We start from the raw sequence: 57671 nt of genomic DNA, 5'->3' as shown, positions 1-57671 counted from the left end.
CGGGGCGGTGGTGCCGCACCTCAACTCGGGCGGGTCGGTGCGGTTTTGGACCGTTTTGTTCTGTCGGCGGTGCGACTTCACCTGAGGCGGACACGCGGCCGCCAAGATCCACCGGACACAACCTAGGCGGTTTGTGGGCGCTTCCGATTACTGGGGCGTGTCGTCAAAGTGTCATGGCCACGTCGGCAGGGCGGTCGACGTGACGGCGGCTCGGAAGGACTCGGCGGTCCTGCGGTTGCGCGGGTGGCGGCGCCGTGCCGCCGCCCGATGCGGTCGAAGCAGCGCTCGGCGATGCCGCGCCGCCGATGGATGCGCCTGTCGAAGAGCGGCCACATGGTCCGCATCGACCGGCCATCCCACAGCCACGTTGACGACACTGCCCAGGGCGTCGTTCATGCCGCGTCCTACCCTCCGCCGTGTCGGCCGTCGTGCGCAGTCAGCGGCCTGTCCGCGGTGGTGCCGTTGCTCGTGCCGTGCGCTCCACCTCCCGGCGTGGCGGCTGTTGGGGATGGGGCGGTGGTCTGCCCAGCGGTGGTGCCGGCGTTCTTGCTGCGTGCTTCGCCTTTCGCCGTGTCGGGTGGCGGGCGCGGACCGGCGGTCGGTCCGCGCCCGGTGCCGTCGGCTGTTCGCTGTGTTCAGGGCGGGAGCAGGCCGATGGCCGCCTTTGCCATGCGGATCTTCTCGCTCGCCGATTCCTGCGCCCGTTCGGCACCCTTGCGCAGCGCGGTCCGCACGTAGTCGGGGTCCTCGGCGAGTTTCAGGTAGCGCTCCCGGACGGGGGAGAGCGTGGCGATGACGGCGTCGGCGACGGCCTCTTTGAGTTCGCCGTAGCGGTCGAAGTTCTGGGCCACCCGCTGCGGGGTGTCGCCGGTGCACGCGGCCAGGATCGTCAGCAGGTTGGACACGCCCGGCTTGCGTTCGGGGTCGTAGGCCACGTCGGTGCCGGCGTCGGTCACCGCTCTCATCACCTTGCGGCGCAGCACCTGCGGTTCGTCCAGCAGCCGCAGCGCGCCGGCCGGGGACGCGGCGGACTTGCTCATCTTCTCGCCGGGCGAGGCCAGGTCCATGACGCGCGCGGCGACCGGCGGCGTGACGGCCTTGGGGACCGTGAAGGTCGGCCCGTACCGGGCGTTGAACCGCTCGGCCAAGGCGCGGGCCAGTTCGAGATGCTGGTTCTGGTCCTCGCCGACCGGCACCTCGTCGGTGTCGTAGAGGAGGATGTCGGCCGCCATCAGGATCGGGTAGGTCAGCAGCGAGACCCGGACGTGTCCGCCGCGGCGCGACTTCTCCCTGAACTGGATCATGCGCTGCGCCTCGCCGAAGCCCGTGACGCACTCCAGCAGGTAGTGCAGTTCGGTGTGCTGCGGCACGTGGGACTGGACGAGGAACAGGCACAGGTCGGGGTCGGCGCCCGCGGCCAGCAGCAGGGTCGCGAACTCCAGCGTCCGCCGCCGCACCTCGGCCGGGTCGTGCTCCAGCGTCATCGCGTGCAGGTCGGAGATGAACACCACCGTGTCCGTCTCCGCCTGCGCGGAGACGATGGGCGCGATCGCGCCGATGTAGTTGCCGAAGTGCAGGTCACCCGAAGGGGTGAACCCGGTGAGGCGTCGTGGCATTGGTCCGATGGCTCCCGTGGAGGTCGGGGCCGCCCTGGTCCGGCCACCGGACGCGGATCACGCGACGGCCGCCCGATCAGGGCGGCCGTGTGGTCAGAACACGCGGATGAGTCGGTGCCGCCCCCTCAGGGGCGCCACCAGCCGAGAAGACACGAGCCCATCCGCATGCCCGGCAGGATACCACCCGACCTCCGTGCCTACAGATCTCCCGAACGTTCGGGATTGGGGTGCGTAATCGTGCGCCCTTTCCTGTGGCGTACGGGAAAATCTTTCGTGATGGGGGCTTTGCTAGGGCGTGTCGTCAAAGTGTCACGGCCACGTCGGCAAGGCGGTCGACGTGACGGCGACTCGGGAGGACCTGGCGGTCCTGCGGTTGCGCGGGTGGCGGCGCCGTGCCGCCGCCCGATGCGGTCGAAGCAGCGTTCGACGACGCCGCGCCGCCGATGGATGCGCCTGTCGAAGAGCGGCCACACGGTCCACGTCGCCCGACCGGCCACAGCCACCTTGACGACACTGCCCAGGTCGGGCCGGGGTGCTGGGGTCGTGGGGCCCGGTGACCTGCGGAAGGAGCGTGGTGTGATATCCGGATAAATGGTTATTGATTCTGAATTATGGGGTGGGGACGGGGAGCCAAATATCGCTGCCAAGAGGTGGTGATGTCCATTTGCCGGCGCGGTCGGCCGGGTACGTTGACGGTGGGCGCCCGCCTTACGGTCCGAAAAAGGACCACCTGGCGACAACGATCACGGGAGCGTGAGAAATGACCGAATCGCGGGTCTCTCCGATCGTCTGGAGAAAGAGCAGCTACAGCAGTGACCCGAACCTCGCCGTGTGCGTCGAGGTCGCGGCCGTCGACGGTGCCCGCGCGATCCGCGACTCCAAGGACCCGGACGGGCCGCGCCTGTCGATGTCGGTCGATGCCTGGCGGCGCTTCATCGGCTCGATCAAGAACGACGCCTTCACGGGCTGACGACGGCGGCGACCCCGGGGGCGCGATCCGGCCACGCCGCGCGCCCCCGACCGGCTGGTCAGCGCGGCGGCCCCGCAATCGCCCGCCGCAGGCCGGTACTCAGTGCAGATCCAGCCGTCCGCGTTTGACCGTGTCGAAGAGCTTGCCCAGCGCCGACTTGGGCATGACGATCGTTGTGGGCTTCGGATTCTTGCTGTCCCGAATCGCGCCCCACGAGCCGATCACGGCGACGCAAACACAGTCCCCGGCTTTGTTGTCGCTGCCGCATCTAACGCTTTTGCGCCACGACGCTTTGTTCCACTCCCCTTGGCCGACCATTACCTCTTCCGCTCCTCGGGAGCATTGCGGCGTTCGTAGATGAGGGGACGGCGCTGTCCGTAATGAGGCTCACCGACGATCGGCCGCCTGTGACGCGCTCCTGCCTGCCGCTGATCTCTGTAAGGAAGAATCTGAAAATCAGACACTTCGGTACATATTTACTATACGCTCCATGGTGCGATGTGTCCAGATGCTGGACATGGGGAAGAAGGTCGTGCACTCGGGGTAAGGGGAGCGCTTTTAAGAGCTAAAAGAACAACCTTACCCCGTGTGCATGAGATCGAAACACTTGCGGGTCAGGATCGGTCGGGACTGCGATTCTCACCGTGCCGATACGCCTGCAAGTTACACCGGGATGGGATAGATATCGCAGTCGGCGCGCTTTCCCTGCTGTGCGGACAGCGTCGCCGGGTGTTTGGGGCCGTGCACCCTGCGCATGTTGTCGATCGCGTGGCTGGAACGGGCGGCGGCCTCCTGCTCCTCCCCGACGGCCCGCAAATCGAGGGAGAGGTTGTATTCGCACGCCAGCGCGGTCGGATGGGATTCCCCCAGCACCCGCTGCGCCTGCTCAAGGGTCGCCCGGTCCCTTTCCAGCGCCTCCCGGTGGTTGCCGAGGGCGTAGTGGTCGCTGGCCAGGTTGATCGCGCACACGATGGCGCGCGGGTGGTCCGGCCCCAGCACCCGGCTCAGCACCTCCAAGGCCGATTCGTTGAGCCTGCGGGCCTCCTCGGGCTGGCCGTTCAGCCGCAGCGCCACGGCCAGGTTGACGTCGGCGGTCGCGGTGTTCGGGTGGTCGGGCCCGAACGTGCGCAGGAAGTCCTGACCGGTTTCGCGGGCCAGCTTGATGGCCTCCTCCAGCTGGCCGACCTGGCGCAGATTGACCGCGTGGTTGAGGGAGGCGGCGATGCGCCCAGGGTGGGAGGGACCGTAATGGGTCCGGTAGCGCTCGATCGCCTCGGTCGACAGCTCGAGCGCCCGCTGGTGGGCGCCGGCCTTGCGCTCCATCACCGACAGGGCGGTCATCGCCTCGGCGAGCCCGGTGAAGTCGCTGCCGAAGTTGGCCTTCAGCCGCTCGACGTTCTGCCGGGTCAGGTCCCGCGCCGTCTCGTAGTCGCCGCTCTCCATCTCGTCCACGGCGATCGCGGCCAGCGACGACAGCGCCCGGCCGTGCGTCTCGCCGAAGATGGTCACCAGATGCTGATAGGTCTCCCGGTCCAGGTCGAGGGCGGCCTGGAAGTCGCCGTTGAGCCTGAGGCTGATGGCGTACAAGTGGGCCTGCTGCAGCGTCATCGGGTCCTCGGGCCCGTACAGGCGCCGCAGGGTCTCGTAGTTCTGGCGGTCGTGCTCCAGGGCCTGCTTGAACTGCCCGAGGTAACGCAGGTTGGCGGTAACGTACTGGCGGGCCTGCAGGGTCCGCTCGTCGTCCGGGCCGTGCGCCCGCTTCTGGGTCTCGAAGACGCGCACATGGTGCTGGTAGGCCTCCTCGAAGCGGCCGTGCAGGCGCAGCGCGACGCCCAGCTTGATTTCGGCGGCGAGGGTCTGGTCGTGATCGGGGCCGAGCGTCCGGGTCCAGGTGCTGACGGCGTCCTGGGCCAGTTCGAGGAAGCCCTTGTTGTCGCCCCACTGGAACAGGAAGTCGATCTCGTTGAGGACGAGCTGGCGCGCCCACACGTCGTCGGACTCGACGACGCGCGAGTAGAGGACGTGGGGCAGCAGGTCGGCGTACCGCTGCCAGTTGGTCGGCACCACCGGGTCCTCGGGGTCGAACTTGGCCATCAGCTGGTGGCCGCACCGGCGCAGCAGCGCGGCCTCGTCCGGGTCGAGCTGGCTGACCAGCACCCGCTGCACCAGGCGGTGCAGCTGGATCGTGTTGTGCTTGTGGTTGATCTTGGCAAGGGCGTACTGGTTGATCGCGCGGATCGCCCGGCCCAGCCGGATCGGGTCGCCCAGGGCCTCCAGCAGTTCGGGCGGCCCCTCGACGTTGCGGGCGCCCGACAGCAGCCGCAGCGAGATCGGTTCGGGCGCGAAGAACGCGCAGACCTGCAGCAGCCGCAGCGCGGCCGGTTCGCGGCTGCGCAGCCGGTCCAGCGACACGTTCCAGGCCGCGGCGACCGGCAGTTCGTAGGGCGCCGGAGCCGCGTCGTGCAGCAGCTCGGCCGCCTTGTCGTGCTTCTCCTTGAACAGATGCAGGTATTCGTCGACGGGCATTCCCGTCTCGGCCAGCCAGACCGCCGCCTGCGCGATGGCCAGCGGCAGGTCGCCGAGCACCTCGGCGAGTTCGTCGGCCGCCTCGTCGGAGATCTCCGGCCCGCGCAGACGCAGCAGCGCCTTGCTCTCCTCGCGGGCGAAGACATCGACCTCAAGCGAATTGGCCACCTTCGTCCACGCCTGGTTCCGCGACGTGACGAGGATCTTCCCGGGGCCGTTGGTGGGGAAGAACTGGCGGACCTCCTCCAGCTCCTCCGCATTGTCGAAAATGAGCAGCCAATTGCGGTACGGGCGGCCCAGGCGCAGCGCCTCCCGCACGGCCGGCACCGCGATGTTGACCTCCTGGCTCACCGGCAGGTTCAACGCGGCGGCCAGTTCGGCGAGGTCCTGCTGGATCTGCCCGGGACGCTCGGACCGGATCCACCAGATCAGATCGTAATCGGCGGTATGGCGGTACACGTACTCGATGGCGATCTGCGATTTGCCGACGCCGCCCATTCCGTGCAACGCCTGCGGCAATACGGCGGTGGTGCCCTGCGAAAGCCGCTCGTGCAGTTGCTCGAGCAGTTCTTCCCGTCCGGTGAAACTGATGTTCTGCGGGGGGACGTTGCCCCACACCGGGGGCGGGTCGGAAGGCTTGCGATCAGTCACCTGAGGAATATTGCGAATGGTCACTCCGACTCCAAGTGGGGGAGACTTGGGAACGTCCCGGGTGACGACGGCTCCATCCGCTGCGGCGGCGTCCAACATCTGCGTCTGCATGGGGCCGTTCCTACCCGCTTCGCCCGTGTCCAAGGGAGGCGTCGCCGATCGTTGATCAACATTTGGTGTCGCGGCAGCCGATCCGTTTCCGCCGGTCGAGCCGAGCAGCCGGGACTCCAGCTCCCGGGCGGCACGCAGATAAGGGCCCGCCAGCGCACGCAGCACATGCAGCGTCGGAACGGCGAAAGGCACCAGTTCGGCGCCGATTTCCGGCGGTTCGGCCTGCTCCGGTTCGGTGACCATGGCCATCAGGTCGCGCAGCCCGGCCACCCGATCACCCAGATGCCGTCCCACCATGAGCAGCACCTGCGTGGTGTCGGAGCGGCGGCCGTTGGCCAGCAGCTCGTCCCGGACCCCGGGGACGAAGTCGAGCGTGACCTCCTCCGGCGCCTCGCTGCCGGGGGCGCGGCCGGTGCCGACGCGGCGCACCAGGCCGCTGCCGACCACCTCGGCCAGGTCCGACGGCCGCGACTGCGGCAGCATGGTCCGCTGGACGAGCCGCATGACGGGCGCGTTCAGCGGCGCCGCCGCCAGATGCACGGCCAGCGAGAACACGGTCGGGCTCACCGCCGCGCGGAAGCGCCGGACGAGCTCGGACGCGGAGGCGGGCGGCGCCGCGGTGTCCTCGTCGTCGTCCGGATGCCAGGACGGGGACTGCCCGACCGAGCGGGTGTCGCACACCGCCACGGCGCCGAGCCAGCTGCCGTGGGGCGCCGCCACGAAGCGCGCCCACCCGGCGAGCTGCCCGGGGGTCAGCTCGATGACCGGGATGTGCACCTGGGAGGGGCCGGGCGCCGCCGTGTCGCAGCCGGTCGGCGGCCACGGGTCGTCGCCCGCCGGCCGGCCCGTGGGAGGCCGCGGCGGCGCCCCGTCGCCCCAGGGCGCGGACGGGTAGCGCACCCGGTAGAAGCGGTTGGCCGCGGCCGGTGCCGACGCGTACAGCCGGGCGGGACGGGTGACCAGTCCGGTGCGCCGCCACTGGCGGCGGGCCAGCAGGTTGATCACGACCAGCGGGACCTGCCGCGCCCATCCGGCCAGCAGCCGCTGCGCGGTGCCCGAGTGCCAGGCGCGTCCGACGCCGTCGGTCAGCACGACCAGCAGCCTGCGTTCGCGCCGCCCCCGTCCGATGAGCCCGGATGCCGGGCGGGCGGCGGACGGGCGGCCCGTCGGGCGCAGCAGGGGGTCCGCCAGGCCGGGCCGGTCGGTGTCGAGCAGGTAGGTGTGGACGGTGCGGAACGCGCCGACCCGGCCGACGCAGTCGATGAACGCGTCGGCCACCGGGCGGGTGAGCGCGGACAGCGGGCCGTCGTCGACGACCACGTCGAGGTCGAGCCAGCGCTCCAGGGCGGGGCGCGTCTCGGGCAGCCACAGGTCGTCCTGGGCGGCGCGGACGGCCGTCGCCTCGTCGTTCAGCTCCGGGTCGCCGTGCACGGACGGCACCGGCTTGCGGAACGGCCGCAGCGCCTGCTCGATGCGGCGCCGGTCGGGCAGCGGGTGCACCCCGGCGAACGGGTCGTCGCCGGGGAGGCCGCCGGGGCGGGGCACGCGCACGTGGCGGCCGTTGGTGCGCTCGCCCGGTCGGGCGGGGCGCGCGGGGGAGCCGAAGGTGAAGCCGTTGAGCGAGGACGGGACGCCCGCGGGCTCCCGGGCGGGGCGGTGCTCGTGCGGAGGGGGTGCGTGGGCGCGCGCCTCGCCGCCGGCGCCGAGCCGGCCCGCCGCCGGGTCGGGACCGGCCCTGCCGTTCGCGGGTCGTTCGTCACCGCTTCCGGCGGGGGACCGCCCGGTCGGCGGCGTCGCCGCGGACGGCGGGGGCTCCGGGGACGGCGGGGCGGCCGTGTCGGAGGCGGCCGCCGCGGCGGCCATGTGACCGGCCAGCCAGATCGCGTCGGAGACCTCGAACCAGACAGGGCGCTGCCGCGGCGCGTCGGGGGCCTTGGGACGCGCCGGCGCTCGGGTGGTCGGTTCGTTCACTCAGCGGCCGCCTCGGGATTCAGGCGCTGCCAGACCAGGTCCAGCACCCGCTCCCACTCGTCGCCGGGGATGTGCCGTCCCGAACTGGTCAGGTAGGCGGCGTTGAGGAGCTGGTCCGCGGCGAGCCGGCCCTGGCTGCGGCGGTATTGCAGGAATCTGCGGACCAGTTGCCGGGTCCGCTCGTCGGAACGGTCGCTGAAATGCGCCGAGACCATATCGGCCAGGCGCGCTTCGTCCGGCTCCTTCATCGTGTAGAGAAGGCAGCGCCGGAGAAAAGCAGGAGGAAAGTCGCGTTCGCCGTTGCTGGTGATGAAGATGAGCGGAAAGGCGCGGCAGCGCACCTGCCCCCGCACGATTTCGGCGGTGCCGCCGGGGTCGGCGGTGTGCACCGTCACCACGGGTTGGCGGGCACCGACGCGCACCAGCTCCGGTATTCGGTACTCGCCCTCCTCGAAGACGTCGAGCAGGTCGTTGGGCAGGTCGATGTCGCTCTTGTCGAGCTCGTCGATCAGCAGCACCCGGGGCAGCTCGTACGGCAGCAGCGCGGTGCCGAGCGCGCCGAGCTGCAGGTAGTTGCCCAGGCCGGTGTCGGCGACCGGCTCGGCCCCGCCGCCGTCGCCCTCGTCGGGGCGGGGGCGGCCGGATCGGGCCAGCTGGCGGGCCGCGGCGGCGTCCTGCGCCCGGCCGATGGCGTCGTACTCGTACAGCCCTTCGCGCAGCGTGCTGCGGCTGCTGACCGGCCACCGCAGCACCCTGCCGAGCCCGAGCTCGCGGGCGACGCGGTAGGCGAGGGTGGACTTGCCCACCCCGGGCTCGCCGGTGATGAGCAGGGGACGGCGCAGCAGCAGGGCGGTGTTGACGATGTCGATCTCTTCGCGGTCGGCGTACCGGGGCCGGTCGCCTGCCACCGGCCCGAGCCTGCGCACGAAGTCGCGCTCGTCGTCGGGCGGCGGGGGCAGCGGCGGACCCCCGTCGAAGGCGCGCCACGGGGGCGGCGGAGGCAGGGCGGCGGCGAGCTCTCCTTCGGCGAGGGGGCGACCCGTGCCCCGGTAGATCCACCATGCCGGACGGTCGGCCGACGGCGGTTGGTCCGGTGCACCGGACGAACCGGTCCCGTTGCCGGAGGAAGGGGGCATGGACAGCTCGTCCGCCATCGGCAACGCCCTCCTGATGCGGCCCGCTGGTCCCGTCGGAATTATGGCGCGAATTGCACAAAGCCCTGGTGCGGCGACCCGACTCTATCGTTGAGGATCCCCGTTTCGAGAGTGGTTGGCAAGATTTCCGGCGGTGAGGATCTGCTCTCCCGCGCGCCGGATAGCGGCGCACGCAGGCAGAAGCCGTTTGTGTCCCGTTGCGAGATAAGTGCACGTCTTGCGAGACCATCATCCTGGGGCGCGAAGAGTGTCCGCTTCGTCCAAAAAGTGGTGCGGGTCGTCCCAAAGCAGCGCGACCTGCGTGTCCGCACGACGGTTACGGTCGTCGGCCACCGGCATGGTCGCGCGCAGCCGCTTGATCTCGGCGGGCAGGCCGCGCAGGTCGCGCCGCTCGACGATGCGGCGCACCTCCCGCCGGATCTCGGCGGGCGGCTCCTGCGTCCGGTGCCAGAGCACGACCGGGATGCCCGCCCGCAGCGCCATCCACAGCTCGCTGCGCCCCGGCTCGCGGTCGGGCGGGCCGCTCAGCACGCACGCGACGATCTCGCGGCTGCCCAGCAGCCGGTGGCCCATCCGGCGCAGATGGGCGGGGTCCTCGGCGGTCGCCCAGTACGTCACGCACTCGACCCCGTCGATCAGCACCTGCCAGCGCTGCCGCCACGCGCGGTGCATGTGCAGCGTGCGCAGCCGCTCCTGGCTGCGGATGAGGATCTCGTACTCGGTGCCCAGCGGCGCCGGATGCGGCGCGTCGGGCAGGTCGCGCGTCCACTCCTCCAGGTCCAGGTTGAGCATGTCCATCGGCAGGACGAACTCCAGCACCAGCGAGTCGTCCAGCTGGTAGGCCCAGCCCTCCTCGGCCTCGCGGATCAGCTCGCCGACGTGCCGGGGCACCTCGTCCAGCGGCACCACCCGGTCGTCGCCGGGCTCGGGGCGCCACTCCAGCGGATGCACCTGGCGCCAGTGCGACACGCGGCACATCACATGGCCGTCGACCAGGTCGTGGATCGGTTCGAGCTGGATGATGAGGTAGATCGGCTTGTCCGGGCGCGCCTCCAGGGCCGGCATGCGGTCCCGCACGCGGTCGAGGTAGTCGGCCTGCGCGGTCGCCCCGTCCCGCCGCAGCTGCTCGGTCTGCGTCGCCAGCCAGTCGCGCAGCCGCTTGAGCCGCCAGGCGTCCTCGGGGGCGGCGGCGTCGGCGGCCTCGCGGGCCTGCATCGTGCGCAGCAGCATGGCGACGAAGATCAGGTGGGGGGACGGCCGGTCCGGCGCGGCGTTGTGGTCCAGCAGGGCGGTGAACGCGTCCCAGGCGTCGGTGAAGCGGAACGGGACGTGCGTGATGTCGCCGCCGGTCGCCGCGTGGTACAGCCGGGCCAGCGACGGCACGCGCAGCCCCGCCAGCAGGTCCTCCAGCTGGGTCTCCATCACCGGTTCCAGATGGTCGCGGACCGGGCTGACCAGCCTGCGCAGCCGCGTCACCGCCGTCGTCTGCCCGGCCACGAACTCCACCCCGCCGACCAGCAGGCGCATCCCGTCGGGGATCTCCCGGCAGGCCAGCACGAGGTGGTAGAGGTGGAACTTCGGGTTCGGCACCTCCGGCAGCATCAGCGGGAGGCCGGACGCCTCGCTGATGTAGTGCGCCAGGACCGCGCGCCCCGTCGCCTCGCGGAGCGCCGGCACGTCGGCGAGCAGGTCGACGATCTCGGCGGTGGACTGCTCGACCTTCCCCGTCTCGGCGGACCTGTTGTGCAGGCTCTCGACCGCCCGCTGCGGCAGGGCCGACAACCTGCCCTCGTCCTCCACCATGCGTTTCTCCCCGGCATTCGGGCAGAGGTCACCTCGCTCCGATCAAGTTAAGCACCGTTCGGAACGTCGGTCTGCGTCTCAGGACACAGTTGAATCTTCGGCCAGGTCCCATACGGTCCCCCGATGCGTCAAGGGTAGGACGCGGTCCGGTGTGCAGACGACGGCGGCCGCCGAAATGATCACGGAAAGCTTGCCGGGAGCGTCGCGGCGCGTGCACAGTGGGGGTATCACCGCGCCAAGGAGTTCGAAGCGATGCGCGACGGCGTCGATCATCTCGGGGAAGCCCGGAAAGAATGGCTGCCCTCCGGGCATTGCACGGTCTTCGCCTGCGACATCGTCGGATTCGGCAAGCGGTCCGACGCCGTTCAGCTCAGGCTCCGCGGGGTCATGTACGAGGCGCTGGCGCGCTGCTTCGGCGCCTCCGGCCTGCCCTACGACGAGTGCTACCGGGAGGACCGCGGAGACGGCGCGATCATCATCCTGCCGCCGTCGGCGGACCCGGCGCGCCTGGTCCACCCCCTGCCCGATCACCTGCGGGCCGAGCTGCGCAGACACAACGAGATGTCGGTGGAGCAGGCGCGGATGCGGCTGCGCGTTGCCCTGCACGTCGGCCCGCTGACGATGGACGGCAACGGCATGGTCGGCGTCACGGTGAACCACGCCGCGCGGCTGCTGGACGCCCCGTCGTTCAAGGCGGCATTCGCCGAGAGCGCCGCCGACCTGGCGATTCTGGCGTCGGACGAATTCCACCGCGAGGTGATCGCAGAGGGGCTCGGCGCGATCGACCCGGCCGAGTTCCGCCGGATCGATATCCGGTTGAAGGAGACCGCCGCCGACGGCTGGCTGTGCATTCGCGAACCGGCGGGCGGGCGGCCGGCCGAGAACGCCGCCGAGCTGGCCCCGAGCGAGCGGGGGACCGAGCCGGCGAAAACGGCGCCCGAACCGGAGCCGGGACGCGCGGAATCCGGAATGGGCCGCCCGGCGCTGCCGCCCGTCTTCGAGATCGTCGACCGGCTGCTGGAAATACCGCTGCTGGCCTCGCCCGACGGCCGGGACCAGATCGTCGGATCGCTGCGCCAGGAAATCGCCATACGCATCGCGCGGCGGCCGCAGCCGAACCTGGACGTGCATTCCATGGTGCGGACCTGCCTGGAGTTCCCGGACGGCCTGGAGGAGTTCCTGGCCGTCGTCCGCTCCCTGGTCGGGGACACGGCCCAGATGAGGCGGCTGGAGCAGACCGTGGCGGCGCTCGTCCGGCCGCCCGACTGAGCCGGACCGCCGCACACCGCCGATCCGCCCGGCCGTCCGTCTCCCTGGCGACCTGGCCGACGAGCTGCCCGGCGAGCTGCCCGACGAGCTGCCCGGGGACCCGCCTGGGGACCTGCCCGGCGACCTGCCCGGACGCCGGAACCGGCCCGTCACCGCGCCGGGACCGCACGGTTGGCGTGCCGTCAGCAACTATTGGCGAACCGTCAACAAGTCGCTAATGTGGCCGTGCCCACATCCGGGCCGCCGCCGTCGCGGCGGCTGGACGGTGTGTCCCGCGGCGTGTCCGGGGAGGAGGTGACGGCCATGGCGACGGTTCGGGTACCGGCGCGGGTCCACGGCCTGCTCGGTGAGACCGGGGAACTGTTCGTGGTCGCCCTGGAGGGCCTGCGCCGCACCTGGGACGTGCGGGCCTGGTTCTGGGAGTTCGTCGAGCAGTCGCTGTTCCTCGCCCGGGTCACCAGCGTGCCGGTGATCCTGGTGTCGCTGCCGCTCGGCGCCACGGTCGCCCTGCAGGTCGGCCAGCTCGCGGCGCAGCTGGGCGCGCAGTCGGCGACGGGCGGCGCGGTGATCGTCGGCCTGGTGCGCGAGGTCGCGCCGATCGGAGCGGCCCTCATCATCGCCGGGGCGGGCGGTTCGGCGATGACCGCCGACATGGGCGCCCGCCACATCCGCGACGAGCTGGCCGCCATGGAGGTGATGGCGGTCAACCCGATCCACCGGCTGGTCACCCCCCGGCTCTGGGCGGCGAGCCTGGTCTCCACGCTGCTGGCCTCCCTGGTCATCGTCTCGGGAGCGGCCGGCGGGTTCGTGTTCAACGTGCTGCTGCAGGACGTGACGCCCGGCGCCTACTTCGACGGCGCGGTGTCCCTGCTGCAGCTGTCCGACCTGGTCGTCACGCTGCTGAAGTCGTGGCTGTTCGGACTGATCGCCGCCATGGTCGCCTGCTACATGGGCATGAACTGCGCGTCCAGCCCGGTGGGGGTGGGGCAGGCGGTGAACCGGGCGATCGTGGTCGCCTTCATGCTGGTGTTCGCCCTCAACTACGTGATCACGACGGTGTACTTCGTCGCGTTCCCGCCCCGGATCTGATGGCCGGCCCGTTCCTTCCCACACGCGTCGCCGGCCGGACGGCGGCGGTCGCCGCGTCGGCCGCGCGGCGCGGCGGCGACCTGGCCCGGTGGCCGGTGTTCGTCTACCGGGTGCTGCTGTACTCGCTGCGCGACCTGGTCTGGCACCGCCGGTACGGGCGGACCGTCGCGCGGCACGTCAGCGACGTCGTGGTGGGCGCCGGGGCCACCGTGGTCGGCGGCGGCATGATCTTCGTGATCTTCACGATGGCGTTCTTCGTCGGCACCGAGGTGGGGCTGCAGGGCTACACCGGGCTGCGGTCCATCGGCGCCGAGTCGTTCATGGGGCTGGTCGGGTCGTTCGCCAACGTCCGGGAGATCACCCCCGTGATCGCGGCGACCGCGCTGGCCGCCCAGTGCGGCTCGGCGTTCACCGCCGAGCTGGGCGCGATGCGGATCTCCGAGGAGATCGACGCGCTGGAGGTCATGGGCATCGGCTCGTTCACCTACCTGGTGTGCACCCGGGTGGTGGCGGCGCTGATCGCCCTGGTGCCGCTCTACCTGATCGCGCTGTTCGCCAGCTTCTTCGCCACCCGGTTGATCAGCACCGAGTTCTTCGACCTGGCGCCCGGTGTCTACGACCACTACTTCCGGCTGTACCTGCCGACCATCGACCTGGTGTACAGCTCGATCAAGGTCGCGGTGTTCGCCTTCGCGGTGATCGCCATCCACTGCTACTACGGCTACTACGCCACCGGCGGGCCCGCCGGGGTCGGCCGCGCCGCGGGCCGCGCGATCCGGCTGTCCATCATCGTGATCGTCACCCTGAACCTGCTGCTGTCCTACGTGTTCTGGGGCGCCGGAGCGACCGTGAGGCTGACCGGATGAACGACGAGATCCCGCTGCGCCGCGCGCTGCTCATCTCCCTGGTCACCGTGGCCGTCCTGGCGCTCGGCGGGTACCTGCTGATCGCCCGGCCGCTGCGCGCGGAGGGGATCCGGCTGACGGCCGAGTTCGGCCGCGCCGGGCAGGGCCTGGGCGACGACGCCCCGGTCAAGATCCGCGGCGTGACCGTCGGAACGGTCGAACGCGCCGAGCTCACCCCGGCCGGCCGCGCCCGCCTGACCCTGCGGCTGGACCCCGGGGTGCGCGTGCCGACCTCGGTGACGGCGTCCGTCGAGCCCGCCTCGGCGTTCGGCCCCAAGTTCGTGAACCTGGTGCCGGGGTCGGGGGAGACCACCGGACCGTTCCTGGCCTCCGGCGCGGTGATCACCCGCACCTCCGCGGCCCAGGACCTGTCCGACCTGCTGGCCCAGGCGGACGCGACGCTGCACGCGGTCGACGCGACCGAGGTGGGCACGATCGTGCGCACCCTCGCCCAGGGCCTGGCCGGGCAGGGCGGGCGGCTGCGCGCCACCATCGACCAGACCGACACCCTCACCGACGTCGCCCACCGGCGCCGCGGCGAGGCCCGCCGGTTCCTGGGCGACGCCGCCGACCTGACCGAGACGCTGGCGCGCGCGGGCACGGCCGACGACGCCGTCTCCGTCGCCGGCGACGCCAACTCCCTCATCTCCACGACGGCCGCGGGGGGACGCGACCGGCTCGGCTCGTTCGCCGACCGGCTCGCGGAGATCTCCGCGCTGGTGTCGCACGGCTTCGACAAGCGCGGCGGCCAGCTCGGCGAGGGCTTCCGGTCCGGGGAGCGCGCGGCCGCCGTCGTGTACGCCCAGCTCGGCCTGGCCGGGAACGCGGTCCGCACCGGCAACAAGCTGCTGCCCCTGTACGGGGAGCTGTCCTCCCTGCCCGGCACGCAGGGCAAGAACCACCTGCGCGTCCAGGGCCTGCTGCCCACCGACCCGTGCCGTCTGATCATCGGCCTGTGCGGCTCGACGGGAGGTCGCTGACATGACCGGACCGGCGGAGCGGCCGACGGAGCAGGCGGGACGGCCGGCGGGTGCCCTGGCGCAGGCGCGCCGCCGACCGGCCGCCCTGTCGACGCAGAGCCGCGCCCGCATCGGGGCGCTGGTGCGCCTGGTGGCGTTCGTGGCCGCCACCGGCCTGCTCACGGTGTACATCGGCGCGCAGATCGCCCGGGTGAGCCTTGAGGACGGCTGGTCGCTGACCGCCACCTTCGACGACGCCAGCGGCCTGGAGCGCGGCGACGAGGTGAAGATCGCGGGCACCCCGGTGGGCCGGGTCGACGAACTGCGCGTCGTCGACGGCCGGGCCCGGGTCCGCCTGACCGTGAACCGATCCGTCACCCTCCCCGCCGACAGCGAGGCCGCCATCCGCTGGCGCGACGCCGTGGGACGCCGCGTCGTCTACCTCATCCCCGGCACCAGCCGGGCGAAGATGAAGCCCGGCGCGCACATCACCCGGACCCGGTCGGTGGTCGACGCGAACGCCCTGATCGAGCAGCTGGCCCCGCTGACCAGGAGCGTCGATCCCGCCCAGGTCAACCGGGTGCTGGTGGCGCTGGCGCAGGCGCTGGACGGCAACGCCGGCGAGCTGGACCGGCTGGTGGTGAACGTCGAGGAGCTGTCGTCCACCATCGCGGCCCGCCGCGCCTCCCTGAAGCAGATGCTGGCCGACTACGCGACCGTCACCGAGATCATCGCCCGCCGCGACCGGCAGATCGCCACCGCCGTGGACGACCTGGTCGAGCTGAGCGACGCGTTCGCCGACAACCGGCGGCTCATCGACCAGGCCCTGGTGGAGCTGGCGGCCCTGGCGAACACCTCCGACAAGGTGCTGGCGGGCAACAGCCGCGAACTGGCCTCCGTCATCTCGCGGCTGGCGCAGTTCACCTCCGGCGTGCGGCGCAACAGCGACATGCTGGCGCAGGTCCTGAAAACGACCTCGCCCAAGCTCCAGCACATCTTCTCCGCCGTCGACAACGGGCAGTACATGGAGGTCGCCGCGCCCTGCGTCAGTCTGGCCGCCCCGCCCTGCCCGTATCCGACCCGCCTGCCGGGCCCCCGCGAAACCGGCTCCAGCGGCAAGAGCGGCGGTGGCAAGCCGCGCGCCTCCGGCGGGGTCGCCACCTCGGGGAACGGCGGCGTGGTCGCCCTCGACTCGTCCGATGCGCTGCGTCGTCTGCTGGTCGGAGGCGACTGAATGGCACTGAAATCGTTCCGCGACCGCAACCGGGTCACCGTCGGGCTGGTCTCGATGGGGACGCTGCTCAGCCTCGTCGTCGGCGTCTACCTGGTCGGCACCCGGGGCCTGCTGCAGAACCGCTACACCGTGACCGGCGTGTTCGCCGACACCGGCGGGCTGCGCTCCGGGGACGAGGTGCGGGTCGCGGGCATCCGCGTGGGCGAGGTGACCTCGGTCGACCCGGACTTCGCGCGGGGCCGCGTGCTGGTCACCTGGAAGGTGGACGCCGAGGTGCGCCTGGGGCCGGCCACCCGCGCCGAGGTCGAGGTCGCCAACGTCCTGGGCGGCCGCTACCTGCGGCTGTCCGGCCCGGTCACCACCCCGTACCTGGCCGACCTGCCCCCCGAGCGCCGCCGCATCCCCCTCGAGCGCACCGGCACGCCCACCACCGTCAACGACGTGCTCAACTCCACCACCGAGACCGTCACCCGGCTCGACACCCGGTCCATCGACCGGATCCTGGGCGAGCTGGGCGAGTTGAGCGACCGCGACCGGGACCGGCTCGGCCGCGCCCTCACCGACCTCGCCGAACTGGCCGCGACCGTCGAGGAGTCCGACCCGCAGATCGACAGGCTGCTCACCAACGGCGAGCGCGTGCTCGACCTCGCCCGGACCAAGGACCGGCAGCTGTCCCAGCTGCTCACCAACGTGCGGATCATGCTCGACGAGCTGAGGCGCCGCCGCGACGAGCTGTCGGCGTTCCTGGGGTCGGGGGGCCGGACCGTCACCGCGCTGACCCGGCTGATCGACCAGCAGCAGCGCCGGCTGATCTCCGTCATCGACGACCTGAACCGCACCCTGGGCAGCCTGCGCCCCACGACCGACGAGTTCAACGAGCTGCTCGCCTGGGCGGGCCCGACGCTCGGCGGGCTGTCGGCCGTCGGCGGCCGGGGGCCCTGGCTGGACGTCGTGGCCACCGGGCTCGGCCCGCTGTCCCCCAAGGACCTGGCCGAACTGGCGCGGCTGTCGGCCACCCGGGAAGGAGGACGATGAGACGACTCCTCGCGACCGCGTGCGCGCTGGCCCTCACCGCGAGCGCGGGCGGCTGCGCGGTGATCGGCGCCGGCGACGGCACCTACCGCATCACCGTCTACTTCGCCAGGACCACCTCGCTGTACGAGAAGTCCCGGGTCAAGGTCATGGGCGCCGACGCCGGCACCGTCACCGCCATCCGCGACGAGGGCGACCGGGTGCGCGTCGACCTGGCCATCGACGAGTCGGTGCCGGTGCGCCGGGACGCCAAGGCCGTCATCGCCTCGGCCAACGCGCTCGGCGAGCGGTACGTCCGGCTGGAGCCGGCGTGGACGCCGGGCCAGGCCAAGGCCCCGCCCGGCATGGTCATCCCGAAGGAGCGCACCGAGCTGCCGGTGGAGATCGACGACGCGCTCGCCGCGTTCGCCAAGCTGAACCGGTCGATCGACCCCGAGCGGCTCGGCACGGCGGTGGAGCGCGGCGCCGACGGCCTGGAGGGCCACGGCGACGAGATCAACGACGCGTTGCGCGGCACCGCGTCCCTCGCCCACAACCTGGCCGCCCACGACAAGCGGCTGGTCAAGCTCGCGGAGGGGCTGCGGACGTTGGCGGCCGACCTCAACCGCCGCGACCGCCGCCTCGGCGAGCTCATCGACTCGTTCTCCACGACCAGCCGCGAGCTGGCCCGGGAACGCACCCGCCTGAACGAGTTCGTCGAGGGGCTCGCCGCCGCCATCCGCAAGAGCGAGGTCCTGGTCACCGCCTACCAGGAGACCCTGCCCGGCACCGTCAGCGACCTGTCCAACATCGTGATGACGCTCAAGGCCAACGCCGGGTCGCTGGAGCAGGCGATCGACGCCCTCGGGCAGTTCGCCGACGTGGCCGTCCAGGCGTGGGACCGCCAGAACCACGTCGTCACCGTCCGCCTGCTCGTCCACGGCACCCTGCGCGCCTGGCTGCAGCCGCTGTTCACCGCGATGGGCTGGGGCACCGTCCCCTGCCTGCGGGGGAACACCGATCTGGCCGACTGCACCGACCCGCCCGGAAAGGACAAGCCGTGAGCGCCCGCACACCGCAGCACCGGCGGGCGGCGAGGCCCCGCGCGAGACGTCCCCTCCCCGCCGCCGTCCTCGCCGCGCCCCTGGCGGTCGTCCTGGCGGTGGGCACGGGCGGCTGCTCCCTGCAGACGATCGGCGCGCCGCGCGGCGACATGACCCTCACCGCCACGTTCGACGACGTGCAGAGCCTGGTCGTCGGGCACAGCGTCCAGGTCGCCGACATCCGCGTCGGCACCGTCACCGGCATCCGCCTGGCCGGATACCGCAGCAAGGTGACGATGTCGCTGCGCGGCGACCGGCGCATCCCGGTCGGCACCACCGCGACCATCGCCCGGACGTCGCTGCTGGGCGAGAACTACGTGCGCCTGGACCTGCCCCCCGGCCGCGACATGCGCACCGGGCCGTTCCTGGCCGGTGGCGCGGAGATCGCGCAGACGTCCGTCCAGCCCGACCTGGAGCAGATCAGCCGGCGGCTCGGCCCCCTGCTGGCCGCGCTGGGCGGCCAGGACCTGTCCACGATCACCAACGAGTCCGCGACGGCCCTCGACGGCAAGGGCCGCCGGCTCAACACCCTCATCAAGAAGACCGCCGAGGTCTCCGACAGCTATGCCGCCGCAAGCCGCGACCTCGGCCGCGCCCTGGACGGCCTCGCCCGCATCGGCGGATCGCTGCGCCAGGGCCAGGAGCAGATCGACCGGCTGCCCGGCAGCGTCGCGCTCGCCACCGAGCGGCTGCAGGCCGACCGGGCCCAGCTCAAACGGGCCATCCAGCAGCTGACCGAGCTCGCCCGGTCGGTCAACGCCAAGGTCCAGGCCCGCCACGCCGAACGCCTGGCCGTCCTGCTGCGCCGCGCCGACGAACTGCTGGCCGCGGCCGTCCGCGGCGGCGAGGACCTCAAGACGCTGGCGAACGCCGTGCTGGCCTTCCTGCGCGGACCGTCGGTCTCCTACAGCGGCCAGGCCCTGCTGTTCATCTGGCTCAAGGGCTTCCTGCCGCAGCCCGGGACCGCCCAGCAGGCGGCCGAGCACCGGCCGTTCACCGAGCTGATGGGGCCGCGCCCATGAGAGAACCCCGCATCCTCGTCAACCTGGTCTTCTTCGCCCTGCTCGGCGTGCTGCTGTCGGTGTGGGCGGTGCGCAGCATCATCCACATCGACGCCCTCGAACGGCCGTACCACGTCACCGCGGACTTCGCCGCCTCTCCGGGGCTGACCTCCGACCTGGAGATCACGCACCTGGGCGTGCGGGTCGGCCGGGTCGGCGACGTCCGGCTGCGGCAGGGCCGCGTGGAGGTGCGGTTCGACCTGAACCGCGGCACCCGCATCCCCGCGGACGTCGGCGCCCGGGTGCAGCGCAAGTCGGCGATCGGCGAGCCGTACATCGAGCTGACCCAGCCGTCCCGGTCCGGCGCCGGCGTGCTGAAGGACGGCGACCGCATCCCGCTGTCGCGCACCGCCGGGACCGTCGACTACCAGGAGCTGTTCGCCGGGCTCAGCGCCACGCTGCGGTCGGTCGACCCGCGCGACGCCCGCACGCTGGTGCACGAGACGGCCACCGGCCTGCAGGGCCGCGGCGGCTCCATCCACGACCTCATCGGCGACACCTACCAGCTCACCCGGACCCTCGCCGCCGACGCCGAGACGCTGGACGCGCTGTCGGCCGAGCTCACCCGGCTCACCGCCACGCTGGCGGACCACCGCGGCCGGCTCGCCTCGGGGACCGCCGACCTGGCGGCGCTCACCGCCTCGGTGCGGCGGAGCCGCGAGGACCTCGACACCATCCTGGCCAGGGGGCCCGGGGCGCTGGCCGAGGTGAACCGGCTGCTCCAGCGGTCGCGGCCCGGACTGGACTGCCTGCTCACGGCCGCCGCCACGCCGACCGCGCCGCTGCTCACCTCCGCCAACTCGGCCGGGATCCGGCACGTGCTGACGATGGTCCCCACCCTGCAGGCCCTGGTCGGCGACGTCACGGCCCGGGACGCGTCCGGCACCTATGTGCGCGTCACACCCGTGATCACCCTCAGCGGGTCCGAGGCGGGCGCCGAGTACAACCGCCCCGTCTCGCGCCCGGACGCGCCCGACGTGCCCCTGTGCCGGACGACCGGGAAGACCAGCGGCTCGAAGAAAAAGGGCGCCGCCGGTTCGGCGGAGAAGGCCACCGGTTCCGCCCGCGCGGCGGGGACGTCCTCGCCGACCCCTGAACCGACCCTGTCGGCGAAGCCGGTGAGCTCCGTCGGCGAGCAGCCGGCGTCCTCGCGGTGGCTTCCGCTGCTGCCACCGGTGATCGGCGTGGTCGTGCTGCTGGCCGTCGCCGCCCGGTTCGTACGTGCCCGTGTCCGCATCCGCAGATGACCCTCTTGGAGGTAGCCGTGCCAGCCGAGGTCACGACCGAGGAACAGCGCCCGCGGACCGCGGAACCGGACGCCGGGGAACCCGGGCGCGAAGAGCCCGAGCGCGAGGAGCCCGAGCGCGAGGAGCCCGAGGGCGAAGGGCCCAAGGGGCAAGAGGCGAAGGGTGAAGAGGCGAAGGCCGACACCGAGGTGAAGGCCGCCCCGGAGGACAGACCCGACGCGGAGGACAAGACCGGGGCGTCGGAGGCGAAGGCCGCCGGGCCCCAGGACACGAAGGCGGCGGAAGACGCTGAGACCAAGGTGTCCGAGGACCAGAAGAAGGGCTCCGCGGGCGCGGAGCAGGACGGGGACGAGGCGCGCGCATCCTCGGCACGTTCGCGCCGGCCGTCGGGGGCGGCGCTGGCCAAGGCGGCCGTCCTGGTCGCACTGGCCGCCTCCGTCGTCACCGCCGGGCTGCAGTGGTACCAAGCCGACCAGGCCGCGCAGCGGGAGGCCGAGCGGCGGGCCGTGCGCGCCCGGGCCGGCGAGTTCGGGCAGGCGCTGCTCAGCTACGACCACCGCAACCTGCAGGCGGCCAGGAACCGCGTGCTGTCGATGGCGTCCGACGACTTCGCCAAGACCTACGACGCCGCGTTCACCGGCGGGCTGGAGAGCGTCATCACCCGGCTCAAGGCCGACGCGACCGCGACCGTCCGCACCGTCTATCTCGGCGACATCGAGGGATCGACGGCCCGGGCGATCGTGGTCATGGACTCGGAGGTGCACAGCACCGCCGGCACCCGGCGGGTGCTGGGCTCCTACCTGGACATGCGGCTGACCCGCACCGGCGAGCGCTGGCGGGTCACCGAGGTCACCTCGATCGGCGCCGCCGACGAGACCATGACCGGCGACGACGGTGCCAAGAAGCAGGGCGGCGACACCCCGCTGCCGACCCCCTCCGCGTCCTCTTCCGGCAGGTGAGCGCGCCCGGCGGGGGCCGGTCGCGCCGGTGGCCGCCCGTGACCGCGCGGGTACCGGCGCCGGTATCGTCGGAGCGCGGGCACGGGGTGACGATGGCGAGGACGCGATGAGTGTGCAGCGGGGGGACGGGGCGGCGCCGCGTCGTGTCCGCAAGGAGCCGGACGAGCGGCGCGACCAGATCCTCGCCTGCGCGCGCGAGCTGTTCAGCCGGCGCCCGTACACCACCGTGTCCAACACCGAGATCGCCGCCGCGGCGGGGGTCAGCCGCGGGCTGCTGAACCACTACTTCGGCACCAAGCGCGAGCTGTACCTGGCGGCGGTGAGCCAGATGATGAGCGTGCCGCCGATCCCGGTCCCGCCGTTCGAGCCGGGCGTCAGCGTCGCCGAGCGCATCGACCAGAGCATCGACGGATGGCTGGAGCTGCTGCAGCGCAACCGCGAGACCTGGATCACCGCCCTGGACATGACCGCCTCGGGCGGCGACGCGGACCTGGACCGCATCCTGGAGGAGGCCCGCGACCGCGCCGTCGACCACATGACCGAGGTGGTCGGCCTCACCCGGCTGTCGCGGGAGCATCCGGAGATCCGGGCGGCGTTCCGCGGCTACTCGGCCATGGCCGAGGCCACCACCCGCGAATGGCTCAAGTCGGGCCGCCTGTCCCGCGACCAGGTGCGTCTGCTGCTGCGGCAGGTCCTGCTCCACCTCATCGAGGACGTCTTCCCCGCACTGGTGCGGACCGAGCCGGCACCGCCCGCCGAGAAGGCCGCCGAGACGTCCGCCGAGTCGCCTGCCGGGCCGCCGCCCGAATGACGCGGGGCCCGGCATTGGCCGCGGGGGTACGGGTCGCTGGTGCGGCCAACACCGGGAGTCCAGGGCGTTCACTGCTCGAACGTGCGGCAGGTCCGTCCGGTACTGCGCGGGGAGGACCCTTGTTGACGGTTCTACACCAGTTATTGGCGGTTCGCCAATAACAGGCTAGAGCGGGCGGTTGGCGAGGGCCCGGTCGAGGCGCTGCCGCGCGCGGGCGGCCTCCCGCGCCCGGTAGGCGATCGGCATGTAGCGCAGGCGCTCGGGCAGCCGCGCGGTGGTGATGGCGATGGTCCGGCAGACGGCGCGCAGGCGCCGGTCGTCGGCCGGGGTCCACGGCAGCCCGAGCTTGTCGCGCGCCGCCGGGGGCAGCGTGCCGACGGTGATGAAGCGGATGAGCCGGCCGCCGGTGAGGCCGGCCGCCGCCGCGAGCGGCCGCAGCAGGGTCGGCGTCCCCGGCGGCACCCGCTCCAGCATGTCCAGCACGTCGTGCGCCACCCGGTGCGGGACCAGGGTGTTCTCCACCATGTCGGCGAAGTAGGCCCAGTAGTCCGGGATCGACTTGGGCAGCATGCGCTCGGGGACCCGCAGGATGCGGCCGAGGTGCATGAACTCGTCGAAGAGCTGCTGCTCCTCCTCGGGCGTGAACGGGGCGGGGGCGAAGTAGCGCACGGCGGTCACCGAGGCGTAGTAGCCGGTCAGGTGCACCCAGGCCCAGGGGTCGGCGGACAGCGCGTGATGGGTGCGCCCCTCCTCGTCCACGGCGCTCAGCGGCTTGTGCATCTCGCGCAGCCGCAGCCCCTCCGCGATCGCCTCCTCGCCGCCGTAGATCCAGGTCTGCACCGAGGCGAAGCTGCGCGCCGCCCGCCCCACCGGGTCGACGCGGAACCGCGACCGCTGGTCGACCACGGTGCCGATCGACGGGTGCATCACCTGCAGGACGAACGCGCTGTTGGCCGCGAGCACCGACGTGTGCAGCCCGACGGTGTCCCACAGGATCGAGCCGGGCTTGAACGGGGTCGGCTCCGGTGCCTTCACGCGTGCCCTCGCCCGGGTGCTCTTCAACTCGGTGACGTTCGATTCGGTCGCGTTCGACTCGCTGCTGCTCGTTTCGCCGGTGATGGTCATGCGTCACTCCTGGTGGATCGTCGTCGATGTCTGCGGACCGGTGGCCGCCGGCGGACCGGTCGGTGTCGTCAGACCAGTGGACGGCCGGTGCGGATGCGTCGGCGCACGTCCCAAATCAGCAGGTCGAACGGGAACCGCCGCACCACCGGCGGCTGGATGCGGATGACGGCCCGCAGCGCGGCGATCAGCCGGTCGAACCGCCGCTGGTCCCGCTCGCTCCACGGCAGCCGCATCTGCGCGCGGAACTCCGGCGGCAGGAAGCCCGTGGTGACGAACCGGTTGAACGGCCCGAACAGCAGGCTGACCGGAGCGGGCAGGAACTTCAGGTCGGCCAGGTCGCGCAGATAGCGGCGCACCGGCTCGTCGATGGAGATGTTCTTCACCTCCCGCTGCCAGTACTCCTCGAAGGCGGCGCGGTCGCGCGGCCAGTCCTCCGGCCGCACCTGCAGGGTGGTGCCGAGGGGCGCGGACGCCCGGTAGAGCCGGTCCTGCTCGACCGGGTCGAGGGGGCCGATGAACGCGCGGTAGGTGTCCTCCAGCCCCCGGTACAGGCAGGCCGCGACCCACAGCTGCAGCTCGCGGTCGAAGGCGCTGTATTGCACCGGGCTGTCGGGGCGCGAGCGGACCTGCGCGTGCGACTTGTTCACCGCCCTGCGGTAAGCGGCCTTCTCCTTGGGGGTGCCCATGGTGGCGACGGCGAGGTAGCTGAACGTCGTCCGGGCCCGCTTGATCGGGTGGCGGTGCAGCTGCCCGCTCTCCACGGGGCTCTCGATCACTCCGTACCCGACCCCGGGCCGGGCCAGCTGCATGATCACGTTGGCGGCGCCGGCCAGCAGGGCCGCGCCGACGATCGCCTTGCGGTCGAACGGCACCACCTCGGTGGAAACCGCTTCGGTGGGGGGCATGGCGTCTCCACTGATCTGATAACAAGTGTTTTCAGATAGTGAAGGCCGCTCCGACGGGTCTGTCAAGATGGCCGCATGGGTGCTTCTGAGATGCGGGTCTACGGCGGCGTGACCGGCGCCGATCGCAAGGCCGAACGCCGGGCGCAGCTCGTCGAGGCCGGGCTGGACCTGCTCGGCGGCGCCGAGGGGGACCAGCTCACCGTGCGCCGCGTGTGCGGACGGGCGGGGCTGACCCCCCGCTACTTCTACGAGAGCTTCGCCGACCGCGACGAGCTGGTGGCGGCCGTCCACGAACGCGTCGTGCAGACCATCGCCACCCGCGCCCTGGCCGCGGTGGAGGCCGCCGGACCGGACGCCGAGGCCAAGATCCGCGCCGGGCTCGCCGAGCTCGTCCGCGCGGTCGCCGAGGACCGGCGGCACGGGCGGGTGCTGTTCTCGGTCACCCTCACCGACCCGCTGCTGGCCCGGCGCAGGGTGGAGTCCTCGCGGTTCTTCGCGCGCCTGCTCAGCGGGCAGGCGCGCCAGTCCTACGGCGTCCCGGACACCCCGGAGCTCGAACTGGTCGCCCAGTTCATGGTCGGCGGCCTGGCGCAGACCCTGTCCGCCTGGCTGTCGGGCCGGCTGCGGCTGAGCGAGGCGGAGCTCGTCGCCGCATGCGTGGAGGTCTTCACCGCCATCGCCGACCGGAAGGCGCCCCCGCCGCAGGGCTGACCCCGGCCGCACCGCCCGCCTCCACCCCGTCGCCCGGGGGCAGCAGCATCGGGCCGAGCAGGGCGGCGGTCCTCGCCTCGGTCACCGACGGGCCCGCGGAGCGGGCGAGATCGGTCACCGCGTTCAGCGCCGCGTGCACCCGGAACCGGATCGCGGCCGGCTCCTCCCCGGTGCGCAGCTCGGCGACCAGGCCGACCCAGGTGTCGACGTGCCGGCGCTGCGCGGCGCGCAGCCGCCGCAGGTCGGGCGGGGCCAGGTTCTCGCTCTCGGACACGTAGACCGCGGCCAGGTCCGCGTGCGCGAACGTGAGCCGCACGTAGGTGTCCACCAGCCGGCGCAGCGCCCGCTCCGGCGAGCCCGCGCCGACCAGCGCCTCGGCGACGGCGTGCTCCAGTCGGCCGGTGGCGCGGTCGTAGGCGGCGGCCAGCAGCTCGGCCTTGCCCGTGAAGTGCGTGTAGACGCTGGAGGCGGTGATCCCGGCGGCGCGGCCGATGTCGGCCATGCTCACCTGGTGGTAGCCGTGCTCGTGGAACAGCCGCACCGCCTCGGCGAGCAGCCGCTCGCGGCGGGGGAGCAGCGCGAACCGGTCCGGGGGCCGGCGCGGCGGCGGCTCGGCGGGCGGCGCGGGCAGATCGACGGCGAGCAGGGCGTCCACGCAGTCCAGCAGGGTGCGCTCGGCCTTGGCCCTGGGCAGGGCCGCCCGGTGGGTGGCGGGGCTGACGATCACGCTCAGCGCCGCGGCCACCAGCAGCGCGGCGTCCCGCCGCGACAGCCCGGGCCGCACGTCCAGCAGCAGTCCGCGCAGCGTGCGCACGGCGCGGTCGAACGGCACGGCCAGCGCCGCCTGCCGCTCGGCGTCGAGATGGCGGCCCTCCCACTGGTAGAGGCGGGCCACGGTGCGCCACTCCAGGCCGTAGCGCACCAGCGCCCGCAGCACGGCCCGCAGGCGGTCGGCGGGCGCGTCCCCCTGGGCGCCGGACTCGACGCACGCGGCGAACCGCAGGCCCAGTTCCCGCACGGCCGCGGCGAGCACGTCCTGCTTGGTCGGGTAGTGCCGGTAGATCGCCGGGCCGGTGATGCCGACCTCCCGGGCGATGTCCTCGATGCCGACGTTGTGGTAGCCGCGGGCGCAGAACAGTCGCGCGGCGACGAGGGCGATCGACTCCTTCCGGTCCTTGGGGCGTGGGCGCTGGCGGGGCGGCATGGCGCCGAGTGTAACCCGGGCCGGTGAACCACCGAACATCGTCTGTCGCGCACAGTCCGGCCTTTACCTGCGGTGACGGCATAGGAAGTAAGTGGCTATTCGGATCTATTGACAGCCGAATGGCGTTCGGGTTGTGATGGTTGCCCCCGGCCGTCCCGGCGAAGGAGCGAAGATGATCACTGCAGCCGATGTGCACGCCGCGGTGGGCGCGCGAACGGTACGGGCCCTGCTGCGGCGCAACGCCGACGAGCACGGCGACCTGCCCGCCCTGACCGGAGCGGACGGCGCCACCCTGACCTGGCGGGAGCTGTACGACCGGGTGCGGGCCGCGGCGAGCGGGTTGCGGGAGCTCGGGCTGCGGCGCGGCGAGCGGATGCTCATCGGCATGTCCAGCCGCCCCGAGCACTGGATCGCCGACTTCGCCGCCGTCGAGCTGGGCGCCATCCCCTGCACCACCTACGCCACGCTGAGCCCCCAGCAGATCCACCAGATCGCGCTGCACAGCGCCGCCACCGTCGTGGTGCTGGAAGGCCCCGCCGAACTGGAGCGCTGGCAGCGGGCACTGGCCGCGATGCCGGGGCTGAAAGCGGTGGTGGTCATCGAGGGCGCGGGCGACGGCCACGTCCCCTTCGCCAGGCTGCAGGCGACGCCGCCCGCCGAGGGACCGCTCGAAACCGTCACGCTGGACGACCCGGTCACGATGATCTACACCTCGGGCACCACCGGAGACCCCAAGGGCGTCGTCCTCACCCACGGCAACGTGCTCTACCAGTGCGCCCTGCAGGAGCTCATCCAGCCCGTGCCGCCGCATCCGCGGACGGTCGCCTACCTGCCGCTGGCCCACGTCGCCGAACGGGTGCTCGGCATGTACCTGCCGGTCTACACCGCCGGGCACGTCACGATCTGCCCCGACGCCGCGCAGCTCCCGGCGACGCTGACGAAGGTGCGGCCGCACGGGTTCTTCGGCGTGCCCCGGGTGTGGGAGAAGTTCGCCGCCGCGATCCAGCACGAGCTGTCCCGCCTGGAGGGGGACATGCGGGCGGCGGTCGACCGGGCGCGCGGGCTGGCCGCCGAGGCGTACCGCCTCCGGGCCGACGGCACACCGCTGCCCGACGACCTCGCCGCCGCGCTGGCCGACGCCGACAAGCTCGTGCTGCGCCCGCTGCGCGAGCGGCTCGGGCTCGCCGAGGCGCAGCGGCTGGGCAGCGGCTCGGCCCCGATCCCGCCCGAGGTGCTGGAGTTCTTCGGCGGCCTGGGCATGCCGATCACGGAGGTGTGGGGGCTGTCGGAGACCACCGGCACCGCCACCACCACCTACCCCGACCGCTACCGCGCCGGCACCGTCGGCGTGCCCGTCCCCGGGATGGAGGTGCGGCTCGCCCCCGACGGCGAGATCCAGGTGCGCGGGCCGCTGGTGTTCCCCGGCTACCTGCAGGCGGACGGGCGCATCGAACCGGCCGTGGACGCCGACGGCTGGCTGCCGACCGGCGACCTCGGCACCTTCGACGACGACGGCATGCTGCGCATCACCGGCCGCAAGAAGGAGATCATCATCACCTCCAGCGGCAAGAACATCGCCCCCGGCCGGATCGAGTCGCTGCTGCGCCGGCACCCCCTGATCGGGCATGTCGCGGCGATCGGCGACCGCCGCCCCTACGTCACCGCGCTGGTGGCGCTGGACGAGGAGGCCGCACCGGTGTGGGCCGCCGCGCACGGGCTGTCCGCCACCGGCTTCGCGGAACTGGCCGCGGACCCGCGGATCCGCGAGGAGGTCTCCGCCGCCGTCCGGGAGGCCAACGGGGCGCTGTCGCGCCCCGAACAGATCAAGGCGTTCCACCTGGTCGACCGTCCGTGGACACCGGACGGCGGCGAACTCACCCCCACCCTGAAGCTCCGGCGGGCGGTCATCGAACAGCGCTACGCCGCCGAGATCGACAGGCTCTACGCGAAAGGGCGGTCCTCGTGACCACGCTGACCGACGAGCAGCGCGACTTCGTCGCCGCCGTCACCGACTTCTGCCGCCGCGAGGTGGGCGACCGCGACCGGTGGCTCAAGCTCACTGACGGCGGCCGGGAGCCGCACAACGCCGAGCTGTACGCGAAGCTGGCCGAGCTCGGCTGGCTCGGGGTCGCGGTGCCGGAGGAGTACGGCGGCGCCGGCCAGGGCATGGTCGACCTGGTGCTGCTGCTGGAGACCACCGCCTACTGGCAGCTGCCGATCGGCGGCTTCGCCACCTCGGCGATCACCGCGGCGTCCTATCAGAAGTTCGGCAGCGAGCAGCAGAAGCGCCGGGTGCTCGGCGACTTCCTGCGCGGCCGGGTGCTGGCGGTGTCGATGTCGGAGCCGGGCGCCGGGTCGGACGTGGCCGGGCTGACCTGCAAGGCCGAGCGGCACGGGGACGGCTGGCTCGTCAACGGCCAGAAGACCTGGTGCTCCAACGCGCACATCGCCGACCACATCCTGCTGGTCGCCCGCACCTCCACCGACGGCGGGCGGCACGACGGCCTGACCATGTTCTCCGTCCCCGCCGGGGTGGACGGCCTGGCCGTTCACGGCATCGAGACCATGGGCGGCCGCGAGGTCAACGACTTGTACTTCACCGACTGCCTCCTGCCGGAGGACGCGGTCGTCGGCGAGGTCGGGCAGGGCTGGCGGCAGCTGATGGCGGGGCTGAACCTGGAGCGCATGATCCTGGCCGCGATGATGCTGGGCACCGCGCGCCGCGCCTTCGACGACACGGTGTCCTACGTGAGCGAGCGGCGGCAGTTCGGCCGTCCGGTGGGCTCCTTCCAGGCGCTGCGGCACCGGATCGCCGACCACGCCACGGAACTGGAGTGCACCCGCCTGCTGGTGTACGACGTCGCCCGGAAGATCGACGAGGACCCGGAGCGGATGCTGCCCCGCGAGGCGTCCATGGCCAAGCTCAAGGCCACCGAGGTCGCCAAGGCCATGGCGCTCGACGGCATGCAGATGATGGGCGGCTACGGCTACGCCACCGAGTACGGCATGGAGCGGCTGCTGCGCTCCACCGTCGTGTCCACCGTGTACGGCGGCACCAGCGAGATCCAGCGCGACATCATCGGCAGGACCTACGGGCTGTGACCACCGGGCGGTGCCCCTCGGGGCGTCCCGGCCCGCGCCGGGGCGCCCCGCTCACCGCTGCCGGGTGACGGCCTCCATGTCCAGGTCGGCCATCCGCACCAGCCGGGCGCCCAGGTCGATGAGCGCGCGGCCGACGGCCAGCTCGTCGCCGATCTCGGGGACGTTCCGGTCCCGCGGGTGGCGGCGGGCATGGCCGAACCCCTCCACCTTCGTGGAGGTCGACGACGTGAGGACGGCCCGTACGCCGGTGTCGTCGCCGTGCTCGTTGATGTAGATGTCCACGGACCACTGCTTGGTCTCCACGGCCTTCGCACCTCTCTTCTTCACCCGAGTGCTCCTCCCAGCCTCGCCGGTGAAACCGCTCCCGGCCGGGTGCGATGGGCACCGGGCGCAGGGACGAAGGTCCCGGCGCTCCCGGTGTCCCGCCGGGCGGTGACCATCGCCGCAGCGGGTAGGGACCTTGGCCCGCGTACCAGTGCGCCCGGGCCGCCTAGCGTCGTTGGCGGAAGCAGGGGCCCCGGTGAACCGGGAAGGAGCCAGGACATGACAGACCCCGTCCTCACAGACCCCGTCCTCGTCGGCACCGACGGATCCGACAGCGCCCACCGCGCCGTGCGATGGGCGGCGGACGAGGCCGTCCTGCGGAACCGGCCGCTGCTGATCGTCCACGCCCTGGACAGCGCCCTGTACGCCGCGCCGCTGTTCGCGGCGCCCCAGGCGGTGGACGCGCTGACCGACGCGGGCCGGCGGATGCTCGCGGAGGCCGTGGAGGCCGCCCGCGAACGGCGGCCCGAGGTGCAGGTCAGCAGCCGCCTGCTGACCGGACGCGTCAGCGGGGCGCTGCGCGAGCTGTCCCGGGAGGCGTTCGAGCTGGTGCTCGGGCATCGCGGGCTGGGCGGTTTCAGCAGCCTGCTGCTCGGCTCCACCGGACTGGCCATGGCCGGGCACGCCGCCGGGCCGGTCGTGATCGTGCGCGGCGACACCGATGGCGAGCACGGCGAGCCGCACGGTCGGATCGTCGTCGGGCTCGCGCTGGAGCGGGACGAGGACGAGAGCGAGACGCTGCACTATGCCTTCGAGGCGGCCGCCGCCCGCGGCGCCCGGGTGCACGTCGTGAACGCCTGGGAGGTGCCGGCCGCCTACGCGGAGGCGAACCGGGCGCTGGACGACCGGCAGATCGAGGAGAAGATCCGCTGGCGGCTCATCGAGGCGCACGCCCCCTGGCGCAAGGCCTACCCGGACCTGGAGGTGACCGAGCAGGTCGTCCGGGAGCATCCGGTGACGGCGCTGTGCGACGCCTCACGCGAGGCGGATCTGCTCGTCGTGGGCCCCCGCCGCCGCGGCGGGCTCGCCGCACTGGGCCTGGGCTCGGTCAGCCACGGCGTGATCCACCATGCGCACTGCCCCGTCGTCATCGCCCGCGCCCGCACCGACTCCTAGACACCGCGCCTTCCGGACACCCGCGCGGGTTCATGGACACCGCCGCCGGGGCCTAGGCGTCGGGCGGTCGCGCAGCAGCGAGGTCACGCGGGCGGTGCAGATGCGGCGGTCGCGCTCGTCGGTGACGACCACGTCGTAGGTGGCCAGCGTGCGTCCCGCCGACACCTTGGTGGCGACCGCCGTGACCACGCCGTCGGACACCGTGCGGTGGTGCGAGATGTTCAGCTCGATGCCCAGGGCCATGCGTCCGGGGCCCGCGTGCACCGCGGCGGCGCAGGAGCCCACCGATTCGGCCAGCACGCAGGACGCCCCGCCGTGCAGCGTCCCGTAGACCTGCGTGTTGCCCTCGACGGGCATCCGGGCGACGACGCGTTCGGCGCTCGCCTCGACGATCTCGATGCCCAGCCGGTCGTCGAGGACGTTGCGTCCCACGCCCAGCATCCGCGCCGTCGCCGCCGGGTCCATGGCCATCACCGCTCCTTCGTCTCACGGATGCGCTGCCGCGCGTCCCCCGGACCAGGGTGCGATCGGCCCTCATCCCAGTCAATCCCTGGATTTCATTGCAGAGATTTAAGTATTCGCTTGGAGGAAGTCGGCGACCAGGGGACCGGCCTGGGAGCGGCATTCCTGGAAGTAGGCGTGGCGGGCGCCGGGGAAGATGTGCGTCCGGGCGTTCGGGATGCGCGAGGCGAGCAGGGGGACGTTCGCCGCGGGGGTGAGGCGGTCCTGGTCGCCGTGCAGGATCAGGGTGGGCGCGGTGATCCGGGGGAGCGCGTCCCAGGCGTCGTGCCGGTTGCTGGCCTGAAGGTGGCCGCGGCGGGCGTGCGGGGGCATGCGGGGGTCGCCGAGCGTCGTGTACGGGCCGGGATGGGCGGCCCGCCACGCGGGCGTGTACATCAGGTCGAGCAGCGCCTCGCGCGCGGCGGCGGGGTCGGGCTGGGCCAGCGCGCGGCGGACGGCGGCGTCGCGTTCGACGGCGTGGGGGCCGCCGGGGGAGGTGCAGCCGAGCACCAGGCGGCCGACCCGGTGCGGATGGCGGACGGCGATCCACTGGGCGACGCGGCCGCCCATGGACGTGCCGTACACGTCGGCGCGCTCGATCCCCAGATCGTCCAGGACGGCGATCACGTCGTCGGCGAACACCTGCGTGGAGTAGGGGCCGTCGGGTTTGCCGCTGTCGCCGGTGCCGCGGTAGTCGAGGGTGATGGTGCTGTGGGCGGCGTGGAAGTCCTCCCGCACGCCGTCCCACCAGTGGTGGTCGTTGGCCTGCCCCGCCAGCAGCACCAGCGGCCGGCCGGCGCCGTGGCGCTGGTAGGCCAGCCTGGTGCCGTCCTCGGCGCGGGCGTGGGCGTGCAGCGGCTCGGTGCTCATCAGGTGTCCTTCCCGGAGGGGGCGGGGGTGTGCGGCCGGGCGGCGGGCCAGTCGCCCCGGCGGACGGCCGCGTGGACCTGGCGGGTCAGCTCGCGGGCGACGATCTCGACGGCGGGCGGGACGCGTCCCGTCCTGGGGGTGGCGAGGACGACCGACCGCCACACGTCCGGTTCGCTCAGCGGGGCGGCGCTGAGCGAACCGTCGGCGACGTCGGCGGCGATCCCCACCCCGGGCAGGACGGTCCAGCCGTAACCGGCGAGGACGAACCTCTTCTGCAGCCGCATGGAGTTGGTCTGCAGGGCCACGTTCATCGCGACCTCCGCGCGCGCCGCGGCGGCGTCGATCACGGTGCGCAGCGCGTGCCCGGCGGCGGGCATGACCAGCGGATGCGCGGCGGCCTCGGCGAACGGGACGGGCTCGTCGGGCCGCAGCCCCGCCGCGGGCGGCGCCACCGCCCACAGCCTCTCGCGGACCAGCGGCTGGGCGTTCAGCGACGTGGTGCTGTCCAGGTTGTAGAGCAGGGTGAGGTCCAGGTCGCCGTCGTCGAGCCACTGCTGCAGATGGCCGGAGTAGGCGGTGAACACGCGCAGCTCGATCCCGGGGCGGTCGCGGGCCAGGGCCGACACCAGCGGCTCGGCGAGCAGGTCGGCCGCGCTCTCCAGCAGGCCGACGGTCACGATGCCGGTGACCGCGCCGGGGGACGGCCGGATCTCCGCGCGGGCGCGCTCCAACTCGCCCAGGGCGCGGCGGGCGCGGTCGATCATGATCGCGCCGGCCGGGGTGGGCCGCATGCCCTGCCGGGTCCGCTCGAACAGCGGCACGCCGAGTTCCTGCTCCAGGGTGCGGATCTGCCGGGTGACGGCGGGCTGGACGAGGTGCAGCAGCTCGGCGGCCCGCGTCACGCTGCCCGTCTCCGCGACCGTGACCAGCGCCCTGAGCTGCTTGAGGTCCACTCCGTCCCCCATCCGCGTCCGGCATGGCGACATCACGAATCGTTATTGCACACCGGCATCCATGAACGGCCATGATGGTACTGCGGCCGGGCCGGCGGTGCGTCCGGCCGACCGCGCAGCCCGTCTCCGGCCAGGTTCCCGGGAGGTCGCCGCATGACCGCGCAGCCGCTGTCCGGCGTCACCGTCGTCACCGTCGAGCAGGCGGTGGCGGCGCCCTTCGCCACCCGCCAGCTGGCCGATCTGGGCGCCCGGGTCATCAAGGTCGAACGCCCGGGCGGAGGCGACTTCGCCCGCCGCTACGACACCGCCGTGCACGGCCAGTCCAGCTACTTCGTGTGGCTGAACCGGTCGAAGGAGTCGCTCACCCTCGACCTGAAGTCGCCGCGCGGCCGGGAGGTGCTGGACCGGCTGCTCGGCAGGGCCGACGTGTTCGTGCAGAACCTGGCGCCCGGCGCGGCGGCCCGGCTCGGCCTGGACGCGGCCTCCCTGGGCGAGCGCCACGCCGCGCTGATCCGCTGCACGGTGTCCGGCTACGGGTCCACCGGGCCGTGGGCCGACCGCAAGGCCTACGACCTGCTCGTCCAGTGCCAGACCGGGCTGGTGTCGCTGACCGGCACGGGCGAGCAGACCGCCCGGGTCGGCGTGTCCGTCGCCGACATCGCCGCCGGGATGTACGCCTACTCGGGCATCCTCACCGCCCTGTACGTGCGGGCCACCACGGGGGCGGCCCGCGCCGTCGAGGTCTCCCTGTTCGAGGCGCTGGCCGAATGGATGAGCCAGCCCGCCTACTACACCCGCTACGGCGGGACCCAGCCGCCGCGCATCGGCACCCAGCACGCCACCATCGCCCCCTACGGCGCCTACACCGCGGCCGACGGCCGGCAGGTGCTGCTGTCCATACAGAACGAACGCGAGTGGGTCGCGCTGTGCGAGCGGTTCCTGGAGCGCCCGGACCTGGTGGACGACCCCCGCTTCGCCACCGGCCCCGCCCGTGTGGCCCATCGCGACGAGCTCAACGCCATCGTCGCCGAGCGCTTCCGGCGGTCCGGCTCCCGCGAGGCGATGCGGCTGCTGGACGACGCCGGCATCGCCAACGCCGGGGTCAACGACGTCGCCGACTTCCTCGACCACCCCGTGCTCCGGGAACGCGGCCGCTGGCGGGACGTGCCCACCCCCGGCGGCATGGTCGCGGCGCTCGTGCCGCCCGTCGACATCGACGGCACCGAACCCCGCATGGACGCCGTCCCGGCGCCCGGCGAGCACACCGAGCGGATCCTGGCCGAACTCGGCTACGGCCCCGGCGACGTCGACGCCCTCAGAGACGGCGGCGTCATCTGACCCGCCCCGCACCCGGCAGAAGGAGCACGCCATGAGCACCCTGGACGTCCTGACCGAGGACGAGCGCGCCGTCGTCGCCACGGTGCGCGACTTCGTCGACAAGGAGGTCAGGCCCGTCGTCCGGGACCTGGAACACGCCGGCGCCTACCCCGAGGCCCTGATCGAGAAGATGAAGCGGCTGGGCGTGTTCGGGCTGGCCGTGCCCGAGGAGTACGGAGGCACGCCCGTGTCCACCTCCTGCTTCGTGCTCGTCACCGAGGAGCTGGCGCGCGGCTGGATGAGCCTGGCCGGGGCGATGGGCGGCCACACCGTGGTGGCCAAGCTGCTGCTGCACTTCGGCACGCCGGAGCAGAAGCGCCGCTACCTGCCGCGGATGGCCACCGGCGAGCTGCGGGCGACCATGGCGCTGACCGAGCCCGGCGGCGGGTCCGACCTGCAGGCCATGCGCACCGTCGCGCGCCGCGACGCCGACGGCTACGTGGTCAACGGCGCCAAGACGTGGATCACCAACGCCCGCCGGTCGGGGCTGATCGCGCTGCTGTGCAAGACCGACCCGGACGCCCGGCCCGCGCACCGGGGCGTCTCGATCCTGCTGGTCGAACCGGGCCCCGGCCTGACCGTCTCCCGCGACCTGCCCAAACTCGGCTACAAGGGCGTGGAGAGCTGCGAGCTGGTCTTCACCGACCACCGGGCGCCCGCCGACGCCCTGCTGGGCGGCGCCGAGGGCGCCGGGTTCGCCCAGATGATGAAGGGGCTGGAGACCGGACGCCTGCAGGTCGCGGGCCGCGCCCTCGGCGTCGGCCGGGCCGCGCTGGAGGACGCGCTCGCCTACGCCCAGGAGCGCGAAACGTTCGGCAAGCCCATCTGGCAGCACCAGTCGATCGGCAACTACCTGGCCGACATGGCGACGTCCCTGATGGCGGCCCGCCAGCTCACCCTGTACGCCGCCCGGGAGGCCGACGCGGGGCGCCGCGCGGACATGGAGGCGGGCATGGCCAAGCTGTTCGCCTCCGAGACCGCCATGCAGATCGCGCTGAACGCGGTCCGCATCCACGGCGGCTACGGCTACTCCACCGAGTTCGACGTCGAACGCTACTTCCGCGACGCGCCCCTGATGATCATCGGCGAGGGCACCAACGAGATCCAGCGCAACGTGATCGTCCGCCGGCTCGTCGCGCGCGGCGGCCTGGACGCCTGACGGCGCCTGCCCGGGTGCCTGCCCGGGGGCCCGTACGGGCCCCGGTCCCTGTGGCGGGGGAGGGCACGGGGGCGCCTGTGGTGGCGGGCACTAGGGTTGCCTCGCCGTCACTCCCCTCTTGCCGCCATCGGGTAATCCCCTACCGGCTGTGTACATATGGACCATCTTCGGTGACCCTTTCGGGCGGCTTTCGGTGGGCCACTGGCCCGGTGCTGGGCCTCCGGGCCGGCCGGCACGGGACGCCTTCCGGCACGTCAGCACACCCAGGCACTGCCGTCACACCGGTTTCTAGGGGAGCGGCGTAGGGGTTGCTCAGGGGTACCCCTGACCGACCCCCGCTGTTAGCGTCTTCATCGTTTTGATGGAAATCCCTGGTCGGGCTTCTATCACCTTCTTGGGGGGCTTGAAGAAGGAACAGAAAAGGCGCGAAGAGAAACCGTCAGTCCATGCGACCGAGGTACCGGCCCGGAACACCCGCCAAGCATCCCGTCGACGTTTCGGGCGGTGAAACCGCGCACTCGGGTGTGCGCATTCCTTCGGCACGAGTACGGCTCGCCGGAACGGCCTGTAGAGGCTCCCCCGTCGCCGGCGTGCCGGAGTTGTCTGATTTTCCCTCGCGTGTGCCGGTATGTCGGGGCACATTCCGGAACCGGTGCGCGCAGCCCATCCCCGCTGTACACAGGTGAGACCGAATCGTAGGGGAGTCATAGTGGAGGGGCATCGGAACATCGACCGCGAACCGGTCGTCTACGTGGAGATCAGCAAACTGGCCGGCGCCGACTCGCCGCGGACGTCCGGAGAGGACGCCGAGCACGTGGAGGTGCTGGCCGCGGCGCAGACCGAACTGCCGCCCATCATCGTGCACCGCGCGACGATGCGGGTCATCGACGGGCTGCACCGGCTCAAGGCGGCCAAGCTCCGCGGCGCGGACCGGATCCCGGTCAGGTTCTTCGACGGGGACGAGGCCGACGCCTTCGTGGTGGCGGTCAAATCGAACATCTCGCACGGCCTGCCGCTGTCGCTGGCCGACCGCAAGCGCGCGGCGGAACGCATCATCAAATCGCATCCGCAGTGGTCCGACCGCATGGTCGCCTCCGTCACCGGCATCGCCCCGGGAACGGTCGCCGACATACGCCGGCGCACGGCGGGAACGGTGCCGCCGCAGACGGTCCGGATCGGCCAGGACGGCCGGGCCCGCCCGATCAACGGCAGCGAGGGGCGCCGGCTGGCGTCGGAACTGATCGCCAAGAACCCCGACCTGTCCCTGCGGCAGATCGCGCGGGCCGCGGGCATCTCCCCGGAGACCGCGCGCGACGTCCGCAACCGGATGCGGCGGGGCGAGGACCCGCTGCCGCGCCGCCGGAGCAACACGGTGAGCCTGGCCAGCCGGCGCGCGAGCCACGGCCACGGCGACGCCCGGCGGGCCGTCCGGACGCCGCCCCGGGACCGCGCGGCGATCGTGGAGCGGCTCAAGGCGGACCCGGCGCTGCGGTTCACCGAGACCGGCCGCAACCTGCTGATGCTGCTCAGCATGCACACCCTCAAGGCCGCCGAGTGGGAGGAGATCATCAACAACGTGCCGCCCCACTGCAGCGGCATCGTCGCCCAGCTGGCCCGCGACTGCTCGCAGATGTGGTCGGAGTTCGCGATGAGGGTGGAGCACCAGGTCGCCAACATCGTCTGACGGCCGGCGGGTGGCCTCCGCCGCCTCCCGGCGGGGAGGCCACCGGTTCGCCGTCCCGCGGGCAGCACCCGCACCGCCGCGCATCAGTACTCCCTGCGGTGGAAGACGACCGCCGCGGCGGCCATGGCGACGGCCACGGCGGCGGCGAGCAGCCCCAGACCGGCCCACGGCGGCAGGGCGGGCCGCACCGCCATGATCTGGGCGCCCGCCGTGACCGGCCAGTACGTGCGCGCCAGATCGTCCAGCGGGCCGGGGAGCAGCGGGCACAGTGCGGGGACGACGAGCGCCGCGCCGACGAGGAGCACGAGGGCCGCCGCGGTCGTCCGCACCAGCACCCCCGCCGCGACACCCGCCAGCGCCACCAGGGCGAGGTAGAGTCCGGCGCCCGCAGCGGTGGGAAGCACGCCGGGGCCCGCGTCCGCGCTCCGGGCGAGCAGGAGGGCGGCGGCGCTCGCGCCCCCGCCCGCCGGCAGCGCGACGAGCGCGCACACCGCGGCCTTGGCGGCCAGCAGGCGGCCCCGGCGCGGCGTGGCGGCCAGGCTGGTGCCGATCATGCCGGTGGCGTACTCGGAGGTCACGGCGAGCACGCCGAGCAGCCCGATCGCGATCTGGGCCAGGTGGTAGCCGCACAGGCCGGGCCGGACGCCCCCGAACGCCGCGCACTCGGCGGCCGCCGCCTCGCGGCAGGGGGTCAACCCGGTCAGCACGCCGAAGAGCGCGCACAGCACCAGCATCGCGGCGGCGGCGAGCACCGCGTCGCGGGCCGAGCGCAGCGTGCGGATCTTCGTCCACTCCGCCCAGAGCGCGTTGCGGAAGGTCGCCGACGGGCGCCGCGCCCCGCAGCCGGCGCCCGGGTGCACACGGGTGGCGCACATCAGGCGGCCCTGCCGGCGCGGTCGCCGTTCGCGCCGCTATGGACCAGCTCCAGCAGCACCTCCTCCAGGGACGGCCGCTGCGGGGTGAGCTCGTGCAGGCGGACGCCGTACGCCGCGGCCAGACCGTGGATCTCGGCGCCGTCCATGCCGGACACCACGAGCGTGCGGTCGGTGCCCTCGCGGACGCGGGCGCCCGCCGCGGTCAGCCGGGCGGTGAAGAACCGGTGGTCGTCGCAGCGGATCAGCGCCCGCTGCCGGGCGGCGCACCGGGACAGCTCCTCGGCGCTGCTGTCGGCCACCAGGCGGCCCCGGTCGAGCACGATGAACTGGTCGGCGATCCGCGCCATCTCGCCCATCGGGTGGCCGGTGACCAGCACGGTGCGCCCCTGATCGGCCAGGCGCCGCAGCAGGGTGCGCAGCCAGGCGGCGCCGGCCGGGTCCAGCCCGCCGATCACGTCGTCGTAGATCAGCACCTCGGGGTCGCCGAGCAGGCTGGCGGCGATGCCGAGCCGGCGGCGCATCCCGGCCGACAGCACGCGGATGGGCCGCCCGGCCATCTGCTCCAGGCCGACCAGCCGCAGCGCCTCGCCCACCCGCCACCGCGGCAGGCCGTTGCTGCGGGCCAGCCACAGCAGGTGGTCGCCGACCCGGCGGCCCTCGTGCGCCGCCCGCGCGTCCAGCAGCGCGCCGACCTGCCGCATCGGGCTCGGCAGGTCGGCGTAGCGGCGGCCGGCCGTGGTCGCGGTCCCGCTGGTCGGCGCGGTGAGTCCGAGGATCATGCGCAGCGTGGTCGTCTTGCCGGCGCCGTTGGGGCCGATCAGCCCGGTGATCCGGGCGGGCCGGACGGTGACGGTGAGGTCGTCGACCGCCCGGACGGCGCCGTACCGCTTGGTCAGCCGGTGCAGCTCGATCATGTCCCTCCCCTCGACGTGATCTGGTCGTCGCGCCGCCGCGGGCCCGCCGCGGCCGGCTCGGCCGGCTCGGTCGGTCCGGTCGGCTCGGCCGCCGCGCCCGCCGGTCCGGCCGCTTGCGGGCAGCCCGGCGGCCCGGCCCGCAGCCGCCGCACGAGGTCGGCGCGGCGGGTGACGCCGAGCTTGCGGTAGATCCGGGTGAGGTGCTGCTCCACGGTGCTGATGGTGATCAGCAGGGTGTCGGCGATCTGCCGGTTGGTCCGGCCCTGGACGACCAGCGCGGCGACCCGCCGTTCGGCGTCGGTCAGCGCGGCGGCCGGGTCGGCGGGCGCCGCGATCCCGTCCCGCCCCGGCGTCTTGAGCGGGAGCGTCCCGTTGTACGCGGGCACCCGGGGGGCGCCCTGCGCCTTCCCCGTATCCGGCGCCGTCTCCGCCGTGCTCTTCCTCGTCGGCGCCTCGCCGAGCGCCTGCCGGGCCCGGCTGAGCTCGCAGCGCGCGAGCGACAGTTCGTACCGGTCGTCGCACTGCTCCAGGACGCGCACCGCCTCCTCCAGCAGCTCGCCGCGGCGCCGCGGGTCGGCGGCGGCCAGCGCGCGCACCCGCAGCGAGACGCCCAGCGTCCGGCCGGCCCGGTGCCGCACCATGGCCAGCTGCTCGTCGGCCAGCTCCGCGGCCCGGTCGGTCTCGCCCAGCTCCAGCAGCGCCTGCGCCGCGTCCGTGCGCCACGGGACCAGGCCCGGAACGTCGACCCGCCAGTCGCGCATCCGCTCGCCGCAGGTCTGGAAGTCCTCCAGGGCGAGCTCCGGATGCCCGGTCGCCAGATGGAACCGGCCGCGCGCCTGCAGGTAGTGCAGGCCGCAGAGGGTGTCGAGCATGGCGTCGGGCACCGCGATGCCGAGGTGGGTGGCGGCGTCCTCGTAGCGTCCCGCCGCCGTCGTCGCGTACACCGACGCCGCGATGGGCACCCCGATCGCCACTCCCCAGCTCGCCGGGGAGATCCGGGCGAGCGCGGTGCGCGCGTGCTCCTCGGCGGCGGCGAGGTCCCCCTGCCGCACGCAGATCAGCGCGCGTGCGGCCGCCAATGTCGCGTGCCACAGCGGTTCGTGCCGGGCCGCCGCCTCCTCCAGGAGCGGATCGCACCAGCGCGCCGCCGTGTGCGGGTGGTCGTCGTAGACCAGCGCCGCCAGCACCGCCAGCACCGCCCCCGGGGACGTCTCGGTGAGCCGGGTGCCCTGCATGAACTGCTCGGCGGTGCCGCGGACATCGAGGTCGGTCCGGCCGGTCAGCACCTCCCGCAGCGCGGTCGCGGCCCGCAGCCGCCGGTTCTCCAGGCCCGACACGACGTGCCGCGCGGCGGCGGGCCGGTCGGCGGACGCGCCGTCCACCGCGTCGGCATGCCCCGGGTAGACGCACCCCAGCAGCAGCCGCGTGGCCGTCAGGAAGCAGGCGGTCCCGGCCGCGGGCGGCTCCGCCCGCCCGGTGAGCGGGCCGAGGACCTCGGCCGCCTCGTCCGGCCGCCCGTGCCACATCAGGTAGCCGGGCAGCCGGGCGGCGTGCCGCGCGTTCAGCCGCCCGGCCCGCACCGCGTCGACCAGCCCGGGCAGCAGGCGTTCCGCCGACCCCGGGTCGACGAGCCATTCGACGCGGGCCATCGCCATGGTGATCTCCGCCCGCCGCCGGTCGTCCGCGCAGTTCTCGCGGGCCAGCCGGAGGCAGAGCAGGGCGGTGTGCGCGGCGCCCTCGGTGCGGGCCTGCTCGGCCGCCTCCAGCAGCACCGGAACCTTCCAAGACTCCTCGGCGTCCGGGGAGGAGTCCTGCTGTGCGGGATCGGCGGCGTCGGGGGGCGCCTGGGCGGCGGGCCGGCAGGCGGTCTCGGCGGCGATGAGGTGCTCGGCGACGGTCCGGGGCGCCGCGCCGCGGTCGTGCAGCAGCCTGGCGGCCCGTTCGTGCAGCGCCGCGCGCTCCTCGGCGGGCATGCCTTCGAGCACCGCCGCCGGGACGGCCGGGTGCCGGAACCGGCCGGCGTCCAGCAGTCCCGCGGCGTCCATCGTGTCGATCATGTCGGAGACGAACTCGGCGTCCAGGTCCAGCAGCCCGCCCACCAGGGCGGGCGGGCACGGCTCGCGCAGGATCGCCAGGGCGCGGGCGACGCGGCGCATCTCCGGGCCGCCGCGGTGCAGGCAGTGCAGCACGGCCCGGGGGAACGCGTCGCCCACGGCGAGGCCGGCCGCGTCCCGCACCGGGCCGTCGTGCGGCGGGACGCGCTCGTCCTGCAGCAGGGCCTGCACGAGGGCCGGGTTGCCCCCGGTGACCGCGTCGCAGACCGGGGCGAACTCGTGCGCCCGGCGGGGGTCGAGCCTGGTCCTGAGTAACTGCACCTGGCCGCGGCGCGACAGCGGCTTGAGCCGCAGCCGCCAGTAGTGCGGCTGGCTCTGCAGGTCGGCGTGGAACCAGGGGTGCTCGCGGCGGGGCCCGATGCGCTCGGTGAGCACCAGCACGATCGGGGCCGCCTTGAGCCGGTACGCCACGTAGGACAGGAAGCTGAGGGACGCGGCGTCGGCGTGGTGCACGTCGTCGACGCCGATGACCAGGGGGGTGCGCGCCGCCATGCCGAGCAGGACCCTGCACAGCTCCTGCAGGACGGGCCAGGTCGTCTGGGCGGTGGTCTCGGGCTGGAACTCGCCCCCGGCGAAGGCGGCGGTGCCGATCTGCTCGTCCAGCAGCCGCCTGGCGTCCTCGCGTCCGGGGGGAAGCGCCACCCCGCGGAACAGCTGCCGCACCACGCCCAGCGGGGACCGCTGCCCGGCGTGCGACGCCGTCGCGCCGAGGTAGACCGCGCCCGCCGCGGTGGCGTGCTCGGCGAGGGAGTGCAGCAGAGCGCTCTTGCCGGACGCCACCGTGCCGCCGACGACCACCACCTTCCCGTGGCCGTCCAGCGACTCGGCGAACAGGCTTCGCAGTGTCGTCAATTCCAGTTCTCGCTCGATCAGATTCATGTGCGCGCCCCGAGGAAGTGGAATCAACCTGCTAGTCGGCAGTGGGGTGGACGGTTCCGTTCTCTCGGCCGGTGTGCGACATTCGAGGTCCTCCAGGTGCCCGGTCGGCTCGGAAGGGGAGACGACGCGAGCCAACCACTGGCGATGTCACAAGGCGGTAACGTGACGTCCGTCTCAGGGAGACGCGGGGGACGGCGGGCCTCGACGGGTCCCCGCGGGGGACGGCGGATGGCAGGCTCCGGACAGGGCGTCTTCCGTCGGTGCGGGCGAAGACGCAGGTCACCCCCCATCTCAACTACGCTTTGTAGGCAAATGGTAGCTGATGGTGATTTGATCCGTCGTCGCTCTGGTGCGAACGTCGTGAAGGACCGGTCGTCGACGCCCCCTGCCATGCGCACCTGAGCACGACTGTGGGACGCGACAGTGCCGGACCGTTGGGGCGCGGACACAGACTGCAACCTTTGCGGGGGGATCGCCGCATGCGCATTGTGGAGCGGACGGGGGAACTGCTCACTTTGCAGAATCTGCTGACGCCGGACCGGGATCGGCCGGGGAAGGTCGTGCTGATCGAGGGCGCCGCGGCCACCGGGAAGACGACGCTGATGCACGCGTTCGCCGCACGCGCGGTCGAGGCCGGGGCCGCCTTCCTGAGCGCCTCGGCGTCGCCGGCCGAACGCGAGCTGCCGCTGAGCGCCGTCAACCAGCTCTTCCACGATCCGGCGCTGCCGCCCGCGGAGGTCGAGCGGGCGGACCGGCTGATCCAGGACGGGTCCCTGACGGTGCGGGCGCTCGGCGTCCGCCCGGCGGGCGGGGCGGCGGGCGAGGCCGCGGCCCAGGTCCCGGCGCCCATCCTCAGCAGGCTGACCGCGATCGTGCTCAAGGCCGCCGAGCAGCGGCCGCTGGTCGTCGGGGTCGACGACATCCACCACGCCGACGCCGCGTCGGTGCAGTTCCTGCTGTACCTGGCCCGGCGCATCGGGACCGCCCGGGTGGTGCTGGTGCTGACCGAGTGCCTGCGCCCGACCCGGTCGCATTCGCTCCTGCACACCGACCTGCTGCGCGAGCCGCACTGCCGGCGGCTGCGGCTGCGGCCGCTGTCGGAGGAGGGCGTGGCCGAGCTGCTCGCCGAGCACGTCGGCACCGCGATCGCGGCGCGGCTGGCGCCCGAGTGCCACCGGGTGACCGGCGGCAACCCCCTGCTGGTGAACGCGCTGATCGAGGACCACCGGATGGCCGAGCCGACCCGGCCGGTCAGCCTGACCTTCGGCGACGCGTTCCGGCAGGCGGTGCTCACCTGCCTGTACCGGGCGGAGGCCACGACGCTCGCCCGCGCCATCGCGGTGCTGCCGGGCGGGGTGTCCGGCGGGCTGCTCGGCGAGCTGGTCGACGCCGACGCCGCATCGGTCGTCGCGACCTGCCAGGTGCTGCAGGCGGCCGGGCTGCTGGACGCCGAGAGCTTCCGGCACGAGGCGCTGCGCGCGGCGGTGCTGGGCGGGATGCGCCCGGACGAGCGGACCGCGCTGCACCTGCGCGCCGCCGAACTGCTGCACCGCCACGGCGCGCCCGCCGCGGTGGTCGCCGAGCGCCTGCTGGCCGCCGACCGGGCCCGGGCGCCGTGGGCGGTGGCGGTGCTGCGGGACGCGGCCGAGCAGGCGTTCGCCGAGGGCCGGGTGGCGGACGCGACCGACCTGCTGCGGCTGGCGCTGCGCGAGTGCGGCGACGACGACCAGCGCCCGGCCGTCCAGCTGGACCTGGCCCGCGCCGAGTGGCGGATCGACCCGGCGACCGCGGCCCGGCACCTGCCCGACCTGGTCCGCGGCCTGCGCCGGGGGCGCCTGCCCGCCGGCGGCGGCGCCACCCTGGTCAGCTGGATGCTGTGGCTCGGCCGCCCCCACGACGCGCTGGAGATCCTGACGGAGGTGTCCGGCGGCGTCGCCGTGCCGCACGCCGACCCCGGGCGGCGGGCCGAGCGCGGGCCGTGCGCCGAGCCGTCGCCGTGGTGGCTGCCCTACGCCTACCCGGGGCTGACCCGGCTGGAAGGGCTCGGGGACATCCTGCGCCCGCCGGGAGACGCACCGGACACGTCCGTCCCGGTGCCCGTCGCGCCGTCGCCGCGCACCGAGGCGATGCTGGTGAACGCGCTTTCGCGGGGAGCGGTCCAAGAAGCGGTCCAGCGGGCCGAGCAGCTCCTGGAGGAGGCGGGGCCCGCGTTCCGGTCGCCGCTGCCGGTCGCGGCGATCGCGGCGCTGGTCTACGCCGACGAACTCGACGCCGCCGAGCGGTGGTGCGACACCCTCGGCAGGTCCACGGCCTCGTGGCCGCCGCAGGGCCGGGCCCTGCTGATGGCCATGCGCGCGCTGGTCCACCAGGCGCGCGGCCGCCTGGAGTCCGCGGTGAAGTGCGCCCGCGAGGCCCTCACCCTCATGACCCCCAAGGGCTGGGGCGTGGTCATCGCGATCCCGCTCGCCACGATGGTGGTGTCGCTGACGGCGGCGGGCCGGTACGAGGAGGTCGAGGAGTACCTCGACATGCCGCTGCCGGAAGGGCTGTTCCACAGCCCGTTCGTGCTGCCCCACCTGCAGGCCCGCGGCCGCTACTACCTCGCGATCAACCGGCCGAAGGCGGCGCTGGCCGAGTTCCGCACCTGCGGCGAGCTGATGACGGTGTGGGGGTTCGACCTCCCCGGGCTCGTGCCGTGGCGCACCGACATGGCGCAGGCCCACCTCGTCCTCGGCGACCGGCAGAACGCCAGGCGGCTCGCGGCCGAGCAGCTGCGGATGCTGTCGCCCGCCCAGGCCCGCACGCGCGGGGCCACGCTGCGCACGCTCGCCGCCGCCTCCGACGCCGACCGGCGCACCGAACTGATCACCGAGGCGGTGGAGCTGCTGGAGCGGTCGGGCGACCGGCTGGAGCTGGCCCGCGCACTCGCCGATCTCAGCGAGCTGTACCAGGCCACCGGCCAGGAGCGGCGGGCCCGCGCGGTGGAGCAGCGCGCCCGCGCGCTGGCGGCCGAGTGCGGCGCCGGCGAGATCGGCGGCACGCTGTCGCCGCGCCTGGCCGGGGCGGACGAGCGCGGCGAGAACGCGGGCCCCGACCTGCTGCACGGCCTGAGCGTGGCCGAGCTGCGGGTGGCCGCGCTGGCGGTCGACGGGTACACCAACCGGCAGATCGCGCGCCGGCTGCACGTCACCACCAGCACCGTGGAACAGCACCTGACGAAGGTGTACCGCAAGCTGCAGATCAGCCGCCGGACCGACCTTCCGGTGACCCTGCTGCTGCAGTCGACCCAGGATTTCCCGGCGTAGCGGCCCCGGGGAAAGGCCGCTGCGCCGGGAACGGTACCCCCGATCGGAATTGAACCGACAACATAACCCTTTTAAGGGGTTCGCCTCTGCCAATTGGGCTACGGGGGCGGAACGATTCTAACTACGGCCCGGCGGGGTTCTCCATGTCCATTGTCAGGGATTGCGCCACGCGGCCGTCCGGGCGCTTGTGGGCGGCCGCCGGCCCCATGGAAATCCATGCTGGCACGGTGCGTCCGCCGACTCGTCCAAGTGCGCAGAAACGCTGCTTGGACGGGCTGTCCGAACCCGGCCGCGAATCGATCGGCCTGCTGCGGCAATGCCCGCTGTCCGGGGCGTGCGGCACCGCCGTCCGACCTTGTCGGCCGTTCCGCCGCGTGCAATCCTGACCGGGCCGAGGACACTCCGCAGTTCAATGCCACTTGGGTCCGCATGCCCGGACGGAGCAGCGAAATCATGGAAAACGCTCGGACGGTCGCCTCGTGAGCGGGGGAGACATCGATATCCAGCAGGCCGGGGCCCGCGCGCTCGACGACGCGCCCGGCGACGCGCTCGACAACCCGGCCGGCACCGCGCCCGGCGGCGTGCCCGGCAAAGCGTCCGGTGATGCGTCCGCCGACCGTGCGCGGCCGGAGCCGGCGGCCGCCGCGGCCGCGCTGCGCAAGGAGGAACTGCACGCCAGCGTGTCCAGCCCGCTCCTGGACACCATGAACTTCCTCAACGAGATCACCTTGCGCTATCCCGAGGCGATCTCCTTCGCGCCCGGCCGCCCCTACGACGGCTTCTTCGACAACGAGCAGATCTTCACCCACATCCGCCGGTTCCTCGACCACCTGGCCGCGCAGGGCGGCACGCCGCAGGACGTGCGCACCGCCGTGTTCCAGTACGGCCCGACCGCCGGCCAGATCCGGGACGTCCTGGCCGACTCCCTGCGCGTGGACGAGGGCATCGACGTGCCGCCCGAGTCGATCGTGGTGACGGTCGGCGCGCAGGAGGGCATGCTGCTGGTGCTGCGCGCCCTCCTCGGCGGCCCCGACGACGTGCTGCTGGTGTCCAGCCCCTGCTACGTGGGCATCACCGGCGCGGCCCGCGTGCTGGACGTCGCCGTCACGGCGGTCGAGGAGCGGGAGGGCGGGGTCTCCTGCGACGACGTCGAGGCGGCGATCCTGGCCGAACGCGCCCGCGGCCGCCGCCCGCGCGCCTTCTACGTGGTGCCCGACCACGCCAACCCGTCGGGCAACACGATGGACCTGAAGAGCCGGCACGCGCTGCTCGACCTGGCCGCCCGCCACGACGTCCTCATCCTGGAGGACACCCCCTACCGGCTGGTCAGCCCGGGCACGCCGCTGCCGACCCTGAAGGCCCTGGACCGGGAGCGGCGGGTCGTGCACCTCGGCTCGTTCTCCAAGACGCTGTTCCCCGGCGCCCGGGTCGGCTTCGTCATCGCCGACCAGCCGGTCGTGGACGCCGACGGCCGCGAGGGCGGCCTGCTGGCCGACGAACTCGCCAAGATCAAGAGCATGGTGACGGTGAACACCTCCTCGCTCAGCCAGGCCGTCGTGGCGGGCGCGCTGCTGGCCTCGGACGGGCGGCTGTCGGTGCTCAACGCCGAAGCGGCCGAGTACTACGGGCGGGCCATGCGCGCGGTCCTCGCGGGGCTCGACCGCAGCATCCCGGCCGACCGCCGCGCCGCGCTCGGCGTGCGCTGGAACCGGCCCACCGGCGGGTTCTTCCTGCGGATGCAGGTGCCGTTCCGCGCCGACAACGCGGCGCTCGCCCGGTCCGCGCAGGACTTCGGCGTGATCTGGACGCCGATGTCGTACTTCTATCCGCAGGGCGGCGGCGAGCACGCCATCCGGCTGTCCACCAGCTACCTGACCGCGGCGGAGATCGAGGAGGGCACCGCCCGGCTCGCCCGCTTCATCGAGGCGGAGAGCGCGGCGTCGCGATGACGGCCCCATTAGAGACGCGGCCCGGCCGCGCCCCGGAGGGCGACGGCCACGCCAACGGGCGGGCCGCCGCGGACGGGCGAGCGACCGATGACGGACCGGCGACGGCGGCCGGACCGGCGGCATCGGACGGACTGGCGACCGCGGACGGGCACGTCAACGGCAACGGCCACCGCCCGCAGCCGGCGCCGCCGCCGTCGATGGACGTGCTGCGCGAAAGGCACGCCGGGCTGCGCGCCCGCATCGTCGGCGGCGACCGGGCCGCCATCGAACGGCAGCACCGGCTCGGCAAGCTCACCGCGCGCGAGCGGCTCGACCTGCTGCTGGACGAGGGCTCCTTCGTCGAGACCGACCTGTACCGCCGCCACCAGGCCACCGGACTCGGTATGGGGGACCGCCGCCCGCACACCGACGGCGTGATCACCGGCTCCGGCGAGATCTTCGGCCGCCGGGTGTTCGTGTACGCGCAGGACTTCACCGTGTTCGGCGGGTCGCTGGGCGAGGCGCACGCCGCGAAGATCCACAAGGTGATGGATCTGGCGCTGGAGAACGGCGCGCCGCTGATCGGGTTGAACGACAGCGGCGGCGCCCGCATCCAGGAGGGCGTGATGGCCCTGAACGGGTACGGGGGGATCTTCCGCCGCAACGTGCGGGCGTCCGGGGTGATCCCGCAGATCAGCGTGATCATGGGGCCGTGCGCGGGCGGAGCGGCGTACTCGCCGGCGCTGACCGACTTCACGTTCATGGTGCGCGGCACCGCGCAGATGTACCTGACCGGCCCGGACGTGGTGGAGGCGGTCAGCGGGCACCGGGTGAGCCACGCCGAGCTGGGCGGCGCCGATGTGCACGGCGAACGCACCGGTGTGGCCACGTTCGTGTACGACGACGAGGAGACGTGCCTGGCCGAGGTGCGGTACCTGGTGTCGCTGCTGCCGTCCAACAACCTGGAGCCCGCGCCCGCGCTCCCGCCGACCGGGGCCGCCGACGACGAACGCCCCCGGCTGGCCGAGATCGTCCCGGTGGAGCCGAACAAGCCCTACGACATGCACCGGGTCGTCGAGGAGCTGGTGGACGGCGGCGAGTTCATCGAGCTGCACGAGCAGTGGGCGCGGAACGTCATCTGCGCGCTGGGCCGCATCGACGGCGAGGTCGTCGGGGTGGTGGCCAACCAGCCGATGGTGCTGGCCGGGGTGCTGGACGCCGACGCCGCGCAGAAGGCCGCCAGGTTCGTACGGTTCTGCGACGCGTTCGGCATTCCGCTGGTGACGCTGGTGGACGTGCCCGGCTTCCTGCCCGGCGTCGAGCAGGAGCACGACGGCATCATCCGGCACGGCGCCAAGCTGCTGTACGCCTACTGCGAGGCGACCGTGCCGCGCGTCCAGGTGATCCTGCGCAAGGCCTACGGCGGCGCGTACATCGTCATGGACTCGCGGTCGATCGGCTGCGACCTGTCGCTGGCCTGGCCCACCAACGAGATCGCCGTGATGGGCGCCGAAGGCGCCGTCAACGTGGTCTTCCGCAAGCAGCTGGCCGCCGCCGACGACCCCGCCGCGCTGCGCGCCGAGCTGATCGCCGAGTACACCCGGCAGCTGGTGCACCCGCTGTTCTCGGCGGAGCGGGGACTGGTGGACGACGTCATCGACCCGGTGCAGACCCGGGCCGCGGTCGCCCGCGGCCTGGCCATGCTGCGGCAGAAGCGCGGAGCCGCGCCGCAGCGCAAGCACGGCAACGTGCCCCTGTGAAACCCCTGTGAACCCTTTCGGGAAGGTGGCTGAAGTGATCAGATGCGGTGTCACAACGACCGGCTGCGACCCTCGATCGGCGGCGTCATGACCACCGCGGCGGACGCGCCTCCGCTGGAGGCCATGGAGACGGACCTGAGCACCGCCCGCGAGCGGCTGGCGGAGGCCGCACAGCACGTCGAGGACCTGGTGGCCGCCGCGCCGGACCCCGCCGAACGCGAACCGGAGGTGCGCGAGCGGATCGCCGCCGCGACCGGCGCGGTGCGGGCGCTGCGGGCGCGGTTCATGGACGTGCACGCCGACGCGGTGTACGACGAGCTCACCGACGGCCGCGCCGTCGAGCTGCGCATGGCGGAACTGGTGGAGGCCGCCGCGACCGCCTTCCCCGGCCTGGTCCCGACCCCGGAGATGATCGCCGTCGAGCGGTCCCGGCCGCAGGCCGCCAAGGAGGGCCGGGAGATCGACCAGGGCATCTTCCTGCGCGGGGTGCTGCGGTCGCCGGTGGCCGGCCCGCACCTGCTCGACGCGATGCTGCGTCCCACGCCCCGCGCGCTGGCGCTGCTGCCGGACTTCACCCGCACCGGCCTGGTGGAGACCAAGTCGGTCCGGGTGGAGCGCCGCGACGGCGTGGCCTACCTGACGATGTGCCGGGACGACTGCCTGAACGCCGAGGACGAGCAGCAGGTCGACGACATGGAGACCGCCGTCGACCTGGCGCTGCTCGACCCGGCCGTGCGGGTCGGGGCGCTGCGCGGCGGCGAGATGACCCACCCCCGCTACCGCGGCCGGCGGGTGTTCAGCGCGGGCATCAACCTCAAGCGCCTGCACGGCGGCGGCATCTCGCTGGTCGGCTTCCTGCTGCGGCGCGAGCTGGGCTACATCCACAAGATCGTGCGGGGCGTGCGGGTCGAGCAGGACGCCTGGTGGCAGTGGCCCGCGGTGGACAAGCCGTGGGTGGCCGCCGTGGACTCCTTCGCCATCGGCGGCGGCATGCAGCTGCTGCTGGTGTTCGACCACGTGATCGCCGCGTCGGACGCCTACTTCAGCCTGCCCGCCGCGCAGGAGGGCATCGTCCCGGGCGCCGGCAACTTCCGGCTCGGCCGGGCCGGCGGGCCGCGGCTGTCCCGCCAGGTCATCCTGGGCGGCCGCCGCGTATGGGCGACCGAACCGGACGCGCGGGCGGTGGTCGACGAGGTCGTCGAGCCGGGCGAGCTCGACGCGGCGCTCGAACGCAGCGTGCGCAGCCTGCAGGGCCCGGCGGTGCTCACCAACCGGCGCATGCTGAACCTCGCCGAGGAGCCGCCGGAGGAGTTCCGCCGCTACATGGCCGAGTTCGCGTTGCAGCAGGCCCTGCGCATCTACGGGCAGGACGTGCTGAACAAGGTCAGCCGGTTCACCGTCCGGCCGTCATGACCGGCCCCGGCGGCGCCGACCGGGTGCGCTACGAGAAGAAGGGGCACCTGGCCCGCGTCACCCTGAACCGGCCCGACGTGCTGAACGCGATGGACCTGCGGATGCACGAGGAGCTCGGCGCCGTGTGGGACGACGTCGAACGCGACGACGACGTGCGCGTCGTGGTGCTCACCGGCGCCGGCGACCGGGCGTTCTCGGTCGGGCAGGACCTCAAGGAACGCGCCCGGCTCACCCGTGAGGGCGCGCCGCCGACCACCTTCGGCAGCCGCGGCCAGCCCGGCTGGCCGCGGCTCACCGAGCGGTTCTCCTTCGCCAAACCGGTGGTCGCCCGGGTGAACGGCTACGCCCTCGGCGGCGGCTTCGAACTGGCCCTGGCCTGCGACATCATCATCGCCTCCGAGCGGGCGGTGTTCGCGCTGCCGGAGGTGCGGCTCGGCCTGGTCCCCGGCGCCGGCGGCGCGTTCCGGCTGGCGCGGCAGCTGCCGTTGAAGATCGCCATGGGGTACCTGCTGACCGGCCGCCGGATGAGCGCGGCGGAGGCGCTGCGGTACGGGCTGGTCAACGAGGTCGTCCCGCACGACGAGCTGGACCGCCGCGTCGAGGCGTGGACCGACGACCTGCTGCGCAGCGCCCCGCTGTCGGTGCGGGCGATCAAGGAGGCGGTGCTGCGGTCGGTCGACATGCCGCTGGAGCAGGCGTTCGCCACCCGGTTCGTCTGGGAGGAGCGGCGCATGCACAGCCGCGACGCCGCGGAGGGGCCGCGGGCGTTCGCGGAAAAACGCGATCCGCAGTGGTGCGGATATTGACATCGCGGCGGACGATAAAAGATCAGGGGCGTGCCGGACCGGCGCGCCCCTCGCCTTTTCCGGGCGCTGTCCAAGTATCGAGAACGCGCGGTTGGACACCGCCCCGCCGGCGCCTCCGCACCCTGCCACCTGCACCGCCGTCCCAGAGCGGGCGGAGCGCCGAAAACCGCCGGCGTCCGCCGGCAAAACCCGGGTGGTGGACAGCCGGACCGTAGAGCAGAATCCCGGTTCGGGGCATCCGAGTGAAATTCCAATCCAAGGAGTGGTCGTGGCCAATCCGTTCGACGACGAAGACGGGACGTTTTACGCCCTCGTCAACGACGAGGGCCAGTATTCGCTGTGGCCGACGTTCGCCGAGGTGCCGGCGGGCTGGGAGATCGTCCACGGCGAGGACACCCGCCAGGCGTGCCTGGACTACATCGAGGAGCACTGGACCGACATGCGTCCCAAGAGCCTGATCGCGGAGATGGAGCGCCAGGCGCCATGATCGGCGGTCCGGGACCGGTCATGACGATCCGCGGGTTCGGGGAGGACACCGACTCGACCCGCCAGCGCGTCACGCCGGGTACGGCGCGGCGCGCCCTTCCCTACGCCAGGCCGTACCGCTGGACCATCGCGGCGCTGCTGCTGCTCACCTCGCTCGTCGCGGTGGCGCAGGTGGCGAGCCCCCTGCTGCTGAAGATGGTCATCGACGAGGGCATCATCCCCCGGCACAAGGCACTGGTCGTCTGGCTCGCGCTGGCGGTCGCCGGTCTGGCGCTGCTGGAGGCGGTGCTGACGTTCACCGAGACCTGGCTGTCGGGGAAGATCAGCGAAGGGCTCGTCTACGACCTGCGCACCGAGGTGTTCGACCACGTCCAGCGGCAGCCGATCGCGTTCTTCACGCGGACGCAGACCGGGTCCCTGGTCAGCAGGCTGAACACCGACGTGGTCGCGGCCCAGCAGGCCGTCACCACCCTGCTGTCGCAGTCGGTGTCCAGCCTGCTGTCGCTGATCCTCGTGCTCGGCACGATGTTCTACCTGTCCTGGCAGATCACCCTGCTGGCGCTGGTGGCGCTGCCGCTGTTCCTGCTGCCCGGCCGGCTGGTGGGCCGCCGCCTGCAGGGCCTGATGCGCGAGTCCATGCAGCTCAACGCCGAGATGGGCACGCTGATGCACGAGCGCTTCAACATCGCCGGCGCGCTGCTGGCCAAGCTGTACGGGCGCCCCGACAACGAGAAGCGCCTGTTCACCGAGCGCGCCGGGCGGGTCCGCGACATCGGCGTCGTCACCACGGTGTACTCGCGGATGCTGCTGGTGTCGGTGACCCTGCTGGGCTCCCTGGCCACCGCCCTGGTGTACGGGCTCGGCGGCGTGCTGGTGGTGGACGGCTCGTTCCAGCTCGGCACGCTGGTGGCGCTGGCCGTGCTGCTGACGCGGCTGTTCGGCCCGATCAACCAGCTGTCGTCGATGCAGGCGAGCGTGATGACCGCGCTGGTCAGCTTCGACCGCCTGTTCGAGGTGCTGGACCTCAAGCCGCTCATCGCGCAAAAGCCCGGCGCGGTGGCGCTGGACCGCTCGCGCGGCGCGCCGGACATCGAGTTCGACGCCGTGTCGTTCCGCTACCCCAAGGCGGCGGAGGTGTCGCTGTCCTCGCTGCAGGGCCACGGCGCCCCGCCCGAACGCGGCGACGACGCGCTGACCCTGGACGCTATCTCGTTCCGCGTCCCGGCGGGCACCCTGACGGCGCTGGTCGGACCGTCCGGCGCGGGCAAGACGACGATCACCCAGCTGGTGCCGCGGCTCTACGACCCGGTGTCGGGGACCGTGCGGATCGGCGGGCACGACGTGCGGGACCTGACGTTCGACTGCCTGCGCGACACCGTCGGCATGGTCACCCAGGACGCGCACCTGTTCCACGACACCCTGCGGGCGAACCTGCTGTACGCACGCCCCGACGCCGAGGAGCGGGAACTGGTCGAGGCGTGCAAGGCCGCGCAGATCTGGGACCTGATCGCCGCCCTGCCCGACGGCCTGGACACCGTGGTCGGCGACCGCGGCTACCGCTTCTCCGGCGGGGAGAAGCAGCGCCTGGCGATCGCCCGGCTGCTGCTCAAGGCGCCGTCGATCGTGGTGCTGGACGAGGCCACCGCGCACCTGGACTCCGAGTCGGAGGCCGCGATCCAGCAGGCGCTGAAGACCGCGCTGCGGGGCCGCACCTCGCTGGTGATCGCGCACCGGCTGTCCACGATCCGCGACGCCGACCAGATCCTGGTCGTCGACGCGGGCCGCATCGTGGAGCGCGGCACGCACGAGGAGCTGCTGGAGGCGGGCGGGCTCTACGCCGAGCTGCACCGCACCCAGTTCACCCGGCAGCCGTCCCGCAACGGCGCCGCGCCCGCGCCCGCCGGCCCCGGCTACGGCGACCCGAACGGCGCCGGACTGCCGCCGCTGGAGGGGGTGCCGCCCGGCGGCATGATGATGCCGCCGCCGATGCAGGGGCCGCCGCCGATGCAGGGGCCGCCGCCCATGCAGGGTCCGCCTCCCGGCGGGCCGCCCATGCAGGGACCGCCGATGGGCCCGCCGCCCGGCGGGGGGCCCATGCCCGGCGGCCGTCCGCCGCACGGATCGGGCTGAGGAGGTGCCGGGGTTGGTCGCCGACCTTACCGCCGGGACGCTGCTGGAACTGGCCGCGGCGGGGCGCCTGGCCGCCGAGTACCCGCTGGTCTGCCGGATTGTGGCGGCGCTGGCGGAGCAGGAGCAGGCGCGGGGCGGGCTGACGCGCGCCGGACGCCTGCTGGAACGGGTGGACCCGGCCGAGATCCAACGGCTCCACCCGGACCTTCCGGGCGTCTCCGTCGGCATCACCGGGCACGGCACCCTGTCCGGGCTCACACCCCCGCTGCGGGCCGAGTTCGCCCGGCACGGCCTGGTCGCCCGTCCCATGGTCACCGGCTTCGACGGGTACGTGCGGGAACTGGGCGACCCGGACAGCGAACTGTCCACCGCACGGCCCGACCTGGTGCTGTGCGTGCTCGACCCGGCCATGGTGTTCGACGAGGTCCCGGTGCCGTGGACACCGGAGGACGTCGAACGCGCCGCCACCGCCAAGGTCGCGCTCATCGAACGGCTCGCCGAGCGGTACACCGGCACGGGACGCGGCACCCTGGTGCTGAACACGATGCCGCTGACGCGCCGCCACACCGCACAGCTCGTCGACTGGCGCTCCCGGGCGCGGCTCGGCGCGGTGTGGCGGCGGGCCAACGCCCGCCTGCTGGCGTTGGCCGACCGGCACCCGTCCGTCGTGGTGATCGACCTGGACCCGCTCGTCGCCGAGGGCGTCCCGGTCGGCGACGACCGGCTCGGCACCTACGCCAAGGCCCACCTCACCGACGACCTGCTGGCCGACTACGCCCGCGAGATCGGCCACCTGGCCAGAAACCTCGTCGGCCGCACCAAGAAATGCCTGGTGCTCGACCTGGACGACACGCTGTGGGGCGGGGTGCTCGGCGACGACGGCGTGGACGGCATCGAGCTCGGCGGCGGCTACCGCGGCGAGGCGTTCCTGGCGTTCCAACGCGTCGCCAAGCAGCTCGGCGCGCAGGGCGTGCTGCTGGCCGCCGTCAGCAAGAACGACCCCGACCTGGTGGAACGCGCGCTGCGCGACCACCCGGCGATGGCGCTGCGGGAGGCCGACTTCGTCCAGGTCGTCGCCAACTGGCGGCCCAAGCACGAGAACCTGGCCGGCCTCGCCGACCGGCTCGGCCTGGCCGTCGACAGCTTCGTCTTCGTCGACGACAGCCCCTACGAACGCGGCCTCGTCCGGCGCGAGCTGCCCGGCGTCGCCGTCGTCGACGTGGACGGCGAACCCGCCCTGCACGCCGCGCGACTGCTGCGCGACGGCTGGTTCGACCAGCGGGAGCTGACCGGCGAGGACCGGGTCCGCCCCGCCCGCTACCGGGAGGAGGCGGCCCGCAAGGGCTTCCTCGACCGCTTCGACTCCGTCGAGGACTACCTGCGCGAACTGGACGTGCGGGTCCGGGTGGGCCCGGCGACCGAAGCGGAGGCCGCCCGCGTCTCCCAGCTCACGCTGCGCACCAACCAGTTCAACCTGACCGGCCGGCGGCTGCAGCCGCAGGACGTCCGGCGGCTGCTGGACGACCCCGACGCGCTCGTCCTGGCCGTGCACGTCGCCGACCGGTTCGGCGACAGCGGCCTGGTCGGCGCGGTCCTCGCCCGCTGGCGGGGCGACCTGCTGCACATCGACAACTTCCTGCTCAGCTGCCGGGTCTTCTCCCGGTCGGTGGAGGAGGCGTGCCTGAACTGGGTGCTGCGGCACGCGCGGGACCGCGGCGCCGCCGCGGTGCTCGCCGGATACCGGCCCGGCAAGCGCAACGGCCTGGTCCGCGACTTCTACCCGCGCAACGGGTTCGTCCCCGAGGGCGACGACGGGACCACGCTGACCTTCCGGCACCCGCTCACCGAGATCGCGCCGCCGCCCGCGCACATCCGTCTCGTCGAGGTCCATGAAGCGCCGTGACACCCGCTCGGGGGGAACCATGAACAGTGCCGTGGAATTCGTCGCGCTGCTCCGCGCCGAACTGGGGCTCCCGCTGACCGAGGACGACCTGGAACGCGCGCTGCACGAACTCCCCGGCTGGGAATCGGTGCACCTGCTGTGGCTGGTCACCATCCTCGAACAGCACACCGGCCGCCGGATCAACGTCGTGGACCTGCTGGAGGCCCCCAACCTGCGGTACGTCTACGACCTCGCCGCCGACGAGCAGGGGGTGCGCGATGCCCGCTGACGACCGCCTTCCGCTGTCGGCCGCGCAGTACGACCTGTGGCTCGCCCAGCGGGTCGGGGCGCCCAGCGCCACCTACAACTCCGGCGAATACCTCGACATCCGCGGCCCGGTGGACGAGACCGCGTTCGCCCGCGCCGTCCGCGCCGCCGTCGCCGAGGCGGACGTGCTGCACGTCCGGATCGTCGAGGACGGCGAACGGCCCTGGCAGATCCCGCACGCCGCCGGGGACTGGGACCTGCCCGTGCTCGACGTCAGCGGGGAACCCGACCCGGAAGGGGCCGCGCTCGGCTGGATGCGCGGCGAACTCGCCGCACCGGCCGACCCCCTGCGGGACCGGCTGTTCGCCTTCGCCCTGTTCCGCGTCGCACCCGACCGGTACTTCTGGTACCAGCGCTACAACCACGTGGTGATGGACGCCTACGGCTGGTCGCTGATCGCCCGCCGCGTCGCCGACGTCTACACCGCGCTCGTCCAGGGCCGCGAACCGGCGCCGGCGCGGTTCGGCTCGCTGCGCGACCTGCTGGAGGAGGAACGCGCCTATCGCGACTCCGCCGACTTCACCGCCGACCGCGCGCACTGGACCGGGCGTTTCGCCGACCGGCCCGATCCGGTGACCCTCGGCTCCGGCGCGGCGCCCGGCGAGTTCCGCCGGGACGCGGTGCGGGCACCGCTCGGCGAACGGCTCCGCGACCTGGCGCGGCGCGCCGGCACCAACTGGTCCACCGTGGTCACCGCGGCCGCCGCGGCCTACTTCGGACGGCTGGCCGACGGCGGCGACACCGTCTTCAGCCTCGCCATGACCGGCCGCATCAGCCCCCTGGCCGGACGCACTCCCGGCACGCTGGCCAACGTCCTGCCGTTCCGGCTGGACGTGCCGCCCGGCGCGACCCTGCTCGACCTCGCCGGGCGGGTGCGCGACGCGCTCCGCGACACGGTGCGGCACCAGCGCTACCGGGGCGAGGACCTGCGGCGGGAACTCGGCTGGCCCGCCGGGCGGTACTTCGGCCCCGTCCTCAACATCATCGGCTTCGAACGCGTGCTGGACTTCGCCGGCGCCCCCGCGACCGCCCACGACCTGTCCATCCGCCCCGTGGACGAGTTGTCGATCGTGGTGCGCGGCGGCGACGAGACCTCCATCGAGTTCGAGACGAACTCCGCCCCCGAAGCCCTGGCCCACCGCGAGCCGTTCGTCCGCTTCCTGGAAGCCGCGGTGACCTCCCCGGACCTCCCGGTGGGCCGCGCGTCCCTGCTCGACCAGGCCGGCCGCGACCTGGTGGTGGCGGGCTGGGGCGGCACCGGCGGCACCGGCGGCTCGCTGGTCGACCTGTTCGAGGAGCGGGTGGATGCGGTGCCGGGTGCGGTGGCGGTGGTCGATGGGGGTCGGGTGTGGTCGTTTGCGGAGTTGGACG

General features: G+C 73.2%; 44 protein-coding genes and 1 tRNA gene. 29 read left to right on the top strand and 16 right to left on the bottom strand.

Features of this window, described 5'->3' with window-relative positions; all coding sequences use genetic code 11:
- Positions 1-635: 635 nt before the first annotated feature.
- On the bottom strand, positions 636-1616 hold the full coding sequence (gene trpS / locus ABD879_RS08075; protein WP_345018977.1) for a tryptophan--tRNA ligase: 981 nt from the start codon (positions 1614-1616) through the stop codon (positions 636-638).
- Between the two features lie 760 nt (positions 1617-2376).
- Here trpS and ABD879_RS08070 point away from each other — a divergent pair.
- Positions 2377-2586: a DUF397 domain-containing protein gene (locus ABD879_RS08070; RefSeq protein WP_345018975.1), complete on the top strand. Its 210-nt coding sequence runs from the start codon at positions 2377-2379 to the stop codon at positions 2584-2586.
- Positions 2587-2685: 99 nt separating this feature from the next.
- On the opposite strand, the gene ABD879_RS08065 is transcribed toward ABD879_RS08070, so the two are convergent.
- The 4 genes from ABD879_RS08065 to ABD879_RS08050 all read right to left on the bottom strand — a co-directional run bounded on the left by ABD879_RS08065 (position 2686) and on the right by ABD879_RS08050 (position 10802).
- Positions 2686-2904 (bottom strand): DUF397 domain-containing protein, encoded by a 219-nt coding sequence (locus tag ABD879_RS08065; RefSeq protein ID WP_345018974.1) that lies wholly within the window; start codon positions 2902-2904, stop codon positions 2686-2688.
- A 345-nt stretch (positions 2905-3249) separates the two neighbouring features.
- Entirely contained in the window at positions 3250-7845 is a 4596-nt protein-coding gene (fxsT, locus tag ABD879_RS08060) for an FxSxx-COOH system tetratricopeptide repeat protein (protein ID WP_345018972.1), read from the bottom strand.
- Entirely contained in the window at positions 7842-8999 is a 1158-nt protein-coding gene (locus ABD879_RS08055; protein ID WP_345018971.1) for an AAA family ATPase, read from the bottom strand. The genes fxsT and ABD879_RS08055 overlap by 4 nt, the downstream gene beginning before the upstream one ends.
- 228 nt (positions 9000-9227) lie before the next feature.
- On the bottom strand, positions 9228-10802 hold the full coding sequence (locus ABD879_RS08050) for a VMAP-C domain-containing protein (RefSeq protein WP_345018969.1): 1575 nt from the start codon (positions 10800-10802) through the stop codon (positions 9228-9230).
- 252 nt (positions 10803-11054) lie between these two features.
- Here ABD879_RS08050 and ABD879_RS08045 point away from each other — a divergent pair, with 252 nt between their 5' ends.
- From ABD879_RS08045 to ABD879_RS07995, 11 genes are all read left to right on the top strand, one after another.
- Positions 11055-12071: an effector-associated domain 2-containing protein gene (locus ABD879_RS08045; protein WP_345018967.1), complete on the top strand. Its 1017-nt coding sequence runs from the start codon at positions 11055-11057 to the stop codon at positions 12069-12071.
- A gap of 303 nt (positions 12072-12374) precedes the next feature.
- On the top strand, positions 12375-13160 hold the full coding sequence (locus ABD879_RS08040) for an MlaE family ABC transporter permease (protein ID WP_345018965.1): 786 nt from the start codon (positions 12375-12377) through the stop codon (positions 13158-13160).
- A complete protein-coding gene (locus ABD879_RS08035; protein WP_345018964.1) occupies positions 13160-14026 on the top strand; it encodes an ABC transporter permease in 867 nt (288 codons plus the stop codon). Before ABD879_RS08040 ends, ABD879_RS08035 begins: the two co-directional genes overlap by 1 nt.
- The gene (locus ABD879_RS08030) at positions 14023-15045 is read left to right on the top strand and encodes an MlaD family protein (RefSeq protein WP_345018963.1); all 1023 of its coding nucleotides are present in this window, start codon (positions 14023-14025) and stop codon (positions 15043-15045) included. Before ABD879_RS08035 ends, ABD879_RS08030 begins: the two co-directional genes overlap by 4 nt.
- A 1-nt stretch (position 15046) precedes the next feature.
- A complete protein-coding gene (locus ABD879_RS08025) occupies positions 15047-16258 on the top strand; it encodes an MCE family protein (RefSeq protein WP_345018961.1) in 1212 nt (403 codons plus the stop codon).
- Positions 16259-17293, top strand: a complete 1035-nt coding sequence (locus ABD879_RS08020) for an MlaD family protein (RefSeq protein ID WP_345018959.1) — start codon at positions 16259-16261, stop codon at positions 17291-17293. It abuts the gene before it with no gap.
- The gene (locus ABD879_RS08015; RefSeq protein WP_345018958.1) at positions 17290-18333 is read left to right on the top strand and encodes an MCE family protein; all 1044 of its coding nucleotides are present in this window, start codon (positions 17290-17292) and stop codon (positions 18331-18333) included. The genes ABD879_RS08020 and ABD879_RS08015 overlap by 4 nt, the downstream gene beginning before the upstream one ends.
- On the top strand, positions 18330-19394 hold the full coding sequence (locus tag ABD879_RS08010; protein WP_345018956.1) for an MCE family protein: 1065 nt from the start codon (positions 18330-18332) through the stop codon (positions 19392-19394). Before ABD879_RS08015 ends, ABD879_RS08010 begins: the two co-directional genes overlap by 4 nt.
- Positions 19391-20680: an MCE family protein gene (locus ABD879_RS08005; protein WP_345018955.1), complete on the top strand. Its 1290-nt coding sequence runs from the start codon at positions 19391-19393 to the stop codon at positions 20678-20680. The genes ABD879_RS08010 and ABD879_RS08005 overlap by 4 nt, the downstream gene beginning before the upstream one ends.
- Before the next feature lie 17 nt (positions 20681-20697).
- A complete protein-coding gene (locus ABD879_RS08000; protein WP_345018953.1) occupies positions 20698-21639 on the top strand; it encodes a VirB8 family type IV secretion system protein in 942 nt (313 codons plus the stop codon).
- A gap of 106 nt (positions 21640-21745) precedes the next feature.
- Positions 21746-22450 (top strand): TetR/AcrR family transcriptional regulator, encoded by a 705-nt coding sequence (locus ABD879_RS07995; protein ID WP_345018952.1) that lies wholly within the window; start codon positions 21746-21748, stop codon positions 22448-22450.
- A gap of 165 nt (positions 22451-22615) precedes the next feature.
- Here ABD879_RS07995 and ABD879_RS07990 read toward each other — a convergent pair whose 3' ends face one another.
- A complete protein-coding gene (locus tag ABD879_RS07990) occupies positions 22616-23575 on the bottom strand; it encodes an oxygenase MpaB family protein (protein ID WP_345018950.1) in 960 nt (319 codons plus the stop codon).
- A 68-nt stretch (positions 23576-23643) separates the two neighbouring features.
- Entirely contained in the window at positions 23644-24480 is an 837-nt protein-coding gene (locus ABD879_RS07985) for an oxygenase MpaB family protein (RefSeq protein WP_345018948.1), read from the bottom strand.
- 75 nt (positions 24481-24555) lie between these two features.
- Here ABD879_RS07985 and ABD879_RS07980 point away from each other — a divergent pair, with 75 nt between their 5' ends.
- Complete coding sequence (locus ABD879_RS07980; protein ID WP_345018946.1) at positions 24556-25191, top strand: TetR/AcrR family transcriptional regulator; 636 nt, start codon at positions 24556-24558, stop codon at positions 25189-25191.
- Here ABD879_RS07980 and ABD879_RS07975 read toward each other — a convergent pair.
- Positions 25148-26395: a TetR/AcrR family transcriptional regulator gene (locus ABD879_RS07975; RefSeq protein ID WP_345018945.1), complete on the bottom strand. Its 1248-nt coding sequence runs from the start codon at positions 26393-26395 to the stop codon at positions 25148-25150. The genes ABD879_RS07980 and ABD879_RS07975 overlap by 44 nt on opposite strands.
- A 172-nt stretch (positions 26396-26567) precedes the next feature.
- Here ABD879_RS07975 and ABD879_RS07970 point away from each other — a divergent pair, with 172 nt between their 5' ends.
- Together ABD879_RS07970 and ABD879_RS07965 are read left to right on the top strand one after the other, a co-directional pair.
- On the top strand, positions 26568-28361 hold the full coding sequence (locus ABD879_RS07970; RefSeq protein WP_345018943.1) for an AMP-dependent synthetase/ligase: 1794 nt from the start codon (positions 26568-26570) through the stop codon (positions 28359-28361).
- On the top strand, positions 28358-29497 hold the full coding sequence (locus tag ABD879_RS07965; protein ID WP_345018942.1) for an acyl-CoA dehydrogenase family protein: 1140 nt from the start codon (positions 28358-28360) through the stop codon (positions 29495-29497). Before ABD879_RS07970 ends, ABD879_RS07965 begins: the two co-directional genes overlap by 4 nt.
- A gap of 51 nt (positions 29498-29548) precedes the next feature.
- On the opposite strand, the gene ABD879_RS07960 is transcribed toward ABD879_RS07965, so the two are convergent.
- A complete protein-coding gene (locus tag ABD879_RS07960) occupies positions 29549-29824 on the bottom strand; it encodes a DUF1876 domain-containing protein (protein ID WP_345018941.1) in 276 nt (91 codons plus the stop codon).
- Positions 29825-30040: 216 nt separating this feature from the next.
- Between ABD879_RS07960 and ABD879_RS07955 the strand changes: the two genes are divergently transcribed.
- Positions 30041-30937: a universal stress protein gene (locus tag ABD879_RS07955; RefSeq protein WP_345018940.1), complete on the top strand. Its 897-nt coding sequence runs from the start codon at positions 30041-30043 to the stop codon at positions 30935-30937.
- A gap of 30 nt (positions 30938-30967) precedes the next feature.
- Here the strand turns inward: ABD879_RS07955 and ABD879_RS07950 are convergent, their stop codons facing one another.
- The 3 genes from ABD879_RS07950 to ABD879_RS07940 form a co-directional block, all read right to left on the bottom strand.
- Positions 30968-31408, bottom strand: a complete 441-nt coding sequence (locus ABD879_RS07950; protein ID WP_378270259.1) for a PaaI family thioesterase — start codon at positions 31406-31408, stop codon at positions 30968-30970.
- Between the two features lie 99 nt (positions 31409-31507).
- Positions 31508-32308, bottom strand: coding sequence for an alpha/beta fold hydrolase (locus ABD879_RS07945; protein WP_345018939.1), 801 nt, complete (start codon positions 32306-32308; stop codon positions 31508-31510).
- Entirely contained in the window at positions 32308-33273 is a 966-nt protein-coding gene (locus ABD879_RS07940) for a LysR family transcriptional regulator (protein ID WP_345018938.1), read from the bottom strand. Before ABD879_RS07940 ends, ABD879_RS07945 begins: the two co-directional genes overlap by 1 nt.
- A 141-nt stretch (positions 33274-33414) precedes the next feature.
- On the opposite strand from ABD879_RS07940, the gene ABD879_RS07935 reads away from it, so the two are divergent.
- The 3 genes from ABD879_RS07935 (at position 33415) to ABD879_RS07925 (ending at position 37481) form a co-directional block, all read left to right on the top strand.
- Positions 33415-34599 carry a CaiB/BaiF CoA transferase family protein gene (locus ABD879_RS07935; RefSeq protein ID WP_345018936.1) on the top strand — a complete coding sequence of 395 codons (1185 nt, stop codon included), beginning with the start codon at positions 33415-33417 and terminating at the stop codon, positions 34597-34599.
- A gap of 31 nt (positions 34600-34630) precedes the next feature.
- Positions 34631-35797, top strand: coding sequence for an acyl-CoA dehydrogenase family protein (locus tag ABD879_RS07930; RefSeq protein WP_345018935.1), 1167 nt, complete (start codon positions 34631-34633; stop codon positions 35795-35797).
- 709 nt (positions 35798-36506) lie between these two features.
- A complete protein-coding gene (locus ABD879_RS07925) occupies positions 36507-37481 on the top strand; it encodes a ParB/RepB/Spo0J family partition protein (RefSeq protein WP_345018933.1) in 975 nt (324 codons plus the stop codon).
- An 83-nt stretch (positions 37482-37564) separates the two neighbouring features.
- Here ABD879_RS07925 and ABD879_RS07920 read toward each other — a convergent pair whose 3' ends face one another.
- The 3 genes from ABD879_RS07920 to ABD879_RS07910 are packed head-to-tail and all read right to left on the bottom strand — an operon-like array spanning position 37565 to position 42263.
- Entirely contained in the window at positions 37565-38356 is a 792-nt protein-coding gene (locus tag ABD879_RS07920; RefSeq protein WP_345018932.1) for an ABC transporter permease, read from the bottom strand.
- On the bottom strand, positions 38356-39270 hold the full coding sequence (locus tag ABD879_RS07915) for an ABC transporter ATP-binding protein (protein ID WP_345018930.1): 915 nt from the start codon (positions 39268-39270) through the stop codon (positions 38356-38358). The genes ABD879_RS07920 and ABD879_RS07915 overlap by 1 nt, the downstream gene beginning before the upstream one ends.
- On the bottom strand, positions 39267-42263 hold the full coding sequence (locus ABD879_RS07910; RefSeq protein ID WP_345018929.1) for an AAA family ATPase: 2997 nt from the start codon (positions 42261-42263) through the stop codon (positions 39267-39269). The genes ABD879_RS07915 and ABD879_RS07910 overlap by 4 nt, the downstream gene beginning before the upstream one ends.
- Positions 42264-42742: 479 nt before the next feature.
- On the opposite strand from ABD879_RS07910, the gene ABD879_RS07905 reads away from it, so the two are divergent.
- Positions 42743-45568 (top strand): helix-turn-helix transcriptional regulator, encoded by a 2826-nt coding sequence (locus ABD879_RS07905; protein WP_345018928.1) that lies wholly within the window; start codon positions 42743-42745, stop codon positions 45566-45568.
- 34 nt (positions 45569-45602) lie between these two features.
- Here the strand turns inward: ABD879_RS07905 and ABD879_RS07900 are convergent.
- Positions 45603-45676, bottom strand: a tRNA-Leu gene (locus tag ABD879_RS07900).
- 371 nt (positions 45677-46047) lie between these two features.
- Between ABD879_RS07900 and ABD879_RS07895 the strand changes: the two genes are divergently transcribed.
- The 9 genes from ABD879_RS07895 to ABD879_RS07855 form a co-directional block, all read left to right on the top strand.
- Positions 46048-47517: an aminotransferase-like domain-containing protein gene (locus ABD879_RS07895; protein WP_345018926.1), complete on the top strand. Its 1470-nt coding sequence runs from the start codon at positions 46048-46050 to the stop codon at positions 47515-47517.
- Between the two features lie 197 nt (positions 47518-47714).
- A complete protein-coding gene (locus ABD879_RS07890) occupies positions 47715-49256 on the top strand; it encodes an acyl-CoA carboxylase subunit beta (RefSeq protein ID WP_345019024.1) in 1542 nt (513 codons plus the stop codon).
- Between the two features lie 87 nt (positions 49257-49343).
- Positions 49344-50669 (top strand): (3,5-dihydroxyphenyl)acetyl-CoA 1,2-dioxygenase DpgC, encoded by a 1326-nt coding sequence (dpgC, locus tag ABD879_RS07885; RefSeq protein WP_345018924.1) that lies wholly within the window; start codon positions 49344-49346, stop codon positions 50667-50669.
- The gene (gene dpgD / locus ABD879_RS07880) at positions 50666-51475 is read left to right on the top strand and encodes an enoyl-CoA-hydratase DpgD (protein WP_345018923.1); all 810 of its coding nucleotides are present in this window, start codon (positions 50666-50668) and stop codon (positions 51473-51475) included. Before dpgC ends, dpgD begins: the two co-directional genes overlap by 4 nt.
- A gap of 268 nt (positions 51476-51743) precedes the next feature.
- Positions 51744-51962 (top strand): MbtH family protein, encoded by a 219-nt coding sequence (locus ABD879_RS07875; protein WP_285496288.1) that lies wholly within the window; start codon positions 51744-51746, stop codon positions 51960-51962.
- Between the two features lie 20 nt (positions 51963-51982).
- Positions 51983-54091, top strand: a complete 2109-nt coding sequence (locus ABD879_RS07870) for an ABC transporter ATP-binding protein (protein WP_345018921.1) — start codon at positions 51983-51985, stop codon at positions 54089-54091.
- A 13-nt stretch (positions 54092-54104) separates the two neighbouring features.
- Positions 54105-55994: an HAD-IIIC family phosphatase gene (locus tag ABD879_RS07865; protein WP_345018919.1), complete on the top strand. Its 1890-nt coding sequence runs from the start codon at positions 54105-54107 to the stop codon at positions 55992-55994.
- Between the two features lie 19 nt (positions 55995-56013).
- The gene (locus ABD879_RS07860; protein ID WP_345018918.1) at positions 56014-56262 is read left to right on the top strand and encodes an acyl carrier protein; all 249 of its coding nucleotides are present in this window, start codon (positions 56014-56016) and stop codon (positions 56260-56262) included.
- Positions 56252-57671 (top strand): condensation domain-containing protein (locus ABD879_RS07855; RefSeq protein WP_345018917.1); only part of this gene is annotated, 1420 nt, incomplete at its 3' end. The genes ABD879_RS07860 and ABD879_RS07855, both read left to right, overlap by 11 nt.

Origin of the sequence: Actinomadura keratinilytica (assembly GCF_039539665.1) — a bacterium.
GTDB classification, from domain to species: domain Bacteria; phylum Actinomycetota; class Actinomycetes; order Streptosporangiales; family Streptosporangiaceae; genus Spirillospora; species Spirillospora keratinilytica.
The sequence above is the reverse complement of the archived record's forward strand: the minus strand, read 5'-3'. Positions and strand labels throughout refer to the sequence as shown.

Excerpts from the sequence above, each read along its gene's own strand:
- dpgC (WP_345018924.1), top strand. The coding sequence starts at position 49,344 with ATGACCACCGCGGCGGACGCGCCTCCGCTGGAGGCCATGGAGACGGAC.
- ABD879_RS07950 (WP_378270259.1), bottom strand. The coding sequence starts at position 31,408 with ATGGCCATGGACCCGGCGGCGACGGCGCGGATGCTGGGCGTGGGACGC.
- ABD879_RS07870 (WP_345018921.1), top strand. The coding sequence starts at position 51,983 with ATGACGATCCGCGGGTTCGGGGAGGACACCGACTCGACCCGCCAGCGC.
- ABD879_RS08020 (WP_345018959.1), top strand. The coding sequence starts at position 16,259 with ATGGCACTGAAATCGTTCCGCGACCGCAACCGGGTCACCGTCGGGCTG.
- ABD879_RS07890 (WP_345019024.1), top strand. The coding sequence starts at position 47,715 with ATGGACGTGCTGCGCGAAAGGCACGCCGGGCTGCGCGCCCGCATCGTC.
- ABD879_RS08035 (WP_345018964.1), top strand. The coding sequence starts at position 13,160 with ATGGCCGGCCCGTTCCTTCCCACACGCGTCGCCGGCCGGACGGCGGCG.
- ABD879_RS07920 (WP_345018932.1), bottom strand. The coding sequence starts at position 38,356 with ATGTGCGCCACCCGTGTGCACCCGGGCGCCGGCTGCGGGGCGCGGCGC.
- ABD879_RS08015 (WP_345018958.1), top strand. The coding sequence starts at position 17,290 with ATGAGACGACTCCTCGCGACCGCGTGCGCGCTGGCCCTCACCGCGAGC.
- ABD879_RS07930 (WP_345018935.1), top strand. The coding sequence starts at position 34,631 with ATGAGCACCCTGGACGTCCTGACCGAGGACGAGCGCGCCGTCGTCGCC.
- ABD879_RS07995 (WP_345018952.1), top strand. The coding sequence starts at position 21,746 with ATGAGTGTGCAGCGGGGGGACGGGGCGGCGCCGCGTCGTGTCCGCAAG.
- ABD879_RS08070 (WP_345018975.1), top strand. The coding sequence starts at position 2,377 with ATGACCGAATCGCGGGTCTCTCCGATCGTCTGGAGAAAGAGCAGCTAC.
- ABD879_RS07935 (WP_345018936.1), top strand. The coding sequence starts at position 33,415 with ATGACCGCGCAGCCGCTGTCCGGCGTCACCGTCGTCACCGTCGAGCAG.
- ABD879_RS08065 (WP_345018974.1), bottom strand. The coding sequence starts at position 2,904 with ATGGTCGGCCAAGGGGAGTGGAACAAAGCGTCGTGGCGCAAAAGCGTT.
- ABD879_RS08025 (WP_345018961.1), top strand. The coding sequence starts at position 15,047 with ATGACCGGACCGGCGGAGCGGCCGACGGAGCAGGCGGGACGGCCGGCG.
- ABD879_RS07955 (WP_345018940.1), top strand. The coding sequence starts at position 30,041 with ATGACAGACCCCGTCCTCACAGACCCCGTCCTCGTCGGCACCGACGGA.
- ABD879_RS07945 (WP_345018939.1), bottom strand. The coding sequence starts at position 32,308 with ATGAGCACCGAGCCGCTGCACGCCCACGCCCGCGCCGAGGACGGCACC.
- ABD879_RS07915 (WP_345018930.1), bottom strand. The coding sequence starts at position 39,270 with ATGATCGAGCTGCACCGGCTGACCAAGCGGTACGGCGCCGTCCGGGCG.
- ABD879_RS08040 (WP_345018965.1), top strand. The coding sequence starts at position 12,375 with ATGGCGACGGTTCGGGTACCGGCGCGGGTCCACGGCCTGCTCGGTGAG.
- ABD879_RS07980 (WP_345018946.1), top strand. The coding sequence starts at position 24,556 with ATGGGTGCTTCTGAGATGCGGGTCTACGGCGGCGTGACCGGCGCCGAT.
- ABD879_RS08050 (WP_345018969.1), bottom strand. The coding sequence starts at position 10,802 with ATGGTGGAGGACGAGGGCAGGTTGTCGGCCCTGCCGCAGCGGGCGGTC.
- ABD879_RS07860 (WP_345018918.1), top strand. The coding sequence starts at position 56,014 with ATGAACAGTGCCGTGGAATTCGTCGCGCTGCTCCGCGCCGAACTGGGG.
- dpgD (WP_345018923.1), top strand. The coding sequence starts at position 50,666 with ATGACCGGCCCCGGCGGCGCCGACCGGGTGCGCTACGAGAAGAAGGGG.
- ABD879_RS07905 (WP_345018928.1), top strand. The coding sequence starts at position 42,743 with ATGCGCATTGTGGAGCGGACGGGGGAACTGCTCACTTTGCAGAATCTG.
- ABD879_RS07985 (WP_345018948.1), bottom strand. The coding sequence starts at position 24,480 with ATGCCCCCCACCGAAGCGGTTTCCACCGAGGTGGTGCCGTTCGACCGC.
- ABD879_RS08055 (WP_345018971.1), bottom strand. The coding sequence starts at position 8,999 with ATGGCGGACGAGCTGTCCATGCCCCCTTCCTCCGGCAACGGGACCGGT.
- ABD879_RS07940 (WP_345018938.1), bottom strand. The coding sequence starts at position 33,273 with ATGGGGGACGGAGTGGACCTCAAGCAGCTCAGGGCGCTGGTCACGGTC.
- ABD879_RS08030 (WP_345018963.1), top strand. The coding sequence starts at position 14,023 with ATGAACGACGAGATCCCGCTGCGCCGCGCGCTGCTCATCTCCCTGGTC.
- ABD879_RS08045 (WP_345018967.1), top strand. The coding sequence starts at position 11,055 with ATGCGCGACGGCGTCGATCATCTCGGGGAAGCCCGGAAAGAATGGCTG.
- ABD879_RS07990 (WP_345018950.1), bottom strand. The coding sequence starts at position 23,575 with ATGACCATCACCGGCGAAACGAGCAGCAGCGAGTCGAACGCGACCGAA.
- trpS (WP_345018977.1), bottom strand. The coding sequence starts at position 1,616 with ATGCCACGACGCCTCACCGGGTTCACCCCTTCGGGTGACCTGCACTTC.
- ABD879_RS08005 (WP_345018955.1), top strand. The coding sequence starts at position 19,391 with ATGAGAGAACCCCGCATCCTCGTCAACCTGGTCTTCTTCGCCCTGCTC.
- ABD879_RS07910 (WP_345018929.1), bottom strand. The coding sequence starts at position 42,263 with ATGAATCTGATCGAGCGAGAACTGGAATTGACGACACTGCGAAGCCTG.
- ABD879_RS07975 (WP_345018945.1), bottom strand. The coding sequence starts at position 26,395 with ATGCCGCCCCGCCAGCGCCCACGCCCCAAGGACCGGAAGGAGTCGATC.
- ABD879_RS07970 (WP_345018943.1), top strand. The coding sequence starts at position 26,568 with ATGATCACTGCAGCCGATGTGCACGCCGCGGTGGGCGCGCGAACGGTA.